The sequence below is a fragment of the Diaphorobacter ruginosibacter genome, assembly GCF_014395975.1.
Lineage (GTDB): Bacteria > Pseudomonadota > Gammaproteobacteria > Burkholderiales > Burkholderiaceae_C > Diaphorobacter_A > Diaphorobacter_A ruginosibacter.
The window spans coordinates 3,245,117-3,302,787 of sequence record NZ_CP060714.1 but is presented as its reverse complement, the minus strand read 5'-3'; the positions used below and the strand labels follow the sequence as shown (position 1 = coordinate 3,302,787).

The window sequence follows — 57,671 nt, the reverse complement described above, 5'->3', positions numbered from 1 at the left end:
ATGATTTCCTGCAGCGAGTTCACGGGCGTGCCGCTGATCACGCTGCTCGAGATGGCGGGTGCCGACCTGAAGAAGGGCAAGTTCATCCTGGCCGAGGGCGCGGATGGCTCGTCGATGACGCGGACGATCCCCATCGAGCTGATCACCTCCGGCGAGGTGATCGTGGCCTACGGCCAGAACGGCGAGATGCTACGGCCCGAGCAAGGGTATCCGCTGCGCCTCGTGGTGCCGGGCGTGCAGGGTGTGAGCTGGGTGAAGTACCTGCGCCGCATCGAGGTGGGCGACATGCCCTACGCGGCGAAGGACGAGGCGGTGCACTACATCGACCTCATGCCCGACGGCCAGCATCGCCAGTACACCAGCATCCAGGAATGCAAGAGCGTGGTGACCACGCCCTCGGGCGGCCAGATGCTGCTCGACAAGGGGTTCTACAACATCACGGGCCTCGCATGGTCGGGCCGCGGCAAGGTCAAGCGCGTGGACGTCAGCGTGGATGGCGGCCGCAACTGGCGCACCGCGCGCCTCGAAGGACCGGTGATGAGCAAGTGCCTCACGCGCTTCAACATCGACTGGGTATGGGACGGCAAGCCCGCCATCATCCAGAGCCGTGCGATGGACGAGACCGGCTACGTGCAACCCACCTACCAGCAGAACCGCGCCGTGCGTGGCACGCGTTCGATCTATCACAACAATTCGATCCAGTCCTGGGCGCTGCGTGAGGACGGGGAGGTGGTCAATGTCCAGCTCGCGTAAAGCCATGATGAAGACGGTTGCGCTGCTGCTCTCGGGGCTGTGCGTCTCGGGCGCATTCGCGCAGGGCTCCTCCGACGGCAAGTTCACCGGCATCGGCCGCAATGCCACGCCCAAGGAAGTGCAGGCGTGGGACATCGACGTGCGTCCCGATTTCAAGGGCCTGCCCAAGGGATCGGGCTCGGTCGAGAAGGGCCAGGACGTGTGGGAGGCCAAGTGCGCCTCGTGCCACGGCGTGTTCGGCGAGTCCAACGAGGTGTTCTCGCCGCTCATCGGTGGCACCACCAAGGACGACATCAAGACCGGCCACGTTGCACGCCTGAAGGACGCGGCCTTCCCCGGCCGCACCACCTTCATGAAGGTGGCCACCGTGTCCACCGTGTGGGACTACATCAACCGTGCCATGCCGTGGAATGCGCCCAAGTCGCTGTCGCATGACGAGGTGTATGCGGTCACCGCCTACCTGTTGAACCTGGCGGACATCGTGCCGCAGGACTTCACGCTCAGCGATGCGAACATGGCCGAAGTGCAGGCGAAGATGCCGAACCGCAACGGCATGACGTTCGACCATGCGATGTGGCCCGGAACCGAGTTCGGCAAGACAGGCAAGCCCGCCAAGCCAGACACCAAGGCCGTGGCCTGCATGAAGGACTGCGCGCCCGAGCCGCAGGTGCGCTCCAAGCTGCCGGACCATGCAAGCAACAACCACGGCAACCTGGCGGACCAGAACCGTACGGTGGGCGCGCAACACGGCATGCAGACCGAGAGCAAGCCGGCGGCTGCTCCCGCTGCCGCACCGGCAGGCAAGTCGAATGCCGCCGCGGCGCCCACTGCCATTCTCGAGAAGAACGGCTGCGTGGCCTGCCACGGCATGGAGCAGAAGATCGTCGGCCCGGGCTTCAGCGAGATCGCGAAGAAGCATGCGGGACAGACGGACTATCTGGTCGGCAAGATCAAGAACGGCGGTTCCGGTGTATGGGGCAATATCCCGATGCCCCCTCAGCCTTCCTTGAGTGATGATGATGCGAAGGCCATCGCGAACTGGTTGGCCGGTGCTGGCGGAAAATGAGCGATGCGATGGCCTGAGCGATCGGGCCATCTGATGATTGGACGACTCTTTAAACGAATTGCAAGGAGAGAAAAATGATTTCACGTAGACAAGCGGTGAAGAACTCTGCAGCGGTTACCGGCATGCTGCTCGCAGCGGGCCTGTTGCCGCAGACGGTCTTTGCCTACAACAAGGCAGGGTTCGATGCCAAGACCGTGGCCGACGTGATGAAGGCGATGGGCGCAGGCGCACCCACCGAAAGCAAGGACGTGACGCTTACCGCTCCCGACATCGCCGAGAACGGTGCCGTGGTGCCTCTGGGTGCCGCCACCTCCCTCGCCAACGTGAAGCACATGCTGATCCTGGTGGAGAAGAACCCTAACACGATGGTGGCCTCGTTCGAGGTGAGCGATGCCGTGGAGCCGAACTTCCTGACCCGCGCCAAGCTGGGCCAGACGTCGGACGTCTATGCGGTGGCCATCACGGCCGATGGCAAGGCGCTGTACGCCAAGAAGGAAGTCAAGGTCACCCTGGGTGGCTGCGGCGGCTGATCGTTCGCACGACACGAACACGCGATTTATCTGAATAGTCAAGGAGAAGAACATGCCTGATCCGATGCGCATTCGCGCTCAAGCCTCTGGCGACAAAGCCACCGTCCGCGTCCTGATGTCCCACGAAATGGAAACCGGCCAGCGCAAGGACGCCAACGGCCAGGTGATCCCGGCCTGGTTCATCCAGGACGTGACCGCGTCGCTGAACGGCAAGCAGGTCTTCCACGCGGAGTGGGGCCCTGCGGTCTCGAAGAACCCGTTCCTGCAATTCAACGTGAAGGGTGCCAAGGCGGGCGACAAGCTGTCCGTGACCTGGAAGGACAACCGCGGCGAGACCCGCACGGATGAAGCCACGGTCAGCTGATCGATCTGCCGATTCGCTGCAATCCACGAGAGCCTGTTGACGCGCCCCCGCCGCGAACAGGCTTTCCTGCTTTTGCCGCAGTGCGCTTTTCGAGCCGTGCTGCAACCGCGTTTTCCGACAACAACAGAGGAGATCCCATGAGACAAAACACAACAGGCGCCTTGTCGCTGGTTGCCGTCGCCATGTCGCTGGCATGTGCGATCCAGCCGGCCATGGCGCAGAAAAGCACAGCCGACGGCATTGCGGAGTACCGCGAGATGCTGCAGGACGGAAACCCCGCCGAACTCTTCGAGATGAAGGGCGAGGAACTGTGGAAGCAAAAGCGCGGATCGAAGAATGCATCACTCGAACGCTGCGACCTGGGCAAGGGCCCGGGCGTGGTCAAGGGTGCGTTCGTCGAGCTGCCGCGCTACTTTGCCGACACGAACCGGGTGCAGGATCTCGAGTCGCGCCTGCTGACCTGCATGGAGACGCTGCAGGGTCTGGATGCGAAGAAGATCGCGGCCACGCCCTTCGGCAAGGACGAACAGAAGAACATCGAAGGCCTGGTGGCCTGGATCTCCGCGGAATCCAAGGGCATGAAGTTCAACCTGCCGCAGAACCATGCGCAGGAAAAGCAGATGTATGAAGCGGGCAAGCGCATGTTCTACATGCGCGGCGGCCCGCATGACTTCGCCTGCGCGAGCTGCCATGGCGCGGATGACAAGCGCATCCGGCTGCAGGACCTGCCCAATCTCACGAAGAACCCGGGCGCGTCCGCGGGCTTCGGTGCCTGGCCCGCCTACCGCGTGTCCTCGGGCGAGCTCTGGAGCATGCAGCGGCGCCTCAATGACTGCTTCCGCCAGCAGCGGTTCCCCTATCCGGGTTACGCAAGCGACGTGACCATCGCCCTCGGCGTCTTCATGGGCGTGAACGGGCAGGGCGGGGAAGCAACGGCTCCGGCCATCAAGCGTTGAATCGGGAGGCGACAGACATGCAAGCACAGCAACACAATTTCTGGCTGCCCGTGGCGGGCCTGGCCTCCGCGCTCGTCGTTCTCGGCTGCGCGTCGGTGGACAGTTCGGCCGACGCGGACAAGCTCACGCAGCAGATGGTGCAGGCCTCGTTCCGTGACCAGGGCATCGCCAAGGTCGACCGCCTGAAGCAGGATGAGAACAATGCCGCCTGCAGCGCGGCCGATGCCAGCGGCAAGCCGCTCGATGCCAAGGTGTCCGCGAAGCTGGAGGCCGATGCACTCAAGGCCGTGAAGTGGCCCTCGGACGGCAAGTTCGTGGGTGACTGGAAGGTGGGCGAGAAGATCGCCCAGGATGGCCGCGGCATGACTTGGAACGACAAGCCGGGCGCGACCAACGGCGGCAACTGCTACAACTGCCACCAGATCAGCAAGCAGGAGATCTCCTTCGGCACGCTGGGCCCGAGCCTCTACAACTACGGCAAGATCCGCGGCATCACGGATCCGAACAGCGCCGAAGCCAAGGCCATCGTCGAGTACACCTGGGGCAAGATCTGGAACGCCAAGGCCTACAACGCATGCTCCGGCATGCCGCGCTTCGGCCACAACGGCATCCTGACCGAAGGCCAGGTCCGCGACCTGGTGGCGCTGCTGGTGGATCCGCAGTCCCCGGTCAACAAGTAAGCTGCCCACGCCCTCGTCCCTACCGGGAGAGGGCCGGGGCGAGAGGCATCGGCCCTTGTCCGTGCAAGCCTGGCCGATCCGCCTCCGCCCCATCTCACAACAACGATTCGAACCGACAACACCCCATGAGCCTCTCCAAACGTGAATTCATGCAAGTGCTGGCCGCCGCTGGAGTGGCGGGCATGGGCCTGCAGCGCTATGCGCACGCCGACGGCAAGACCGCGGATGGCGCGATGTACGACGTGCCGCGATACGGCAACGTCAGCTTCCTGCACATGACCGACTGCCATGCGCAGCTCAATCCCATCTATTTCCGCGAACCCAATGTGAACCTCGGCATTGGCGCGATGAAGAACCAGCGTCCCCATCTGGTGGGCGAACACCTGCTGAAGTCGGCGGGCATCCGCCCCGGCACGGCGTCGGCGCATGCGTTCAGCTATCTCGATTTCGAAAGCGCCGCCAAGCGGTATGGCAAGGTGGGCGGCTTCGCGCACCTCGCCACGCTGGTCAAGCGCCTGAAGGCCTCGCGCCCCGGCTCGCTGCTGCTGGATGGCGGCGACACCTGGCAGGGCTCGGCCACGTCGCTGTGGACCAATGCCCAGGACATGGTCGATGCCTGCAAGCTGCTCGGCGTGGACGTGATGACCGGCCACTGGGAATTCACCTACGGCATGGAACGCGTGCAGGAAATCATCAAGAAGGACTTTGACGGCAAGGTCGACTTCGTCGCGCAGAACGTCAAGACCACCGACTTCGGCGACCCGGTTTTCAAGCCCTATGTGATCCGCGAGATGAACGGCGTGCAGTGCGCCATCATCGGCCAGGCCTTCCCTTACACGCCGATTGCAAACCCCCGCTACATGGTGGCCGACTGGAGCTTCGGCATCCAGGACGAGAACCTGCAGGCCATGGTGGACGAAGCGCGTGGCAAGGGCGCGAAGGTGGTGGTGGTGCTGTCGCACAACGGCATGGACGTGGACCTGAAGATGGCCTCGCGCGTGCGCGGCATCGACGCGATCCTGGGCGGCCACACGCATGACGGCATGCCCGTGCCGACCATCGTCGAGAACGCGGGTGGCAAGACCATCGTGACCAACGCGGGATCGAACGGCAAGTTCCTGGGCGTGCTGGACTTCGATGTGAAGGACGGCAAGGTCGTCGACTTCAAGTACCGCCTGCTGCCGATCTTCGCGAACATCCTGCCCGCGGATGCCGACATGCAGGCGCTGATCACGAAGGTGCGCGCGCCCTACGAGGCCAAGCTGGCCGAGGTGCTGGCGCGCACCGACGGCACGCTGTATCGCCGCGGCAACTTCAACGGCACGGGCGATCAGCTGCTGCTCGATGCGCTCATGGCCGTGCAGGATTGCCCCATCGCGTTCTCGCCGGGCTTCCGCTGGGGCACCTCGCTGCTGCCCGGCCAGGACATCACGCGCGAATGGCTGATGGACATGACGGCCACCACCTATTCGTACGCCACGGTGACCGAGATGACCGGCGCGACCATCAAGACCGTGCTCGAGGATGTGTGCGATAACCTGTTCAATCCTGATCCGTACTACCAGCAGGGCGGCGACATGGTGCGCGTGGGCGGCCTGCAGTACCGCTGCGACCCGACGGCCAAGGCCGGCAGCCGCATCACGGAGATGCGCCTCAAGGGCGAGCTGCTCGATGCCGATCGGAAGTACAAGGTGGCCGGCTGGGCACCCGTAGCGGAAGAGGCACGATCGGCCGGCAACAAGCAGATCTGGGAAGTCGTGGAACCCTGGTTGAAGGATCAAAAGGTGCTGGCACCACGCAAGCTCAATGAGCCTGCGCTGCTCAATGTCAAACCAAATGACGGCATAGCCTAGTAGGGAATTATGGCTAATGCCATTGCGCGAATGGGGTTGAAACGCTCCAATACGCGCCATGAGTGTTACTGAGTTCGATTCTTTGCTCGCCACCATCCTGGTGGCGGTTTTTTTGCTGGCCGCTGTTCTGGGGGCGGTCATGCGCGAAACCCGCTTCTGCACCATGGGTGCGGTCAGCGATGTCGTCTACGTGGGCGACTGGATGCGCATGCGCCAGTGGGCGCTCGCCATCGGCGTGGCGATGTGCGGATTTTCCGTGCTGGCCTATGTGGGCTGGGTGAATCCGGCCGACATCGTCTATGCCATGCCGCAGGTGATCTGGCTGTCCGCGCTGGTCGGCGGGCTGCTGTTCGGATTCGGCATGGTGCTGGCCTCGGGTTGCGGGGCGCGCAATCTCACGCGGCTGGGCGGCGGCAGCCTCAAGTCGCTGGTCGTCTTGGTGGTGCTGGCGGTGAGTGCGTTCGCCACGCTCAAGGGCATCACCTCCGTGCCGCGCGCACGCTGGTTCGACAGCGTGAACGTGACGCTCTCCGTGCCCGCGCTGCTGCCCGAATGGCTGGCAGGCAAGGGCTGGGGCGCGGTGGCCGACATTCGCCTGTGGCTGGGCTGTGGCCTCGGGCTGGTGCTGGTGCTGCTGGGCCTTTCGGCTCCGCGCCAGCGGCGTGACTGGCATGTGCTGATGGGCGGCGTGCTGGTGGGGGCCTGCGTCGCCGCGGCCTGGGCGCTCAGCGGCCATTTCGGCGAGGTGCAGGAGCATCCCGAAACGCTGGAGCATATGTATGCGGCCACCTACACCGGGCGCATCGAATCGTTCAGTTTCGTCGCGCCCGTGGCGCATGTACTCGACTGGCTGCTGTTCTTCAGCGACAGGAGCAAGGTGCTTACCTGGGGCGCCGTGGCCGTGTTCGGTGTGGTCTTCGGAGCCTTCGTGCAGGCGCTTGTGCGGCGCGAGTTCCGCTGGCAGGGATTTGCAGACACGGCCGATCTGTCGCGTCACCTGGTGGGCGCCACGCTCATGGGGATCGGCGGCGTGATGGCGCTGGGATGCACGGTGGGGCAGGGCATCAGCGCGGTCTCGGCGCTGCAGATCGCGAGCTTCATCGCCATTGCAGCGATCATCGCCGGTGCAGTCATTGCGCTGCGCGCGCAGCAATGGTGGCTGGAGCGCCAGTCGTGAGCCGGGCCACCTTGCCTCCGTCATCCTCGCTTCCGCAGGACGGGCAGAGCATCCGCGAGCTGGCTGCGCGCTCGATGTTCGGCCTGTTCTCCTCGATGAGCCAGGGCATGTTCCTCGTGGACAAGACCGGGCGCATCGTTTGGGTGAACGAGGGCTACAAGAGCTTCCTGCCGCGCCTGGGCGTGGCCTCGGTGGACGACTTCGTCGGCCACATGGTGGAGGAAGTCATCCCCAACACGCAGATGCGCCAGGTGCTGGAGACCGGCAAGCCGGTGTTCCTCGACCTGCTGGCCAACCGGGCCGGCAATTTCGTGGTCAGCCGCATTCCGCTGCTCGACGACGATGGCGCGATCATCGGCGCCATCGGCATGGTGCTGGTGGACCAGCCCGAGACCACGCTGCAGCCGCTGATCCGCAAGTTCTCGCTGCTGCAGCGCGAGCTGGACGACGCGCGGCGCGAGCTGGCGGTGCGCCGGCTTGCGAGCCTGGAGGGCGTACAGGAAGGCGGCCGGCGTGCCAAGTACACGTTTGCGAGTTACGTGGGGGCGAGCCCCGCGGCCACCGAGGTCAAGCGCCAGGCGCGGCGTGCGGCCTATTCGGGCAGCACCGTGCTGCTGCTGGGCGAGACCGGCACGGGTAAGGAACTGCTGGCGCACGCGATCCATGCGACCTCGCAGCGCTCGGGCGGGCCGTTCGTCGGCGTGAACATCGCGGCCATCCCCGACACGCTCCTGGAGGCCGAGCTCTTCGGCGTTGCGCCCGGTGCGTTCACCGGCGCGGACAAGCGCGGGCGCGACGGAAAGTTCCGCCTCGCGCATGGCGGCACACTGTTCCTCGACGAGATCGGCGACATGCCCGCCACGGTGCAGGCCAAGCTGCTGCGTGCGCTGCAGGAGGGCGAGATCGAGCCGCTGGGATCCAACCAGCTCATACCGCTGGACCTGCGCATCGTCGCGGCCACTTCGCGCGACCTGCATGCGATGGTGCGCAGCGGCGCATTCCGCGAAGACCTGTTCTACCGCCTGCATGTGCTGCCCATCCGCGTGCCGCCGCTGCGCGAGCGGCGCAGCGACATTCCCGCGCTGGTCGACGTGCTGGCCGAGGAGATCGCCGCGCGCGGGGCCGGCGGCGTGCCGGAGTTCACGGCCGATGCGCTCGACCTGCTGGCGGGCCAGACCTGGCGCGGCAACATCCGCGAACTGCGCAACGTGATCGAACAGGCCAGCATGCGCTGCGATGGCCTGAGCGTGGATGCGCAGCTTCTCAGCGCCATCCTGCGGGAGGCGGGGGTGGAGCCCTCCGCGCCGGTCTCGACCGCATCGCAGGGCCTGCATGCGGGCCGCGCGCAGGACGACGACCAGCTGTTGCTGCGACCGCTGGCCGAGCAGGTGGCGGAGCTCGAACAGCGCGCGATTGCGGCCTCGCTGAAGGCCAACAAGGGCAACAAGCTGGCCACGGCGCGACAGCTCGGCATCTCGCGTGCAACGCTCTATGAACGTCTGGTAAACCCTGTGTGAAATTCAGGCAATTGGCTGAAAATCAGGCATGAAATTGTCTGTTTTTCAGTCGTTTTGACGCTCATTCCGGAGCGCCTTCGCTGCGGTGCGGCGGCCTATGTGCCGCAACCCGTTGGCTGGCCTGCGTTCCGCGATGTTGGCATGGCTTGTGCGTTGCCTTGGTCCTGTCAACGCCTATAAGAACGGAGTCAACCATCATGCATCGTCGCAGTCTGCTGGCCAGCGTGGCCCTTGTTTCCCTTGCAACCGCACCGGCCTGGAGCCAGGCGCAGGAGGTCCGCATCGCGCACGTCTACAGCAAGACGGGCGCGCTCGAATCCTATGGCAAGCAGACCCAGGCCGGCCTGATGATGGGCTTCGAATATGCCACCGGCGGCAGCATGACCGTGGCAGGCAAGAAGATCGTGGTCATCGAGAAGGACGACCAGGGCAAGCCCGACATGGGCAAGAGCCTGCTCGCCACGGCCTACTCGGACGACAAGGCGGATCTCGCCATCGGCCCGACGGCATCGGGCGTGGCGCTGGCCATGCTGCCCGTGGCCGAGGAATACAAGAAGATCCTGCTGGTCGAGCCCGCCGTGGCCGACTCGATCACCGGCGACAAGTGGAACAAGTACATCTTCCGCACCGGCCGCAACTCCAGCCAGGATGCCATCAGCAACGCCATCGCGATCGACAGGCCCGGTGTGCAGATCGCCGTGCTGGCCCAGGACAACGCCTTCGGCCGCGACGGCGCCAAGGCCTTCAAGGACGCGATCAAGAAGGGCAAGTTCGTGCACGAGGAATTCCTTCCTGCCGCGACCACCGACTTCACCGCCGGCGCGCAGCGCATGATCGACAAGCTCAAGGACCTGCCGGGCAGGAAAGTCATCTGGATTCTCTGGGCGGGCGCAGGCAACCCCTTCAAGATCAACGACATGGATCTGAAGCGCTACGGCATCGAGATCGCCACCGGCGGCAACATCCTGCCCGCGATGGCCGCCTACAAGAACATGCCCGGCATGGAGGGTGCGACGTACTACTACTACGGCATTCCCAAGAATCCCGTGAACGAGGCACTGGTGTCGATGAACTACAAGCAGTTCAAGGCTCCTCCGGACTTCTTCACCGCGGGCGGGTTCTCCGCCGCGATGGCCATCGTGACCGCGCTGAAGAAGACCAATGGCGACACCAAGGCCAACACGCTCATCAAGGCGATGGAGGGGATGAGCTTCGATACGCCCAAGGGCACGATGACGTTCCGCAAGGAAGACCATCAGGCGATGCAGAGCATGTACCACTTCAAGGTGAAGAACGACCCGGCCGTGACCTGGGGCGTGCCCGAGTTGGTTCGGGAGATCAAGCCGGAAGAGATGTCGGTTCCCGTCCGGAATCAGCGCTGATCTTCTGCCTTGCCTGTTGCCTGGGTCGGCCATGGCGCCTGGAGCGCCGGGGCCGGGCCCCGTCCCGCCTCGCCTCGGAATCCACGCGATGCGGACCGCCGAAAACAAGACATGCTGCGAACAGAAAACCTCACCATCCGCTTCGGCGGCCACGTGGCCGTCAACGGCGTCACCTGCAGCTTCCAGCCAGGTACGCTGACCGCCATCGTCGGCCCCAACGGCGCAGGCAAGACCACCTATTTCAACCTGATATCGGGCCAGTTGAAGGCCACCGAGGGACGGGTCTGGCTGGGAGACTCCGAGCTCACAACGCAACCGGCCTCGGCCAGAACCCGGGCGGGCCTGGGCCGCGCGTTCCAGCTCACCAACCTGTTCCCGCATCTCTCGGTTGTGGAGAACGTGCGCCTTGCCGTGCAGGCCATCCACGAGGGCAGGCATCGCCATGGCCTCAATCTCTGGAGCATCTGGAGCGACCACAAGGCCCTGCAGCAACGCGCGGAGGAAATCCTTGCGGGCGTGGCCCTCGACGCCCGAAGAGACGACCCGGTGGCGTCGCTGCCGCACGGCGACCAGCGCAAGCTCGAGGTCGCGCTGCTCATGGCGCTTGCACCCCAGGTCTACATGTTCGACGAGCCCACGGCAGGCATGAGCCATGACGAAGCGCCCGTGATCCTGGACCTGATCCGCAAGCTCAAGCAAGACAAATCCAAGACCATTCTTCTCGTGGAGCACAAGATGGACGTGGTGCGCGAACTGGCCGACCGCATCATCGTGCTGCACAACGGCACGCTGGTGGCCGATGGCGAGCCGGCCGAGGTGATTGCATCACCCGTGGTGCAGCAGGCCTACTTGGGCGTGGCGAACGTGATGCCGGGCAGCGAGGTGAACGCATGACCGCAAGAACCGACCTGCTCCTCGAACTCAGGGGCGTTCACACGCACATTGGCGCGTACCACATCCTGCATGGCGTCGATCTTGCCGTGCCGCGCGGCGAGGTCACGATGCTGCTCGGGCGCAATGGCGCGGGCAAGACCACCACGCTGCGCACCATCATGGGCCTGTGGCGTGCATCGCAGGGATCGGTGCACTACGCGGGCCGAGACATCACGCAGCTGGCGACGCCCGCGATCGCGACGCTGAACATTGCCTATGTGCCGGAGAACATGGGCATCTTCGCCGACCTCACGGTGAAGGAGAACCTGCTGCTCGCCGCGCGCGGCGCAAGCCACGCAGGCCAGATGGACAGCACCCGGCTGGACTGGATCTTCGCGCTTTTCCCTGCCGTGAAGAAATTCTGGAACCACCCCGCGGGCAAGCTCTCGGGCGGGCAGAAGCAGATGGTCGCGGTGGCGCGCGCCATCGTGGAGCCGCGCGACCTGCTCATCGTGGATGAGCCCAGCAAGGGTCTTGCTCCCGCAATGATCAACAACATGATCGATGCGTTCTCGGCGCTCAAGGCCGCGGGCTGCACCATCATCCTCGTGGAACAGAACACGCAGTTCGCCAAGCGCCTGGGCGACGAGGTCGCCATCATGGACAACGGCCGCATCGTGCATGCGGGGCGCATGGCGGCGCTGGCGCAGGACGAGGCACTCATGCAATCACTACTGGGGCTGAGCATATGAGCGCCAACGACCCGATCCACCCCAACGACGACATGCCGCTTGCGCGGCGCGACCTGGACTGGAAGCCGCTGGCGCTCGTGCCGCTGCTCGCACTGGCGGTGCTGCCCTTCATCGGCTCGCCAAGCACCTGGCTCACGCTCACGGTGGCAGGGCTGGCCATGGGCATGATCATCTTCATCATCGCATCGGGCCTCACGCTGGTGTTCGGCCTGATGGACGTCCTGAACTTCGGCCACGGCGTTTTCATCGCGCTTGGGGCATTCGTTGCCACGAGCGTGTTCGCGCTGATGGGGGACTACACGCAGTCGGGCGAGCTCTGGCGCAACCTGATGGCCGTGTTTCCGGCAATGCTGGTGGCCATGCTCGTGGCCGGGGCACTGGGGCTTGCGTTCGAGCGCTTCATCGTGCGCCCCGTGTACGGCCAGCATCTCAAGCAGATCCTGATCACCATGGGCGGCATGATCATCGGGGAAGAACTGATCAAGGTGATCTGGGGGCCCGAACAGGTGCCGTTGCCGCTGCCGGAGGCCGTGAAGGGCGCGTGGCTGCTGGGCGATGCGGCGGTGGAGAAATACCGCGTGTTCGCCGTGGCGGTCGGCACCCTGGTGTTCGCATTGCTGGCCTTTACGCTCTCGCGCACCAAGATCGGCCTGCTGATCCGCGCGGGCGTGCAGGACCGGGAAATGGTCGAGTCGCTCGGCTACCGCATTCGACGCCTGTTCATCGGCGTGTTCGTCGCGGGTTCGGCACTTGCCGGGCTGGGCGGGGTGATGTGGGGCCTGTACCAGCAGAACGTGGTGCCGCAGATGGGCGCGCAGGTGAATGTGCTGATCTTCATCGTCATCATCATCGGCGGCCTGGGCAGCACCGGAGGTGCGCTGATCGGGGCGCTGCTCGTGGGTTTGATGGCGAACTACACCGGGTTTCTCGCCCCCAAGGTCGCCCTGTTTTCCAACATCGCCCTGATGGTGGCCATCCTGCTGTGGCGGCCGCAGGGCGTCTATCCGGTGACGAGCCGTTGAGCAAGGGAGTGCAGACACCATGTGGTTCATGAACCGACTGCTCTCCGCAGACTTCCCGCGCAGCCGCATCCTCGCGGTGCTGCTGCTGGCCGTGCTGGTGGGACTGGCCGTGGCGCCGTTCGCGTTTCCGGGCGTGAAGGCGCTCAACGTGGCGGCCAAGATCCTGGTCTTCATCGTCCTGGTGGCGAGCTTCGACCTGCTGCTCGGCTACACCGGCATCGTCAGCTTCGCCCAGACCATGTTCTTCGGCATCGGTGCATACGGCATCGCGATAGCGACCACGCGGCTGGGCGCGACCTGGACCGCGCTGTTCACCGGCGTGGGGGCTGCGCTGCTGGTGTCGTTGGTGCTGGCGCTGGCGATCGGCCTGTTCTCGCTGCGCGTGCGCGCCATCTTCTTCGCGATGATCACGCTGGCCGTCGCGGCTGCGTTCCAGACGCTGGCGTCGCAGCTCTCGGACTGGACGGGCGGCGAGGACGGGCTCACCTTCAAGCTGCCGCAGTGGCTGTCGCCCAGCTTCGAGCCTTTCGAGAACGACGTGCTCGGCGTCACCATCGACGGCCGTATCCTCACGTACTACCTGCTGTTCGTGCTGGCCGTGGTCCTGCTGCTGGCGCTGCTGCGCATCGTGAATTCGCCGTTCGGCCGCGTCCTGCAGGCCATTCGCGAGAACGAGTTCCGCGCCGAGGCCATCGGCTACCGCGTGGTGGTGTACCGCACGCTCTCGAGCGTCCTGTCCGCGCTGTTCGCCACGCTGGCCGGCGCCATGCTGGCCCTCTGGCTGCGCTACAACGGTCCGGACACATCGCTCTCGTTCGAGATCATGATGGACTGCCTGCTGATCGTCGTGATAGGCGGCATGGGCACGATGTACGGGGCGGTGATCGGCTCGGTGCTGTTCGTCATTGCCCAGAGCTACCTGCAGGATCTGCTGCGCATTGCGCATGACGCGACCAGCGGCCTTCCCTGGCTGTCCGCCTTGTTGTCGCCCGACCGCTGGCTGCTGTGGCTGGGCGTGCTTTTCGTGCTTTCCGTGTACTACTTCCCCACCGGCGTAGTGGGGCGCCTGAGATCCGCGCGTGCCCGGTCCTGAGCGGGGCTCGTGCGGGCACGCGTGAAGATTGTTCTGTGACAGTGCTTATTCATCCAACCCAACCCGAGGAGACAACAGCATGACAACTGCCTGGAAGAGAAAGAGTGGACGGTGGAGCTTCACTGCGCTGGCCTGCGCCACGCTGGCGGCCTGCGGAGGCGGCTCGTCCCATGTGAGCAACGACCTGCCCGGAGGCATCACCGAGCTGAGCACCACGGCCTATCCCGCCACTGCGGCCGGCACCGGAAGCACGGCCGCCGCGCAGGACCTGCTCACCGGTGGCATCGGCAAGACCGGCCTGGGCGCGGCTGCCGCCCCCGCCTATGCCGATCCGGCCAACCCGACGGCTGCCGAACTGCGCCGCAACGCACTGTATTCCAACTACCGCGGCATTCTCGATCCGACGGTAGGCGGTGGCTACGGCACCCTCTACGGGCCGAACGTGAAGCCCGATGGAACGGTCACGCAGGGCGAAGGCCTGATTCCGGGCCGCGAATACCTTGCCGTGCTGGATGATGGCTCGGGCCGCAAGCAGACCGCGATTGCGGTGCAGGTGCCCGACAGCTTCGACAGTGCCAATCCCTGCGTCGTGCTGGGCCCGTCCTCGGGATCGCGCGGCCTGTATGGAGCCATCGGCACGGCGGGCGAGTGGGGGCTGAAGAAGGGCTGCGCGGTGGTCCTGACCGATGCGGGCAAGGGCGTCGGCCTGCACAATCTCTCGGACGATACCGTCAATCGGATCGACGGCACGCGCGCCACGCGCACCGCTGCGGGCAAGCTTGCGCACTATGCCGCGAACCTGACGGATGCGGCGCGCTCGGCATACAACGCGGCATTCCCGAACCGCATCTCGATCAAGCACGCGCACTCACAGCAGAACCCCGAGAAGGACTGGGGCAACGACACGCTGGCCGCCGCGCGCTATGCGATGTACGTGATCAACAAGCAGTTCGGCAAGGCGGACAATCCGGTGCCGTTCAACAAGGGCAACACGCTGGTGATCGGCGGGTCGGCATCGAATGGCGGCGCGGCCGTGCTGCGGGCGGCGGAGCTCGATGGCGACGGCCTGATTGACGGCGTGGTCGCATCCGAACCCGTGACCGAAATGCCGAACTCGACGGCCTACGGCATCCAGTTCGGCGGCGCGGCGGTGAGCGGCTACGGCAGGACCCTGGCCGACTACACCACCTACGGCAATATCTACCAGCCATGCGCTGCGCTGGCGGCTGACGCGGCGATCAACGAAACGTCGATCTACAACTACATCGGCCTGACCGCGATGACGGCCCGCGCCACCGCACGCTGCGACGGCCTGGCCGCCAAGGGACTGGTGCAGGGCCAGACCACCGCGCAGCGTGCGGCCGATGCGCTCGCCAAGCTGCGTGCCTATGGATGGACCAGGGACAACGACCAGATGCACAACGCGCACTATGCGCTGGGCAACGGGCCGATCCTCTCGGCCATGTACACCATGGCCTACGGCCGCTTCGCCGCGGACGCGAACCTCTGCAACAGCAGCTTCGGCGCGGCCAACGCAACGGGTGACGTGGTGCCTGCCGCATCGGCGGCGCTCGCGCAGAGCTTTGCGATCGCCAACGGCACCGCCAACGGCACGCCGGCCACGGTGATCTACAACGACTCGGTCGGCGGGGCGAAGTCCTGGGCGTTGGCTGTTTCGCCATCGACCGGCGTGGCCGACCTGGGCCTTGACAACGCGCTGTGCCAGCATGCGCTGGTCAGCGGCAAGGACCCTGTGACCGGCGCCGCGCTCACGGCGGAGAGCAAGCCGTCGAAGGGGCAGAGCGACGCCGTGCGCGCGGGCATTGCAGAAGTGCTGGCGAGTGGCAATCTGCGTGGCAAGCCGGCGATCATCGTGGCGGGGCGCAGCGATGCACTCGTGCCGGTGAACAACAACGCTCGCGCCTACACCGCGCTCAACCAGACCATCGAGGGCGCGAAGTCCAACCTGCGCTACATCGAGGTGACGAATGCCCAGCACTTCGACGCGTTCCTGCTGTTCGCCGGCTTCGACACGCGCTTCGTGCCGCTGCATCCCTATTTCAACCAGGCCATGGATGTGATGTGGGATCACCTGAAGAGCGGCAAGGCGCTGCCGGGCAGCCAGGTCGTGCACACCACGCCGCGTGGCGGCACGCCGGGCGCGGCCACGGCGATCACCGCGGCCAACGTGCCCGCGTTTGCAATGACGGCGGCAACGGCGAACCAGATCGGGTTTGCCGGAACGTCGATCAAGGTGCCTGAGTAACCGGCGCACGCCGGTCGGTGCATCGGGTGCGGTGCTCCTCGTTGCCCAGGGGATCCCCGGGGCGCCCGGAGCACCGCTTAGGAAGAAGGATGGATGGAACTATGGTGGCTTGCCTCTCTCGATACGTGCACTGTGCCGGTTATGAGGTTCACTTCATGGACTGGGGCAAGCCGGATGCGCCCGTCGTCATCGCGTGGCATGGCCTGGCGCGCACGGGCCGCGACATGGATGCGCTGGCGCAATTCCTGGTGGGCCTGGGCTACCGGGTCATCTGCCCCGACACCATTGGCCGCGGGTTCAGCCAGTGGAGCCGGGACCCGCGCGAGGAATACCGGCTGCGCTTCTATGCACGCGTGGCACGCGAGCTCATGGATGCGCTGGGTATCGAGCGGGCGCACTGGGTGGGCACGTCCATGGGCGGGGCGATCGGCACGGTCTGCGCCTCGGGCCTGTTCGAGCCCAGCTTGCGCGGGCGCATCGTCTCCCTGGTGCTCAATGACAATGCACCGCAGCTTGCAAGCGCCGCGCTGGATCGCATCAGGCAGTATGCGGGCACCCCGCCGGCCTTTGCCACCATGGCGGAGCTGGAGGCCTTCTTCCGCACGGCCTACGAGCCGTTCGGCTGGCTGTCGGACGCGGAATGGCGCAAGCTGACCGAAACCAGCACGCGCCGCCTGGCCGACGGGCGCGTGACGCCGCACTACGATCCCGCGATCACGCAGCAATTCACGGAGCACGAGAACGACTACCTGATCTGGCAGCACTACGACGCACTGGACATCCCGGTGCTGCTGATGCGCGGCGTGGACTCCGACCTGGTGCTGCGCGAGGTGGCGGAGCAGATGCGCACGCGCGGCCCCGGCGCCACCGGCCTGCTCGAATGGATCGAGGTGCCCGATTGCGGCCATGCGCCGGCACTCAACGTGCAGCCGCATTTTGATGCGGTTGTGCGCAACCTGCAACGCGCGGGGGCCGTTTGATCAACCTTGATTCGACAAGGTCACTGGTGCGCGGATAGCATGGCGGCTTCACTTCTTGAAGCCCACTTCAACCTATCCAATCCCCTGGGAGCGCCATGGCCTGGCTGGTCGACCTCATCCGTGAATTCGGTTTTGGAATCGTGTTCCTCAATGTGCTGATCGAGCAGTTGGGTGCCCCGATTCCTGCCTATCCGGTGCTGGTCGTGACGGGAGCGCTGGAAGGGGCCGATGCCGGGCGGCTGGTCATGCTGGTGGGTATCGCCGTGCTGGCCGCGCTGATCGCCGATGTGGTCTGGTATCGCGCCGGTCAGGCCTACGGAGGTGCCGTGCTGGGACGCATCTGCCGCATCTCGCTCTCGCCCGATGCCTGCATCCGCCAGACCGAATCGGTCTACGGACGCTGGGGTCCCAAGTCGCTCCTGATCGCCAAGTTCGTCCCGGGCTTCGCCTCCATCGCCAGCGCGCTTGCGGGAACCGTGGGCACGCCGCTCGCCACCTTCATCTTCTTCGATACGCTGGGTGCGCTGATCTGGGTGGGGTCGGCCGTGTTCCTGGGGTCGCTGTTCAGCAGCACGGTGCAGGATCTGCTGGATGTGCTCACGGCGCTTGGCCAATGGGGCATCCTGCTGCTGGCGGTGGCCTTCGTCGTGTTCCTTGCGCGCAAGTGGTGGCAGCGCACGCGCACCCTGCGTTCGCTCAAGATGCCCCGTATCTCCGTGCAGGAGCTCGCGGGACTGAATGCGCAGGGCGTGTATCCCACGGTGATCGACGTGCGGGACCTCTCGCAATACCAGCGCGGACGCATTCCGCGCGCGCAGTCATGGCGCACGCTCTCCAAGCAGTCCGATCTGCCGCACGAGCCGCTGATGCCCCAGCAGCAGCACCCGCATGGCATGGTGGTGTATTGCGACTGCCCTCACGAGATCTCCGCGGCACGCGTCGCCAAGCAACTGCAGCGCGCGGGCTTCACCAATGTGCGGCCGCTGGTGGGGGGGCTGCACGCATGGCAGGCCGCCGGGTTTGAGGTGGAGGGCAAGGACCTACCGGAGCAGGGGACCGAGGCCGTCGAGTCGCACGGGCCTCTGATTTCCTGAGGCAGTCTGGTTGCGGGGTCTGCGATGGGGGGCTACTTCTGCTCTCTTTCTTTGTTTGAGGACAGAGGCCGGGACAGCCCCGCCGGGGGCTCCCGGCCTCTGTCCTAAAAAAGACCTAGGCAAAGAAAAACCGCCCCGAGTGGCCCATGCCATTCAAGATAAGCCCAAACGTTCCCTACAAAGAAAATGCCAGTCAGCGCTTAACTGACTGGCATTGACCGCAAGGGTGTGTCGTCCGTCTGCCAGGCCCCAGAGAGCCTGGCGGATCAGGCTCGCTCTTACTCGACCACGCGCGTGATCTTGGAGCCGTTCAGCGAGACGCCGGCTTCCAGGCCCACGTTGGTCAGCACATAGCTCACCACCGGCTCCTGCGCGGTCGTGGTGTCGATCGAGGAGTTCGCGCCCACGCGGCCGACGGTCACCTGTGCATCGGCACCGGCGGTCCAGCCGTTGCTGGCCTTGAACTTGGCAAGGGCTTCCGCGGTGTTGAACACATAGATCACGGCCTTGGACTGGCCGCCGATCTGCCAGCCGATGGAGGCACCCGTCGTGCTGTAGAAGGCCGTGTTGGTTCCATGTTCACGCAGCACGCCGCGGCCATGCTCCACGCCCACCACGAAGCTGCCGCCCACCACGGACGGGAAGATCAGCACGCCCTTGGCCTTGGCGATCATTTCCTTGGATCCCGGGGCGGTGGTGTAGAGGCGTTCCAGCGCTGCATTGGCGCGGGTGTTGATCGTGGTGCTGTCCATGCGCGGGGCAGCGGCGGTGTCGGTCTTGGTGGTGGTGCAGGCCACCATCGACATGCTGCCCACGGCAACTGCAGCAGCCATCACAACGGTACGCAGGGAAATAGTACGCATAACAGTCCTTCCTTATCTGTTTGAGGGGATGCGCCCACCGGTAGCGTGGGGGTGCATGTCCTTATCGAAGAGCGCGACCTGCAAGCGGCCCTGTGTGCCGGTTGCAGGTCCACTGCCTGATTCAGGATGACTGATGCTATTGCGTTGTTTCAAATTTGTACTGATGTGCACACCACTATGCGACTTTCGCCTACAAAATGCGCCGCGGCTCAGTTGCTTTGGCATCCACTGGTGTCCTCCAGAGCGTGTTTACGGGCTCAGGGCCTCACTTGGCTCCGGGCATGGAGCAATGGCCGCCATGGATTTCCTGGCCCGATCCGGCGGCGATCAGCGGCGCCTCGAAGCGCAGGTCCACGGGCGGGGAGGCCCAGTAGTCCCACGCGAGGAAAGCCACCAGCACCAGCCAGAAGCCGGTGCGCAGAGTTGTGTAGGGTGTTCGCGCCATGATGTCGATGTGCAAGCGTGTTCGTTTCTTTGCTGCCGGGTGCCTGGGCATCACATGCCGAAGTGGCGGCGGATGCGCAGTCCGAAGATCGTGCCGATGAAGGCGAGCGGAACCCAGATCCAGCCATGGATGCTGCCCGTGGAAATGCCCGAGAACATCGCCCCCACATTGCAGCCGAAGGCCAGGCGCGAACTGTAGCCGAGAACCAGCCCCGCCACGAGCGCGACGATCCATTGCGTGCCGGTGAGGGCCTTGGCCGATGCCGGCTTGCCGGCAGAGATCCACAGCGCGCCGCCCAGGATGCCGATGTTGGTGATGCTCGTGACATCCAGCAGCACGGTCTCGTGCAGTCGCGCGGCATTGCCGGGCTGGCTCCAGAACCAGTTCTGCGAAAGGTCCATGGCTCCGGTCGCACCGGCCATCTTCGCTGCCCAGAGCCCGAAGCCGTAGACCACGCCCCAGGGCTGGCCCGCGACGACGAGATTGAGCGTGGCAAGCAGCGCCAGCAACACGGCGCCCAGCATCCACTTGCGCAGGAACAGCGGCTTCTGGCGATGCCCCGCCCGGGCGTTCGCACTGCGCGTGTAGAGCACCACACCGGCAGCCACCAATGCCAGCGCGCCGAGCGTGGCGGCCAGCGCCTTCTGCCAGCCCCATGTGGTCACAAGGCCCACGGGCTGCATCGCGCCGAGGTCGAGCCACCAGCCCAGGTGCAGGCTTCCGAGAAAACTGCCGATCGCGAACATCGGCAGCACGGCCGTGTTCATCGGGATGCCCATGCCCGCCTTGTACAGCGTGCCGCTGCCGCAGCCGTCGGCAATCTGCATGCACAGGCCGAACACGAAGGCCCCGACCAGCAGGCTCACGCTGGGCGGGCCCAGCGCTGCGGTCAGCTCCGGATAGTGCCCCAGCAGCGGCATCGCCATCGCGGCCGCGAGCGCGAGCAGCAGCAATTGGCCCAACACGCCGCTGGCCTCTTTTTGCTCGATGAGGATGCGCCAGCCGGTGGTGAAGCCAAAGCGCTGGCCGGCCAGCACCGCCCCGAGCCCCAGCCCGATGGCGAACAGGGCCGCCTGGCGCACGGAAACGGTCCAGAGCAGCCAGCCAAGGAACACGGCCAGCAGGACCGCGAGCGGAAGTCGTTTCATAGTCTTGTTATTCGGGGCAAGGGGCGTTTACTTGAATTTCCGGTTCCACCACTGGCGCGCGTCATAGGCGAGTGATTCGGCCCGGCTGGGCTGGTTGTCCATTGGCGGTGGCTCCTTGGACTGCGTCCAGTCCACCGCCGAGCCCGCATACATGCGGACGTCCTTCCGGCCCAGTATTTCCGAGAACGCAAACCAGTCCGTCGCCGACCAGTAGCCGGTATTGCAGAACGTGATGAGGGGCTTGCCCTGCGGGTTCTGGGTGCTCTGGAACTGCGTCGCGACCTGGCGGGTCTTCTCGACGTCGGCGAAGCGGGCGGTGCCGGGCACGAACCATTGGTTGAAGTCGAGCTGCTTCGCGCCCGGCAGGGTGCCTGCGACCAGGGCCATCGGCGCACGGAACTTGCCCAGGTAGAACACGTCGGGCCGCGCGTCCACGAGCAGGGCGCTGTTCTTGCGGAGGCTCTCCTTGACTTCGTCGCGCGTGGCCAGCCACTCGGGGTTGAAGCGTGGCGCGAACTGGCTGGGTGCCACGGGCGTGCCCGGGCCCATGTCGGTCATCTCGCCCTCGCTGTCCCAGTCCATCATGCCGCCGTTGAGGATGGACAGTTCCGTGAGCCCGAGGCTCTTGAGCGTCCAGTAGACGCGCGCCGTCGCTCCGAAGTCGCCCGCGTCCACGCCACTGGAAACCACCACCGCATGGGTCCTGGGCGTCAACCCGGCGGACTGCACGAGCCGCGTCAGCGCCGCGAGTTCGGGCACGATGCCGATGTTGCCCGCAGGCCCGAGCCACTGGCCGTAGGGTGCATTCACGGCACCTTCGATGTGGCCCATCTCGAAGCTCTGAGGATCGCGGATGTCGATCACGCGCAGGTCCGGATTGCGCAGCATGGGCTGCAGCTGCGCGGGCGTCAGCAGCGGCTGCGCGGCCCACGTGGCATGGGCCGCTGCCAGGGCGGCCGTGAAGACGAGAATGGCTTTCATGGGTGGAGCGTGGGCGTGCAGGGGCGCGGTGCGGGGTTTCTGAGCGGCAGTTCAGGGCGTGGGCGTCGCCGGAATCAGCAACCCGCGCTGCACCGCGGGGCGCGCCACGAAACGCGCGAGCGCCTTCGCCAGATGCTTGAAGTCACCGAAGCCGACGAGGTCACCCGCTTCATAGAAACCGTTCAGGTTGCGCACCCAGGGCAGGATGGAGATGTCGGCGATGGTGTAGTCGTCGCCGGCCACCCACTGGTGGCGAGCATATTGCGCGTCGAGCACGCCGAGCAGGCGGCGCGACTCCGCCACGTAGCGATCGCGCGGACGCTTGTCCTCGTATTCCTTGCCGGCGAACTTGTGGAAGAAGCCCAACTGGCCGAACATCGGCCCCACGCCGCCCATCTGGAACATCAGCCATTGCAGCGTGTGGAACTTGCCAGCCTCGTCCTGCGGCAGCAACTGGCCGGTCTTGCCCGCCAGGTACACCAGGATGGCTCCCGATTCGAACAGTGCGAGCGGTTGGCCGTCCGGACCGTTCGGGTCGAGGATGGCCGGGATCTTGTTGTTCGGGTTCAGCGACAGGAACTCGGGCGACATCTGGTCCTGCGTGTCGAATGCCACGCGGTGCGCCTCGTAGGGCAGGTCGGTCTCCTCCAGCATGATCGACACCTTCACGCCATTGGGCGTGGGCAGCGAATACAGCTGCAGCAGCCCGGGATGCCGGGCGGGCCATTTGCGCGTGATCTGGAAAGCGTCGAGGGCGGATGAGGTCATGGTGTGGATGGGTCTGGGAGTCTGGGTCTGGGGGCGGATGCACACGGCTCAGCGCCCGGTCCAGCCGCCCAGGTGTTCCTGGGCGATGGTGCTGAGCGCGCTGATCCATGCGTGGTTGTCGTTCAGGCACGGAATGTAGCGAAACTCCTTGCCGCCTGCATGCAGGAAGGCTTCTCGTGCCTCCTGGTTGATTTCCTCGAGCGTTTCGAGGCAGTCGCTGGTGAAGCCAGGGCACATCACGTCGACCCGGCCGATGCCTCGCCTTGCCATGTCGACCAGGGTGGGCTCGGTATAGGGTTCCAGCCATTTCGCCTTGCCGAAGCGCGACTGGAAGGTCAGCTGGTATTGCTCGTCGGGGAGACCGAGCTCCTCCGCCAGCAGGCGCGCGGTGGTGCGGCACTCGTCCGCATAGGGGTCACCCAGGGCCACGTTGCGCGCGGGAATGCCGTGAAAGCTCATCACCAGCCTGTCGGCTGGGCCGCCTTGCTGGCTCCAGTGCTTGCGCACGGTCTCGGCCAGGGCCTTGATGTAGGCGGGATGATCGTGGTAGCTGTTCACGAAACGCAGCTCGGGCATGCGGCGCTTCCTGGCAAGCCAGGCGTAGACCTCGTCGACGACGCTGGCCGTGGTGGTGCTGGAGTACTGGGGGTACAGGGGCAGCAGCAGCATGCGGTCCACCCCCTGGTCCTGAAGCGACTGCAATTGCGCCGCAAGGGCTGGATTGCCGTAGCGCATGGCATGCACGACCTGCACCGTGCGCAGGCCGGCCTCGCCAAGCCAGCCGCGCAGCATCACGGCCTGCCGGGCGGTCCAGACGGCGAGCGGCGATCCTTCCTTCATCCAGATCGAGGCGTACTTGGCCGCCGAACGGGCCGGGCGCGTGCGCAGGATGATGCCGTGCAGGATGGGCAGCCATGCGGCCCGGGGGATTTCCACCACGCGAGGGTCGCCGAGAAACTGTGCCAGGTAGCGCCTGAGCGCAGGTGCCGTGGGCGCGTCCGGCGTGCCCAGGTTGACAAGGACGACGGCGCAGTTCGAGGGAGCGGATTTCGCGACTTGGGAAGCTTGCATGCCCTGCATTGTCGCAGGCCGGAATGCCGTTGGGCGTACATGGGCACGGGGAAGGCTTCGTGGGTTATTCTTCCAAGGCTATGCCAGAGATCACATCACCGCAGCCCACGGCCTCAGGCGCCGTGGCCCATACGCTGGAGCTGGACCGTATCCAGGCCATCACCATCGACCTCGACGACACGCTGTGGCCCGTCTGGCCCACGATCACGCGTGCCGAGGAAGTGCTGGCCGATTGGTTGCGCGAGCACGCGCCGGCGACGGCGATCGCCTTTCCCGATCCGAAGTCGCTGCGCCGCATCCGCATGAAGGTGGAGGCGGAGCGCCCCGAACTGTTGCACGACCTGAGCGCCATGCGCCGCGAGTCCATCCGCGAGGCGTTGCTGCAATGCGGCGACGATCCTGCCCTGGCAGAGCCTGCGTTCGATGTGTTCTTCGAGGCGCGCCAGCAGGTCGTGCTGTTCGACGACGCACTCGAGACGCTGGAATTCCTGGCGGGCCGCTACCCCGTGGTGGCGCTCTCCAATGGCAATGCGGACATCCGACGGGTCGGCATCGACCGTTTCTTCAAGGCTGCCTTCAACGCCCGTGATTTCGGTGTGGGCAAGCCCGATGCACGCATCTTTCACGCCGCCGCGCAATCCGTGGGACAGGCACCCCAGGCAACGCTGCATGTGGGCGATGATGCGGCGCTTGACGTGCAGGGCGCCTTGAATGCAGGCATGCAGACCGCGTGGGTCAATATGGATGCCAGGCCCTGGACGCTGGACGTGCGTCCGCATGCCGCGGTGGGCACGCTCTCCGAGCTGTGCGCGTTGCTGCGCTGATGGGCTGACGCCGCCCATGGCGGCGCCACGACTTCAGCGCGCGAGAAAGTCGCGGATGGCGAACAGCGTCTCGTCGGGGGCCTCGGTCATCTGGTTGTGGCCGCTTGGCAGCTGCGCAACGCTGACCTGCTTGCCCGCTGCCTTCGCCGCGTCAATCAGGCCTTTCGCGGCCCTGGCGGGCGTCATCTGGTCTTCGGCGCCCAGCGCAAACAGCACAGGGCAGGCGAGGGCGGCCATGGCTGCATCGCCGCCGGCGTAGCTGTCGCAGGCCTTGAATCCGGTGTAGAGCAGGTTGGTGTCCTGGTTGCTTGCCAGCACCCGGCGACCCAGCGCCATGCCGCCACCGAAGACCCAGCTTCCCGCACCATGGGGGGGGGACAGCGTGGCGCGCGAGAACACATTGATCATGCGGATGGCCTGCTCGGGCGACTTCACCGCCGATTCGAGCAGCGCGGGAGAGACCTTCATCGGCGATGCGGTTCCCACCAGCACAAGGTGGCTCACGCGCTCCCCGAGCTGCGCCGCGGCCTGCATGGCAATCAGGCTGCCCCAGCTATGGCCGATGAGCGCGGCCTTCCGCAGGCCGGCCGCATCCATCAGCTGGCCGATGAACGTGGCGGCGTCCTCCACGGTTTGAGGCACCTTGCCGCCGCTCCTGCAGTGGCCCGGCAGGTCGATGGCCAGCACGTTCCAGCCGTGGTTGGCCAGGTAGCGGCTTTGCAGTGCCCACACGCTGTGGTCGCACAGCACGCCGTGGATGAAGATGGCCGTGGGCTTGGCGGCATCGAAAGGCTTGCCGCCGGTGTAGGCGTAAATCTGGGCGCCATGGACGTCGATGTGCATGCGCGGGTCTCCTCAATTTCTCGAAATGCGAATTCAGTGTCTGCAGGCGGGACGGTATGGGGCCGCAACAGGCTTACGCAGCCTTCTCGGCGGCCTTCAATGCGCGCTTCAGGTCGTCGATCAGGTCGTCTGCATCCTCGAGGCCGATCGACAGACGGATCGTGCCCTGGCCGATGCCGGCCTGTGCCAGAGCCTCGTCGGTCATGCGGAAGTGCGTGGTGCTGGCGGGATGGATCACGAGCGAGCGGCAGTCCCCCACATTGGCCAGGTGGCTGAAGACCTTGAGCGTCTCGATGAACTTTTTGCCCTGGTTGCGGTTGCCGTTGATGTCGAAGCTGAACACCGAGCCCGCGCCGCGCGGCAGCAGCTTCTGGGCGAGCGTGTACGACGAATGCGTCTCCAGCATCGGATGGCCTACGCGGCCCACGAGCGGATGGCTGGCAAGGAACTGCACCACTTTCTCGGTATTGCGCATGTGCTTTTCCATGCGCAGGGGCAGTGTCTCGATGCCCTGCAGGATCAACCAGGCGGTGTGCGGGCTCATGCAGGCGCCGAAATCGCGCAGGCCCTCGCGGCGGGCGCGCAGCAGGAAGGCGCCGGTCGTGCTTTCCTCGGTGAAGACCATGTTGTGGAAGCCGTCGTAGGGCTCGGTCAGCTCGGGGAATCGGCCGGATTTTTCCCAGTCGAAGCTGCCGCCGTCGACGACGATGCCGCCCACCACGGTGCCGTGGCCTGACAGGAACTTGGTGGCCGAGTGGTAGACGATGTCCGCGCCATGCTCGAAGGGCTTGATGAGCCAGGGCGAGGTGAGGGTGGAGTCCACCAGCAGCGGCACGCCCGCCTCATGTGCGATCTGCGAGACGGTCGGGATGTCGAGCACGTCGAGGCCCGGATTGCCCACGGTTTCGCCGAAGAACAGCTTGGTGTTGGGACGCACGGCGGCCTTCCAGCCGTCGATGTCGCCGGGCTTCACGAAGGTGGTCTCGATGCCGAAGCGCGCCAGGGTGTAGTGCAGCAGGTTCTGGCTGCCGCCATAAAGTGCCGTGCTCGCCACGATGTGGCTGCCCGCACCCATCAGCGTGGCGATCGAAAGGTGCAGCGCGGCCTGGCCACTGGCCACCGCGATCGCGCCCACGCCGCCTTCGAGTGCCGAGACACGTTGCTCCAGCACCGCGTTGGTCGGATTGCTGATACGGCTGTAGACATGGCCCGGGCGCTCCAGATTGAAGAGACTGGCCGCGTGGTCGCTCGACTCGAAGACGAACGATGTCGTCAGGTGGATCGGCACGGCGCGCGCGCCGGTGGCAGGATCGGGCTGCGTGCCGGCATGAAGCGACAGCGTATCGAAGCCGGGGTCGGAATATCCGGGCATTCATGTCTCCAAAGTGTTCAAACTGGCCGTCATTGTGGGCTATATTTCTGGAAGATTCGGCCAGCAGCCGCTCGTATGCGACACATATGCGTAGCAGGCCCTAAGGAGATACCCCATGAAAGTCAGCGATATCCTGCGTGTCAAAGGCAACACCCTCTACACCGTCACCCCCGACGAGCCCCTGGCGCGCGCAGTGGATGCCATGTCCGAGAAGGACATCGGCTCGCTGGTCGTGATGGAGCACGGTGACCTGGTGGGCATGCTCACCTTCCGTGAAGTGATCCAGGCGCTGGTGAAGAATGGCGGCAGCGTCGGCACCATGCTCGTGCGCAGCGCCATGGACGATGCGCCGCTCACCTGCACGCTGGAAACCGACATGGACGAGGTGCGTCGCATGATGCTCAACCGCCATGCCCGCTACATGCCGGTGATGGACAAGCGCATGCTGATGGGCGTGGTCAGCTTCTACGACGTGGCCAAGGCCGTCGTGGACAGCCAGAACTTCGAGAACAAGCTGCTCAAGGCCTATATCCGCGACTGGCCGGAGCAGAACCAGTCGGTCTGACCTTGCGTGACCGCGGGGTGGTCACGCGTGTTGACCGCCCCGCTCGTCCTAAGCCAAAGCTGCAGTTCATACGGGGGTGGCCTGCGGACCCGCGAAGGTTGGCCCGGTGCGTTTCCCCACCCACTGCATCAGGGCCTTGCGGGTCCATGAGGACAGGGGCACCTCCACTGCACGGTGGAACAGTGCGCCGGCAAGCACGCCGCACGCGAGGTGGATCGCGAAACCCACCCAGTCACGGACTCCCGCGTCACGGATATCCAGCCAGCTGGTGATCTGTGCAGCACCAAGAAAGCCCAGCTTGTGCGTGAGGTAGAGTGAGTAGGAAATCGTTCCCAGCCAGACCAGCGCCCGGTTCACGGGGAGCTGCAGCGTCTTGCTGGCGAGCGCGATCATCAGGAAGATGGCGAAGACCGTGAGTCCGCCGTATTCGATGGTGGGGCCGTAGAGCGTGGCCGTGTGCGTGGCGGGAATCGTGGCGAAGGCTGCGGCGGATGCCAGGATGAGGGCGATGGCGAGAGGCCGCGGCGGAGCGGACCACTGTGCGGTATAGAGCCACCCTGCGAAGAGGCCCAGCACGAACTCCCAGACCATCGGATTGACCACCAGGTTCAGGTAGTGGCTCAGAAGAATGGCCGGCTGGTGATAGAAGGACAGATTGACATCCTGCTGGAGCAGCGGATAGAGGACCAGGCCCGGCGCCAGCAGCGCGGCGACGATCCACCAGCGCCACCTGCGGGACAGTAGCGAGAGGCCGATCACGACGTAGAAGAAGGCCTCGAAGCACAGCGTCCATGCCACGCCGACCGGCAATCCAAAGAATTCCGACGCCTTGGGGCTGACGGGCCGGAATACCAGCTGGCTGGCCGTGCTCGCGACCTGCTCAAGCGGCAGTGCTCCTGCACGCCACCATGCCATGCCCAGGTAGACCATGCTCACCACGAAGAACAACGGCCAGATGCGTGCAAACCGCTTGATGCCGAATTCGGCCGCATAGCGGCGCGAACCGTCGCAGCCGCGCGTGGTGAGATACATGATGAAGCCGCTGATCACGAAGAACAGGTCGACCCCGAGCGCGCCATGGGCGAGGTAGTTCCATGCGATCTCGTTGTTGGACGCCTGCACCATGGTCCAGCCGGCGTGGGTGATGACGACAGAGAGTGCGGCAAAGCCGCGGAGAGCCTGCAACCAGTCAATGGTTGCCTCTGGCCTGGAAGTGCGCATGGACGTGGAGGGCTTTCGCGGGAGAGCAGTCGCCTCGGACCACTTGCGCAACAAGAGGGCGGCATCTGTCGCGCGGGGCGCGGCGGACGGCATCGGCAGGAAATCGATGCCGATCTTGGAAAGCAAGAAACAAGGGGCGCTACGAACGCTGTAACGGGTTGCCAGACCACGATCTGCATCGCGGCCCGGGCCCATTATCCATGCAAATTGTTACCGGGAAGCGGGGAAAGAGCTTCGTGGGAGTAGGGCAAACACCAGAGCAGGTTGTCGCCTTCAGCGAAACCGCACCATGCGCGAGGAGGGCAGGGGCTGCGCCTTGGCCGGGGCATTTTCGAGTTCGGCCTCGCCTGCGGCATAGATCGCACGGGGCCGGATCAGTTGCCCGCTTTCGGACTGTTCCCGGGCATGCGCGATCCAGCCCACGGTGCGTCCCAGTGCGAACAGCAGGAACGCCGCGCCCTGCGGCAGTCCCAGGCTGCGCTGCACGGCGACGAGCGCATAGTCCAGGCTGGGATGCAGCCCGGTCTGCTGAAGCACGGTTGCCGTCAGGCGACGTACGGCGGGCAGGGGCGGCATGGCGGCGATCAGTGCCATGCTGCGCGGATCACCATCGGGATAGAGCGGGTGGCCGAAGCCGGCGCAATAGCTGGGCGTGCTGCCGGTCTGGGTTTCGTGCAGCAGGCCTTGAAGATGCGGAGAGATCGGCGGCGGAGAACCGCTGTGTTCCTGCTGCCGATCGCCGCCGCCGTGCCACTCGTCCCAATGGGCATCGATCAGCTGCGTCATTCCTCCGTGCCGGGGGCCCGAAAGCGCTGCCAGGCCGGCGCCCAGGCTGGCATGCAGCTGCGCGCCCGTCGATGCCACCACGCGCACGGCAAAGGTCGAGGCATTGAGCTCATGGTCCGCGCACAGCACCAGCGCGCGGCGCAGCAGATCCGCCGCGTGGTCATCCAGTTTCCAGTGGCGCTGGAGGATGCGATGAACAGGCATGGAGCCCACGGCCGGCATGTCGTGCGGGAGGCCGAGCAGGGCCGCGCACATGCGATGCACCAGTGCCATGTTGCGCGCCATGTCCTGTGCCATCGAGGAGGCGCCGTCGGCCTGGGGCAGGACTCCGGGCTCCAGGCTCAGCCGGTGCCAGTGGCCCAGCACGGCCTCGGGTTCCGGCAGGCGGCCGGGGGGTACGGCCACCTGCGCATCCTGCTGGGGGCATGTGGGCGATTGCGGCATGTCGGCAGACGCGCATTGCCAGAGCAGGGCTGCGGTTTCCTCCAGTGTTGCGCGCTCCGCAAGCGCGACGGCATTCCGGCCCCGGTAGTGGAATTGTCCGTCCTTGACCAGCGTGATCGACGAAGGCAGCACGGCCTGTCCCCAGTCCAGGGCAGACTGGGCGACCTTGGACGGATTGCGGATGGCCGAACGCTGGCGTGCCAGCCGGGCCACGTCGGCCAGCATGTAGCTGCTGCCCCTGTGCTGCGGCAGGCGTTGCGCGCGCAGCAGTCCCCGGCTCACATAGCTGTAGAGGCTGGAGCGCTTCACGCCCAGCATGGACGCGGCCTGCTCCGCGGAAATCCATGGAGTCTCGGCCGGGTCGGCGGGGCCAGGGGCCGCCATGGGGGAAGAGCGGGTGGTCATCTCCGGTGGTTGGTGGTGAATGCGAGATGTGTCTGCCATGCATTATCCGGCGGGGCGATGCGCGATGCAGGCATTGATCGGCCCGATCAAGATTGACCCACCTGTCCACGGCTGCTGCAATGAACGCATTCCGAATGCACGTAGAACCTCATCCATGAACACATCTTTCCTTCCTGAACCGAAGACCGCACGGCAGGCTCTGAGCGAGCTCTGGCGTGATGCGCAGCTGCCCGATACCGCGCTTGAGCGTGTGACGCTGCTGGGGGCGGAGCACGGTTTCCCGAGTAGCTTCGCGGTAGGGGTGGCAACCCAGGCGGCGCAGGCAGCCGCCGCGCTGGCCGCCACCGAAATCGATCGCTTGCGATCACCCGGGGTCGAGGCGCAGTGCGTGAGCGTCGATGTGCAGCATGCGCTGGCCGAGGCCACGGGCTATTTCACGCTCGACGGCAAGCGGCCGGACATCTGGTCGCCCGTTTCCGGTCTCTACCCCTGCGGCGAGGGCATCGGGCGGACTGGGCATGTGCGCATCCATGCCAATTTCGCGCATCACCGCGACGGCGTGCTTCGCCTGCTGGGGTTGGCGGAGGGCGAACAGACCACGAAGGCGCAGGTGGCCGCGGCACTGCGAGGCTGGGATGCCATCGATTTCGAGACGCGGGCCACCGGCGCGGGCCTGGTGGTGGCGGCACTCCGATCCTCGCAGGCATGGCAGACCGGCGAGGTGCAACAGGCCATTGCCCTGCAACCCCTGGTGCGGATCACGCGTACGGCCGACGCACCGCCGCTGGCGTGGCCGGGCAAGACCGAAAGCGAGCGTCCCCTCGAAGGGCTGCGGATGCTCGACCTCACGCGCATCCTGGCGGGCCCTGTCGGTGCGCGCACGCTGGCTGCCTATGGTGCGGATGTGCTGATGATCAACTCGCCGCTGCTGCCCAACATCGAATCGATTGCCGACATGAGCCGGGGAAAGCGATCGGCGCTGCTCGATCTGCAGGCGTCATCCGATCGCACGCAGTTGCAGCGCCTGATAGCGGATGCGCATGTCTTCATCCAGGGCTACCGGCCCGGCAGCCTGGAGCGCATCGGGTTCGGCGTGGACGAAGTCGCGCGACTGCGCCCGGGCATCGTTCACGCCAGCCTCAGCGCCTATGGCCGCAGCGGCCCGTGGGCGGACAAGCGAGGGTTTGATTCGCTGGTCCAGACGGTGAGCGGCATCAACCGCGACGAGGCCGATGCGTTCGGCGAGACCACGCCGCGCGCCTTGCCCATGCAGACCCTCGACTTCTGCGCCGGGTTCCTGCTGGCCTTCGGTGTGCAGGCGGCGCTGTTACGGCAGGCAACGCAAGGCGGCAGCTGGCATGTGGAGGTGTCGCTGGCGCGTGTTGCGCAATGGCTCCGCAGCCTGGGACGCAGGCCGGTGCAGCCTTCGCCCGCGGCGGGTGCGCCGCAGGACCTGGTGGCTCCCTGGCTGCAGCGCAGCGAAAGTGGATTTGGCGCTCTGGAAGCCGTCAGCCACGCGGCGCTGCTTTCGCGAACGCCTGCGCGCTGGACGCGTCCTTCGATGCCGCCGGGCCATGACCTGCCGGCCTGGCTCTGAAGACCTCTCCGATCTGGAATGACGCTTGCCAGTTGCGCTGTACAAAGGGCGCTTGGACGATAATGCACGCCTTATGAGCGGCAACACACTTGGCACACTTTTCTGCGTCACCAACTTCGGTGAATCCCATGGACCGGCCGTCGGCTGCGTGATCGATGGATGCCCGCCGGGCATGAGCCTCACCGAGGCGGACATCCAGATCGACCTGGATCGCCGCCGTCCCGGCACCAGTCGCCATGTCACCCAGCGCAACGAGGCGGATGCGGTGGAGATCCTCTCGGGCGTCTACGAAGGCAAGACCACCGGGACGCCGATTGCGTTGCTGATCCGCAATACGGACCAGCGCAGCAAGGACTATTCGAACATCGCGCAGAGCTTTCGCCCCGGCCATGCGGACTACACGTATTTCCAGAAGTACGGCATTCGTGACCCCCGCGGCGGAGGCCGCTCGTCCGCGCGCCTGACCGCACCCACGGTGGCCGCGGGTGCGGTGGCCAAGAAATGGCTCAAGGAAAAGTACGGTGCGCAGTTCCGGGCCTGCATGACCCAGATCGGCGAGCTCGAGATTCCCTTCGAGAACTGGGATCACGTGCCGAACAACCCGTTCTTTGCTCCCGTTGCCGATGTGCAGGCCTACGAGGACTACATGGACCGGCTGCGCAAGTCGGGCGACTCCTGCGGCGCACGGGTGCGCGTGCAGGCCACGGGCGTGCCGGTGGGCCTGGGCGAGCCACTGTACGACAAGCTCGACGCCGACATCGCGCATGTGATGATGGGACTGAATGCGGTGAAGGCCGTGGAGATCGGTGCGGGTTTCGAGAGCATCGTGCAGCGTGGGACCACGCATGGCGATTCGCTCACGCCGCAGGGTTTCGAGACCAACAATGCCGGCGGCATCCTGGGCGGCATCAGTTCGGGGCAGGACATCGAGGTGACCATCGCCATCAAGCCGACCAGCTCCATCATCAGCCCGCGCAATTCGATCAACACGCTGGGCGAACCGGTGGAAGTGATCACCAAGGGCCGCCACGACCCCTGCGTGGGCATCCGTGCCGCGCCGATCGCCGAGGCGCTGCTGGCGCTGGTGATCATGGACCATGCGCTGCGTCATCGCGGCCAGTGCGGCGACGTGGATTCGGGGCTGGCTCCGATCGCCGCGTCCACCCGCTCGGTCTGATCCTGGTCCGGCTCCTGTCCTGGCCGCCGCGCCATGGGCAGGCCCGTTCTGCGTGAGGCGGCGTTCGTGGCCAGCATCCTGGCGCCCGACCCGGGGGTTCCGGCGCCGTGGCTGCGGACATTCAGCCTGAACGTGGCCACCAGCTGCGTCAGCGTGCCTGCCTGATGGCTCAGGCTGGCTGCCGCCGCCGCGCTCTGTTCGACCAGCGCGGCATTTTGCTGAGTCACCCGGTCCAGTTGCGCCACGGCATCGCTGATCTGCGAGATCCCCTCGCTTTGCTCCTGGCTGGCCGTGTTGATTTGTCCCACCAGCGCCGCCACGTCGCGGACCTGGGTGGTCAGGGTGCCGATCGTCTGCGTCGCTTCGTCCACCAGCTGCGCGCCATCACTCACTTCGGCAACGCTCTGGTTGATCAGGGCGCTGATCTCCTTGGCGGCGTCCGCGCTGCGCCCGGCCAGCGAACGCACCTCGCCGGCCACCACCGCGAAGCTGCGGCCATGCTCGCCTGCGCGTGCGGCTTCCACGGCCGCGTTCAATGCCAGGATATTGGTCTGGAAGGCAATGGTATCGATCACGTTGATGATGTCCGCTATCTTTGCCGAGCTGCCTGAAATGTGGGCCATGGTCCGGTTTACGCGCTGCATGGCTTCGCCGCCGTCGACCGCGGTCACGGAAGCGGCGGCCGCCAGTTGCTTGGCCTGGGCCGCGTTGGCGGAATTCTGCTGTACCGTCGCGGCCAGTTCCTCGAGGGAGGCTGCCGTCTGTTGCAGATTGCTGGCCTGTTCCTCGGTGCGGTGAGACAGGTCGTTGCTGCCCGCTGCGATCTGGGTTGATCCCGTCGACACCGATTCGCTGCTCTCGCGGATACGGCGAACAATCTGCGTCAGGTTGTCGTTCATGGCGGCAAGGGCACGCAGCAGGCGGGCGATTTCGTCATTACCAGTCACGTGGATCTGACCCGAAAGGTCGCCCCGAGCCACACGCTCGGCCACATGCACCGCGTGGTCCAGGCTGCCGGTGATCTTGCGGATGAGCATGAATGCCGCCACGAGACACGCCGCCAGCGAGACCAGCAGCGCCGCTCCGATCGCGGTCAGGGTGGCTTGCATGGCGGAGGCAGAATCCTCCGAGGTCTGGCGGCTGTTGACCAACTGCATGTCGGAAATGCTCTCCATGCCCGCCAGGATGCTCACCATCAGCGGGGTGAGCACGGACTCCTTGAGTGCGGCGGCTTCCTGCACGGAGCCTGCCTGCAGCTTCTCGATCATCTCCGATATGACGATGTTGGCCTGTCGTTGCAGCGGCTGGATCTTGTCCACCGCCACCTGCTCGTTTGGAAAGAGCCGGGTCTGGAGGAATGCGCTCCAGCTCCTGTTGGCCCGGTCGCGGCCTTCTGCGATCAGCGCGGCGCCTTCTGCAGGGCTGATGGAATTGGCGATCACCCTGTCCAGGGGCACCAGCACGCCGTCGCTGTATCCCGATGCCGCTTCGCTCATCTGCCTGAGCGGCATCACCTGGTTCTCGTGCACGCTCGCCAGACTGTCGTTGGCTGCCTGAAGCTGCTGGAACAGGACCGCTGAAACGACGGCCAATACGACAAGCAGGCTGAGGACGAGCAGCCAGAGCCTGCTCTTGATGGATAGGTGGGTCATATGGATCGATGCTGGGCAGAGGACGGCTTGACGTAGGCGCTACCACGACTCATTCGGCACACGGATGGCAAGCCTTACGTTAAAGCAAGTGCCAGTGCGCGTCTATCGATATCTTTTGGGGTGGTTTGGGTTTGCAATAGCTGTGTTCCCTCGCGTCATGTGGGCCGGGAGGGGACGGAGGATAGGGCGTGCAGACATGCCACCCGAGGTGAGAGGGACACCGTCACCGGGCCTTCGAGGAGGTCCGTTGCTTCGCGATGAAGCCTGTGTCTTCTCTTCTTACTTCTGCGGCCTGACTTCATCCACCAGGGCACGGAAGTCATCGATGTCCTCGAAGCTCCGGTACACGCTGGCAAAGCGGATGTAGGCCACCTTGTCGAGCTTCTTGAGCTCGCGCATCACCAGCTCGCCGAGGCGGGCGGAGAGGACTTCGCGCTGCCCGAGGTTGAGCAGCTTTTCCTCGATGCGCTCGATGGCGGCATCGATCTGCTCCACACTCACCGGTCGCTTGCGCAGCGCGAGCTTGAAGGATCCGTGCAGCTTCTGGTGGTCGAATTCCACGCGCCTGCCGTCTTTCTTGACGATGGCGGGGAAATTGACCTCGGGCCGTTCATAGGTGGTAAAGCGCTTGTCGCACGCGCCGCAGCGGCGGCGGCGGCGTATGAAATCCCCGTCTTCGGACACACGGGTTTCCGCAACCTGGGTTTCCGGGTGGCCGCAGAAGGGGCATTTCATGGGATGGCTCCGCAGGTAGACCGGAAATCAGCGGTAGACCGGGAAGCGCGAGGTCAGTGCGTGAACCTTCTCGCGAACGGCGGCGATGTTCGCCTCGTCGCGCGGGTTGTCCAGCACGTCGGCGATCAGGTTGGCCGTGATGCGGGCTTCTTCTTCCTTGAAGCCGCGCGTGGTCATGGCGGGCGAGCCGATGCGGATGCCGCTGGTGACCATCGGCTTTTCCGGATCGTTCGGGATCGAGTTCTTGTTGATGGTCATGTGGGCGGCGCCCAGCACGGCTTCGGCCTCCTTGCCGGTGATGCCCTTGGCGCGCAGGTCGACCAGCATGACGTGGCTTTGCGTGCCGCCGCTGATGATGCGCAGGCCGCGCTTCGTCAGCGTCTCGGCGATCACTTGCGCGTTCAGCTTCACCTGGCGTGCATATTCCTTGAACTCGGGCGACAGCGCTTCCTTGAAGGCCACGGCCTTGGCAGCGATCACATGCATCAGCGGGCCACCCTGCAAGCCGGGGAACACGGCGCTGTTGATGGCCTTCTCATGCTCGGCCTTCATCAGGATCACGCCGCCGCGCGGGCCGCGCAGGCTCTTGTGCGTGGTGGTGGTCACCACGTCGGCGTGCGGAACCGGGTTGGGGTACTGGCCGCCGGCGATCAGGCCGGCATAGTGGGCCATGTCCACCATGAAGATCGCACCGATTTCCTTGGCGACCTTGGCGAAACGGGCGAAGTCGATCTCGAGCGAATAGGCGCTGGCACCGGCCACGATCAGCTTGGGGCGGTGCTCGCGGGCGAGCGCTTCCATCTTGTCGTAGTCGATCTCTTCCTTCTCGTTGAGGCCGTAGGACACAACGTTGAACCACTTGCCGGACATGTTGAGCGGCATGCCGTGCGTCAGGTGACCGCCTTCGGCCAGGCTCATCCCCATGATGGTGTCGCCGGGCTTGAGGAAGGCGAGGAACACGGCTTCGTTGGCCGAGGCACCGCAATGCGGCTGCACGTTGGCGGCATCGGCGCCGAACAGTTCCTTCACGCGGTCGATCGCCAGCTTCTCGGCGATGTCCACGTATTCGCATCCGCCGTAGTAGCGCTTGCCTGGATAGCCTTCGGCGTACTTGTTGGTGAGCTGCGTGCCCTGGGCCCACATCGCCGCCGGCGAAGCGTAGTTTTCGCTGGCGATCAGCTCGATGTGCTCTTCCTGGCGCTTGTTTTCGGCCTGGATGGCTGCAAAGAGTTCGGGATCGGTCTGTTCGACAAGAATATTGCGTTGATACATGGCAGTCCTATGCATTGGAAGTCCCTTGGCCGTCGACATTGACGACAAGGGCTGCCCAGGCGAACGGCGGAACGCAGCAGGCCCTCACAACGATCAACTCACTAACCCATGGCCTGTGCGGCACGCTCCCCAGTGGTTTGCAGAAGGGACTTGCCTCCCGACATGATCCACGTCAGCGGCGAGGCGCGTCTCGAACGTCTGCCTCGCGCCTATCGCCAGTCGCGTACTCCGCTAGTGTAACTGACTGGGCAGAGGCGATCAGGATGTCAGTGGGCCAGCATGGCCACTTTTTCGGAGGTGGGAGCGGGGGTGTCGGAAGTGGCCGTGGAAGGCGCCGCTTCGGCAGATGCTGCTGCGGCAGCGGGCAACGCGGCCTTGGTCGCTACCACGGGGGGCGTGGCCACGGGTTTGGCCACCGGCAGCGGGGCGGGGGTCACGTTGGTGGTCGGGATCGATTGGCCGTTGGCCACCTGGCGCAGGCGGAAGTGCTCGGCCAGCACCTTGGTGGAATAGCCACCGTCGTCAGGCAGGTTGGCCGCACCCACGTAGTAGCGCAGGCCGCCCTCGAGCGAACCCGCGCGGGAGATGCACTCCTGCAGCACCTTCACGCCGACGCGCATGTTGGTGATGGGGTCGAACGCTGCCAGGTTGCCACCGAAATCGTCGTACTTGTCGTTGTGCACGCGGGTCATGACCTGCATGAGGCCCTGGGCGCCCACGGAACTTTGGGCAAACGGATTGAAGCTCGACTCGACCGCCATGATGGCGAGGATCAGCGTGGGGTCGAGCTTGGTGCGCGCGCCGATGGAATAAGCCTCGGAGACCAGGGCGGCAATGGGCTCGGGCGCCACGCGGTACTTCTTGCTCAGCCAGAAGGCCACCTTGGCCTGCTCGCGGGGCAGCTCCTTGGGATTGGCCGCGGTTGCGCGATCGACGGCACCAGGTTCCACCGGGAAGCCGATGACGGCGACATGGCGGTCATGCAGCCAGGTACGCAGGCGATCTTCTCCCATGCTGCGCAGGTCAGGGCGGGCTGCCAGCGTGATGCAGGCAAAGGCCACGGCGAGGCCGATGAGCGCGAAGCTGCTGTGGGTGAGCTCCATGAAACCGTCCACGACGTCTGAGCCAAATGTCCGAATGCCGGCGAGCACTGATCCTGAAGCTGTCACAGCTTTTCCTTTCTCGAGTTGAAGAGATCCTGAGTCGAGGATGGGCGTCGTCATCACGCGCATCCTTGCCAGGCTTCTTCGCCTGGATGGGGGTCAAGTTCGAATCTGGCTCGCACGCATCGTGGGTGGGCGAGGAAAGATGAACTGACACAAAGCCGCTGTCAGCAGCATGTAGTCGGGTTGGGGTAAACCCGTTTTTTTGTGAATGGCGGATTCTAGGAGGTCTCTAAATTCTAGGTCAATACTAAAAAACACGTTTGTTAGAATGAAATTGTCTATAAAAATATGTGTTTATCCACAGTTTTGCTGGATTCAAGGGGCTCGCAAGGCGAAAAATGGCCTGAGGCAACAAGTGGCGAAAATCGTGCAAAAACGAAACCATCAATCAATAACGATCTTCAATTGAGATAAACATCTGGCACGTTCCAGGCTGCAGGAGTAACGTTGTTCCTGCCTGCTTGAATGCATGGCATCGCTGAAAAGACTCCTAAGCGTTCTTGTGCAAGGCATGCAGTGCCACCTTGAAAGTACGGAGTTTTTGCAGCCCCCATGAGGGCAATACCTTGTCCTCTGCACGTTGGGACGCAACTCTCCCGGCGAGCAAAAAGGTGGCAGAGGGCCGTTGTGTCCGCCATCGAGCCCGGAGATTGGTGACGCCAGCCTCCGGGCTTACTTTTTGGGGCGCTTCCTCGGGCTGGTGTGCAGCCCCGATGCTCTCACCCATTGCCTTGAGCCCTGGAGCCGTGAAAAGGCGCTGTACATCGGGGATCCGCCCGACTTTTGCGCTTGTTTACAAAACAAGAGGCGCGTTTTCTGATGCAATCCCGTTATCGCATAAGAAAGCGTTAAGAGAGTGTCCAAATCTCCTGCTCAAATTTTCCGCTCCCACAAGTGGGTTCGACGTGTCGTCTGGCTGCTGGCGGCCATCCTGCTGCTGGGGGTGATTTCATGGCTGGCCGTGCCGCCCTTGCTTCGCAGCAATGTCGAGAAGTACGGCTCCGAGTTCCTCGGGCGGCAGGTCAAGGTGGGGGAGGTGCAGTTCAAGCCCTGGGCGCTGCAGCTCACGGTTCGTGATGTATCGATCGCCAGCGCGGATGGCGCCGCGAGGCAACTGGAGATCGGCCGCATATATATAGATGCCGCTGTGCAATCCCTGTGGAAGCTGGCGCCCGTGCTGGATGCCGTCGAGGTCGATGCGCCGCGCCTGCGCGTGGCCCATGTGGCCGAGGGCCGGTTCGATTTCGACGACATCCTCAAGCGCATCGAGGCGCAGCCCAAGTCGGAGAAGAAGGGCGATCCCCAGCATTTCGCGCTCTACAACATCGTGCTGCGCGATGGTTCTATGGAGTTCGACGACCGTGTGGTGGACCGCAAGCAGGAGCTGAGCAAGCTCGAGCTCGCCATTCCCTTCCTGAGCAATCTCGACGCGGATCGCGCAGTGAAGGTCACGCCACGCCTGGCGTTCGCGCTCAATGGCAGCCCGTTCGAGTCGACGGCGCAGGCCACGCCGTTTGCGGACAACCGCAAGGCGGATGCGAACTTTCGCATCGACGGCTTCGATCTGGCGCCCTTTGCCGCCTATATTCCCGCGTCCATTCCGGTGCGCCTGCAGTCGGGTCTGCTGGATGCCGACCTGAAGCTGGTGTTCGAGCAGAAGGCGCAGGCCGAAGTGGGTGTGAGCGGCATGCTCGCGCTGCGTGACGTGAAGGTGGCGGATGCCCAGGCGGAGTCCCTGGTCGCGTTCGAAAAGCTGGACGTGGCACTGGCGGACGCGCAGCCGCTCAAGGGCCTGGTGCATGTGTCGTCGGTGCAATGGCAGGGCCCGCATCTTGCGCTGCGGCGTGATCGCGAGGGCAATCTGGTGCTGCCGGGCATGGGGGCTTCCGCTTCCGCGCCTGATTCCTCCACGCCCGCCCCTGCATCCACGGACGCGGGTGAGCGGGCCAAGGATGACAAACCGGCACGGGCTGCGTGGAATGTGCGGGTCGATGCGTTTGGCCTGCAGGGAGGCTCGGTGGACTGGCGCGACCAGGCTGTGGCCGGGGAGGCTGCGCACCTTGCACTGCAGAATCTGGAAATCGGCGCGAAGGCCATCCTCTGGCCGATGAAGCAGCCCGTGGTGTTCACGGGCAAGACGGAAATCACGCCGGTCGATGCGAAAGGCGCAGTGGCCAAGAGCCCGGCCACGCTGGGCTTCGACGGCAGCGCCGATCTGGAGCAGGCCAAGGTCGCGGCCAGCCTGCGTGCCCTGCCGCTCGACTGGGCCGCGCCGTATCTGCGCGGTGCCATCGTGCCGCTGCTGGGAGGGCAGCTTGACGCCGACGTGGGCATTGCCCGCAATGGCGACCGTCTGGTGGCCGGCGTGGGCGAGGGCAGGCTGCGCAATGTCGCCCTGACCTGTGCGACTGCCGGTGATCGCTGCCGAACGCTGGCGGCCGCGGGTGTGCCCGGAGCGCAGCGCAACACGCTGGTCGAACTGGGCGAGCTGGAGCTGAAGGACACGCTTGTCGATCTCGCGCGCCGCGAAGTCCGTCTGGGCAGGTTGGCGCTGGCCCAGCCCAGGCTGTATGTCGAGCGTGCCCAGGACGGCCGCCTCATGTACGAGGACTGGCTGGTGGCCTCCAAATCCGCTGCGTCCCCATCGACCGCGGATGCCGGAGGTGCCGCATGGACTGTGGCTCTGGGTGAGGTCGACCTGAAGGACGGCGCTGTTGTCGTGCGCGACGCGGTCAATGCACAGCCGATGCTCCTGCGCGTGAACGCGCTGCAGGCCAATGTGCGCGATGTCGGTTTTCCGGCGAAGAAGGGTGGCGTTTTTCCCGTGAAGGTGTCGGCGCGCGTCGCCGGCTCCGGGCGTGCCGAGCCGGGCAGCCTGCGCTACGACGGCAATGTCGGGCTCGAGCCCCTGGCCGTGAATGGCAAGGTTCAGGCCACGGCATTGCCGTTGCACGTGGCTCAGCCCTATCTGCCCAAGGACCTGAATCTGCGCCTGCTCCGGGCGGACGGCAGCTTCAATGGCGACGTGAAGGTCTTGATGGGGGAGAAGGGCCCCACGGCGTCGGTCAAGGGCCATCTCTCGCTCGATGATGTGCGCGTGCGCAGCGCCGATGCGGCCGACACGGCCACGAAGGGGTTGGCGACGGGACGCGATGCGCAGGATCTGCTCAACTGGAAGACGCTGGGCCTCAAGGGGCTGGCGGTGGAGGTGGTGCCCGACAGGCCGCTGTCCGTCGACGTGCAGGAAACCACGCTGAGCGACTTCTTTGCCCGCGTGATCATTCAGGAGAATGGCCGCATCAACCTGCAGGATCTGCAAGGCAGGCCCGTGACGGAGGAGGGCAAGGCAGTCGATGCCGCCGCGCAGGCCTCCGCACCGGCGGCCTCACAGGATGCCGGGAAACAGGTCGCGCAGGTGGTGCCTCCCGTTCAGGCGCCTGATCCGATGGCACCCGTCATCCGCTTCGGTCCGGTGAACATCGTGCGTGGCGCGATGTATTTCACGGACCATTTCGTGAAGCCGAACTATTCGACTGATCTGACGGAACTCAATGGCCGCCTGAGCGCATTCTCGTCGGTCCGACCGGCGGGAGCCGAGAGCTACGACATGGCGGACCTGCAACTCAGCGGCAAGGCCGAGGGCACCGCTGCCGTCGAGGTGTCCGGCAAGATCAATCCTCTGGCGAAGCCGCTGGCGCTGGATATCCGGGCGCGCATGCGCGACCTGGAACTGCCGCCGCTCTCTCCCTACAGCATCAAGTATGCGGGGCACGGCATCGAGCGCGGCAAGCTCAGCATGGACGTGGCCTACAAGATCGATCCGAACGGCCAGCTCACGGCCAGCAACAAGCTGGTTCTGAACCAGCTGGCCTTTGGCGACGAGGTCAAGGGCGCGCCTGCCAGCCTTCCCGTGCGCCTCGCGGTGGCGCTGCTGGCGGACCGCAATGGCGTGATCGATGTGGACCTGCCCATCAGCGGCTCGCTCAACGATCCCCAGTTCAGCCTCGGAGGGGTGATCCTCAAGGTCATCGGCAATCTCATCATGAAGGCGGTCACCGCGCCTTTCTCGCTGCTGGCCAACGCCTTCGGCGGCAGCGACGAGCAGGGGGGCGTGCCATTCGAGGCAGGCAGCGCCGAACTGGGCACTGCGGCGCGAGAGAACCTCGACAAGATCGCCACATCGCTGATCGACCGTCCCGCGATCAAGATGACCGTGGTGGGCTGGGCCGATCCGGAGGCGGAGAAGGAGGCGATCAAGCGCCAGCGCCTGAACGAGATGGTGCTCGCGCAGAAGCGTCGCAAGGCGTCGCGCGATGGCGAGGATGCCGCTGGCGTGACGGTGGTCGAGCCGGCGGAGTATTCCTCCCTGCTCAAGGACACCTATAAGCGCGCGGACATCAAGAAGCCGCGCAACATGGTGGGGCTTGCCAAGGACCTGCCGGATGCCGAGATGGAGTCTCTGTTGCTTGCCAACATACAGTTGCAGGACAATGCAGCCCAGGAGCTCGCCTTGCGGCGCGGCGTGGCGGTGCGGGATTACCTTGCCAGCCGCAAGGTGCCGATCGATCGTCTGTTTGTCGGCGCGGGCAAGCTCCATACCGAGGCTGCTGCAGAATCCACATGGTCGCCCAAGGCCGAACTGACGCTGGCAGCGCAGTGATTTTTATGATTTATTGACGCCATCGGCCACCCGGAGACGGACTCCTGAAATGGTTTCCCGGGAGGGTCGGGCGAAAACCGGGTCAAAATAGCGGTTTGGCGAAACTTTGCCGGCATGTGCCGCGGCCGGAAGGCCGGCCGCAGCGCTTTGCCTCATTCATATCCAATAGGTTTCATGTTCCCCTTTTCTTCTCGCAACAAAATGTCTGACGCACCCGAAGCGGCACCGACGCCCGCCAAAGCCAGTGAACCGCATCCGCTTGATGCGCTGACGGGTGGCGCCTTTTCCGCTGCAACGTCCGGAGAGCGCGCATCGCGCATTCGCGAGTGGCTGGCGTCGCAGCCCGCGCCGGAGCAATTGCAGGAAGTGTTCAAGGAGTTGAGCGCACGCGACAAGGGTGCTGCCCGTGCCGTGCGCGAGCGTCTCGACGAAATCAAGCGCATGCAGGGCCAGGAAGCCATCGCGGCGGAATGGGCGGACAAGGCATCGAAGCTGCTGGCGGCCACGCGCCTGTCCATCGCCGACGCCCTGGCGTGGCAGCGCGATGCGGCCAAGGCCGGCGCACCGCTCTCGCGCGAGCCGCTCTCGTTGCTCAAGACGCAGATCGCGGATCGCGTGAAGGTCATCGAAGACCTGCAGCATCGCGTGCAGGTCCAGCGCGAGACGGCCGTGCTGCTGGCGCAGCGCATCGAGGTGCTGTCCACCAAGTCGTTCCGCGATGCGGAGGCGGCGCTCGAAGGCCTTACCACCGACGTGGGTCGCTGGCAGGAACATGCCGGCGAGCTGACCTCCGATACGTCGTGGGCCAGCGTCGAGGCGCGTTTCCCGCCCATGCTCGAGAGTTCGGGCACGCAGTTGCTCGCCGTCTGGGATGCTTTCCAGTCTGCGCTGAAGCAGACGGTGGCTGCGGCCGCCAGCGCAGAGGCCCCATTGCCTCCGGTGCCCGTCTGGGCTGACGAAATCCGTGCGGCGCGCGGCCTGCCCACCGAGGCGGAGACCGCCGCCAAGGCGGCCAAGGTCGCTCAGGAGGCCGCCAAGCCCAAGGTCGATCCCGAGGTGCGCAAGAAGGCGCAGGCCGCGGTTCGCGAAGCGCTGGCGAAGCTCGAGACCGAAACCAAGGAAGGCCATGGCAAGGCCAGCATTGGCGCGGCTGCCGCGCTGCGGGCCGTGCTCAAGACCCATGGCCGCCATGTCGAGGGCGAACTGGAGCAGCAGGTGAATGCCGCTCTGATCGCAGCGGGCGAACTCGAGGGCTGGCAGCGCTGGAGCGCAGACCAGGTCCGCGAAGACCTGGTCAACCGTGCGGAGGCGCTGCTCAAGCGCCCCGAAGGCCAGGAGCTTGGTGGCCGCAAGATGCAGGAAACCCTGCGCCAGCTGCGCGAGCAGTGGAAGCAGTCCGATCAGGGCGCTCCTGCCAATCACGCGCTGTGGAAGCGGTTCGACGAGGCGTGCAACACCGCGCACAAGGTGGTGGAAGGCTGGCTCGACAAGGTGCGAGCCGAGGCCGCGGAGCACAAGGGTGCCCGCGTTGCACTGATCGACGAGCTCAAGGCATGGGCTCAGGAGCACGCTGCGTCGCAGGACTGGAAGGCGCTCAGCCGTGGCCTGCACCAGTTCAGTGAACGTTGGCGCAATGGCGGCCATGTGAGCGAAAAGGTGTTTGCCGAGCTGCAGCCGCTGTGGAAGCAGACGCTGGCCGAGGCCTCCAAACCGCTCGAAACCGCGCAGAAGCTGAGCCTTGACCGTCGCCAGGCGATGATCAACGAATCCGCCGAGCTGAGCGCGCAGGTGCCCCTGCGCATCGATGCCGTGAAGGCGCTGCAACAGCGCTGGCAGGCAGAGGCGCAAGCCGTGCCGCTGGACCGCAAGCGCGAACAGAAGCTGTGGGATGCGTTCCGCAAGCCAATCGACGATGCCTTCCAGCGCAAGAGCGCCGACCGTGACCGCCAGACAGCCCAGGTCAGCGCGCGTGACAAGGCCGTGCTGGATGCTGCCAAGGCGCTCGAGGTGGCCAATGCCACTGGCGACGCTCAGGCGATCCGCACCGCAATCGAAACACTGGAGGCTGCGATCAGGCAGCAATCTGCCGAGGCGTCTGCGGCTTCTGCAGCATCCGCCGAGCCTGCACCTGCGGCTGCTCTGGATGCCGGCGCAGCTGAGGCGGCAGACTCTGAAACCGTCGCGCCGGAAGACGGCGAGGCCAAGCCCGTGGCGGCCAAGCCTGCACGTCCCGTCATCGCGGTTCGCGGTGACGACCGTCCGGGTGCCAACAAGCCTGCACCTGCAGCACAGGGTGCGGCCGCCCGTGGTCCTCGCCAGGGTGATCGCAACGACCGAGGCGGCCGTGGGGATCGCGGCGGCGACCGTACGGGCGGCCGTGGCGAGGGACGCTTCGGCCGGGATGGCCGCGATGGTCGTGATCGCGGCGATGCGCCGCGCGCACCGCGCCTTGGCGACTCTGCATTCCGTGCGCAGCGCGACGCGATGGACCATGCACAGAACGCACTGCGCAAGCTGGCCGCACAGGCGCATGGCGAAACGCTGACGCGCCTGCTGTCCGCATGGGAAGGCCGTGACGCGGAAAAGCTGCCGACGGTTCAGGAACTGGGCCGGGTACAGCCCGCCGTGCGCGCTGCGTGGGCACAGGCGCTGGGTGGCGGGGCCAAGCCGGTCGATGGCAATGCGCTGCTGCGCCTGGAAATCGCGGCCGATGTGCCGACACCTGCCGATCAACTGACCGCACGCCGCGCCTACCAGCTGCAACTGCTCACGCGTCGCAATGACCCCTCGCCACAGGAGACCTGGGGCAAGGATGTCGCGAGCGTGCTCAGTGCCGCAAGCGACGAGGCAACGGCGCGTCGTCTGCAGAATGCGCTGAAGGTGCTGCTGAAGAAATAAGGCGCGCCGATCTGGTGCCCGCCCACGCCCTGCATGAAAGTGCAGGGCGTTTTTTCATGCCTGCAGGGGAGGGGCTGCTGAGAACCTGTACGTGTCGTATGGCGCATAGACGACCGGAGGAGTGGCAGGTGCGTGTGCGCCTGCACAAACAAAAAACCCGATCACACATGTGCATGATCGGGTTTCGGTGTTTGGTGCCCAGGAGAGGACTCGAACCTCCACGATGTTACTCGCTAGTACCTGAAACTAGTGCGTCTACCAATTCCGCCACCTGGGCTTTCAGGGAAGCTGAAATTATAGCGTGATTTTTCGGGGTGGCTGGAAAAATTGCAGATTTTTTGAAATGCCTTTTCGGTGGCTTGATCCGCCTGCCGTCGCGGATCGACTCAGAGACCTGCGATGGGTAGGCTGCATCGGTCTTTCGACGCGCCAAACGAAAAACCCGATCACGCAATGCATGATCGGGTTTTTGTGTTTGGTGCCCAGGAGAGGACTCGAACCTCCACGATGTTACTCGCTAGTACCTGAAACTAGTGCGTCTACCAATTCCGCCACCTGGGCTTATAAAGCGTCTGCTATTGTAATTTAACTTTTGAGCTCAAAAATCAAATCCGCAAACTTTCTTTGATCTTCACTTCTTGCGAAGCAGAGCAAAGTTTTCCAGAGAAACAAAAAAGCCGCTTCACTTTCAGCGGCCTGCCGTCCGAAGTCGTTAAACTTGGTGCCCAGGAGAGGACTCGAACCTCCACGATGTTACTCGCTAGTACCTGAAACTAGTGCGTCTACCAATTCCGCCACCTGGGCATCTCAGGAAAGATTTAGATTGTATATCAAAAAAATGCACTCGCAGCCGTTTCCCTCAAATCCGCTGGAAGAGATCGAAGGAACCGTGCAGGGACACCGTGATGGCCACGGCTTCGTGATTCGTGATGATGGCGAGCCGGACATCTACATTCCCGCAAACGAGATGCGAGCGGTTCTGCACCGGGACCGCGTGCGGGTGCGCATTGCGCGGCTCGACAAGCGCGGGAGGCCCGAAGGCCGTGTCCTGGAGATCGTGGAGCGCCCGCACCACCCCGTCATCGGTCGGCTGCTCAACGAGAGCGGCGTGTGGCTGGTCGCGCCCGAGGACAAGCGCTATGGCCAGGACGTCCTGATTCCCAAGGGTGCAACGGGTACGGCCAAGCCCGGCCAGGTCGTGGTGGTCGAACTGACGGAGCCGCCTGCGCTCTACGGCCAGCCGGTCGGCCGCGTGACCGAGGTGCTGGGCGAGGTGGATGATCCCGGCATGGAGATCGAGATCGCGGTGCGCAAGTATGGCGTGCCGCACGAGTTCTCGCAGCAATGCCTTGCCGAGGCCAAGGCCCTGCCCGAGAAGGTGCGGGCGCAGGACAAGCGCCGCCGTGTCGACCTGACCGATGTTCCGCTGGTCACCATCGATGGCGAGGATGCGCGCGATTTTGATGATGCCGTGTACTGCGAACCGGCCAAGGTGGGGCGTTCCAAGGGGTGGCGCCTGCTGGTGGCCATTGCCGACGTAAGCCACTACGTCGAAAACGGCAACGCGATCGATGTGGATGCCTACGAACGTGCGACCAGCGTGTATTTCCCGCGCCGCGTGATTCCCATGCTGCCGGAAAAGCTCTCGAACGGCCTGTGCTCGCTGAATCCTGAGGTCGATCGCCTGTGCATGGTCTGCGACATGCTGATCACGGCCGATGGAGAGATCCACGCCTACCAGTTCTATCCGGCCGTGATGTGGAGCCATGCGCGCTTCACGTACACGGAGGTCGCGGCCATCCTGGGCAACACGCGCGGCCCGGAAGCCGCGCGGCGCAAGGATCGCGTGCAGGACCTGTTGAACCTGCACGGTGTCTATACCTCGCTGCTCGGATCGCGCCAGCGCCGGGGCGCGGTCGATTTCGAGACCACGGAAACCCAGATCGTCTGCGACGAGAACGGCCGCATCGAGAAGATCGTGCCGCGCGTGCGCAACCAGGCGCACCGCCTGATCGAGGAGGCGATGCTGGCGGCCAACGTCTGCAGTGCCGATTTCATCCAGCAGTCGAAGCGCCCGGGCCTGTTCCGCGTGCATGATGGCCCGACGCCCGAGAAGGTCGAGATCCTGCGTGCCTACCTCAAGGCCCTCGGGGTGGGACTGACGATCAGCGACGAGCCGAAGACGGCCGAGTTCCAGATGATCGCCAACGCGACGAAGGATCGCCCGGACGCCCAGCAGATCCACACCATGCTGCTGCGATCGATGCAGCAGGCGATCTATTCGCCCTACAACAGCGGCCACTTCGGGCTGGCGTTCGAGGCCTACACGCACTTCACCAGCCCGATCCGGCGCTACCCCGATCTGCTGGTCCACCGCGTGATCAAGTCGATCCTGAACAACACCAAGTACAAGCTGCCCACGCTGCCGGAGCAGGGCGAGGCGTACGACAAGCTGGTCAAGCGGCTGGCCGGGCGCGTGAAGGAGCCCGAACTCAAGCCGCTGTCGATGTCCGCGCGCCGCGAGCTCGAGGCCTGGGAGGCCGCGGGCCTGCATTGCAGCGCCAACGAGCGCCGCGCCGATGAGGCCAGCCGCGATGTGGAGGCCTGGCTCAAGTGCCGCTACATGCGCGAGCACCTGGGCGAGGAATACAGCGGCGTCGTCACCGCGGTCACCACCTTCGGCGTGTTCGTCACGCTCGATGAGCTCTATGTGGAAGGACTGGTGCACATCACCGAGCTGGGTGGCGAATACTTCAAGTTCGACGAGGTGCGCCAGGAACTGCGCGGCGAGCGCACGGGCATCCGCTATGCCATTGGCGCACGGGTGCGGGTGCAGGTCAGCCGCGTGGACCTGGATGGCCGCAAGATCGACTTCCGTCTCGTGCTCGACGATCTCGAGCTTTCCGCTGCGACATCGGCCCGGCAGCGCACCAACGTGGGGCATACTGCGCGCTCCGCACCGCGAGGAGCCACGCGCCCCGAGGACATGGCCCGCGCACGCGAGAAGGATATGCCCCGCGCCGGAAAGGCCGGTCATGCCAAGGATGGCAAGCAGGACAAGTCCGCGCGGGCGGCCAAGCCGATCAGCAAGAAGGGATCGCGCAAGGCAGCCGGCAAGGGACGCAAGTCCCCGCGCTGATGCTCCGGTGTCGGCGCATGCGTGCCGGCACCCGGGAAGGCAGGCCGAGCGGGCGTGGGCAAGACGATCGCACGAATCGCACGAATGAACAGGCAGGCGGCGAAGAGCGCCTGCACACAGGAGATGACGCAGAGATGGCGGACAACAAGGCTAAGTCGAAGGTGGCGCTGGTGACGGGCGCGGGTTCGGGTATCGGCAGGGCGGCAGCGCTGGCGCTGCTGGCCGATGGCTGGCAGGTGGTGCTGACAGGGCGTCGCGAGGAGCCGCTCAAGGCAACCGCGGAGCAGGCGGGCGCTGGTGACCGAGCGCTGGTGGTGACCTGCGACGTGACCGATCCGCAATCCGTGCGCAGCGCTTTCGATGCCGCCGTCGCCCGGTTTGGCCGCGTGGACATGCTGTTCAACAACGCGGGCATCGGCGCTCCGGCCATCCCTCTCGAAGACCTGTCGGTCGAGGACTGGAAGGCGGTGGTCGATACCAATCTGAGCGGTATGTTCTATTGCCTGCAGAACGCCTTCCGGGTGATGAAGTCGCAGACGCCCCGGGGTGGCCGCATCATCAACAACGGTTCGATCTCGGCACACGCGCCGCGCCCCAACTCCATTGCCTACACCGCCACCAAGCATGCGGTGATGGGACTCACCAAGACCGCCTCGCTCGATGGCCGCAAGTACGACATTGCCGTGGGGCAGATCGACGTGGGCAATGCGGGCACCGAACTCGCGCAGCGCCTGACCCAGGGCGTGATGCAGGCACATGGCCAGGTGGCTGAGGAGCCGTTGATGGATGTATCCATCGTCGGCCAGTCGGTGCTCTACATGGCAAACCTGCCGCTGGAAGCCAATGTCCTGTTCCACACCGTGATGGCCACCAAGATGCCATTCGTCGGCCGTGGCTGAGTCTTGCGTCCGTGTCGCAGGGTCTGCGGCATGAGGCGGTTGCAGGCATGGCTTCGCCCGCTGCTCGCCGGCGGCTTGCTGGCGATGGCGGTGGCAAGTGCCTACGCGCAGGTTGCCAGTGCACCGGATTTCGCGGCCAGGGCGCATGACCCCGATGGCATGGCGACCCGCACGCTGGCCTGCACCACCTGCCATGGGGTGCAGGGGCGATCCACGCCCGGAGGCTATTTCCCGCGCCTTGCCGGCAAGCCCGTGGGCTACCTCTACAACCAACTGTTGAACATCCGTGATGGTCGGCGCAGTTACCCGACCATGTCGTATCTGCTTGAAAACCTCACGGATGAGTATCTGCTCGCCATGGCCGAGCACTTTGCGTCGCTCAAGGTGCCGTATCCCGAGCCGGTGCCGCCACAGGAGCCAGCCTCGCTGCTGGAGCGGGGGCGCAAGCTGGTGTTCGAAGGCGATACGGCCCGTTCGCTGCCGGCGTGCGTGCAGTGCCACGGCAAGGCGATGACCGGCGTGAATCCTTTTGTTCCGGGGCTGCTGGGTCTGCCGCGCGACTACCTGAACAGCCAGTTGGGTGCGTGGCAGTCAGGGCGGCGCCACGCGCAGCAGCCCGATTGCATGGCCGCGGTAGCCAGGTTGATGAGCGCGGAGGACGTCAGCGCCGTTTCCGCGTGGCTGTCTGCGCAGGTGGTTCCGGGTGATGGTGCTCCGGCTGCGCGGGCGGAGCAGCCCATGCCGATCCGCTGTGGAGGTGTGGCGCGATGAGGCGATCCCTGAAGCTTCTGGTGGGCGTGCTGCTGCTGGGCGCCGTTGGCGCGGCGGCCGTGTACCGGCTCAATCGCCTGGACGAAGCGCCGATTCCAGCAACCGAGACCGTGCAGATCAGTCCCGAGCTGATCCGCAAGGGCGAGTACCTTGCACGTGCCGGCAACTGCATGGCATGCCACACCGTGGCGGGCGGAGCGCCCTTTGCGGGAGGCCGGGCGATCGAGACGCCGTTTGGCATCATCTACTCGACCAATCTGACGCCCGCGCTGAGTGCCGGCATCGGCGAATGGAACTCGGCGGAATTCTGGCGCGCGATGCATAACGGCCGGGCACGCGATGGCCGGCTGTTGTACCCGGCGTTTCCCTACACCAGCTACACCCAGATGACGCGCGAGGATTCGGATGCGATCTGGGCCTACCTGCGCAGCCTTCCGGCCGTCGATCAGGCCAATCGCCCGAATGCGCTGGACTTCCCTTTCAATTCACAGCTTGCGCTGGCCGGCTGGCGGGCAATGTTCTTTCGGCCTCAGGCGTTCGCGCCCCGGCAGGAAAAATCTGCGGACTGGAACCGCGGTGCCTACCTGGCCCAGGGCCTGGGGCACTGCGCTGCCTGCCATACGCCGCGCAATGTGCTGGGTGCCACGCAGGAAGGCGCCGCGTTCCGTGGCGGATTGATCCCGGTGCAGAACTGGTATGCGCCCGCGCTCAATTCGCCGCTCGAGGCGGGTGTGGCGAACTGGTCGGTCGAGGATGTGGAGCGGCTGCTGAAGGTGGGCACGACGTCGCACGCGAGTGTTTCGGGCCCCATGGCCGAAGTGGTGTTCCGCAGCACGCAGTACCTGAACGATGGCGACCTGCGCTCCATGGCCACGTATCTGCGCGCGCTTCCTCCGCATGAGGCACGGGAGGGCGGGGCTCGTGCGGAAAATGCTCCGCCACCCGCCGAGTCCACCATGGCGCTGGGAGCCACGATCTACCGCAACAACTGCGCGGAATGCCATGGCGACCGGGGGCAGGGTGATGGCGAGTCATTCCCGGCCCTGGCGGGCAATCGTGCAGTCACGATGCACAGTCCTACCAACGTGGTACGCATGGTGCTGCAGGGCGGCTACATGCCTGCGACCGCGGGCAATCCGCAGCCGCAGGGCATGCCGCCGTTCCTGCACGTGCTCGACGACAGGGAAATTGCCGCGGTCGTCACGTACATACGCAACGCTTGGGATAATCGTGCTTCTTCTCTGGACGCGGCGGATGTGTACCGTACACGCGAGCGCCGTGGCTCCTGAGCATCCTGTGTGACTTCCTTCGAGCCGATGATCGACATGCCCGTGAATGCCGCTCCTGACACTGCCGCCGCTGTGGGGCCGGTGCAGCGCGTGATCTGCCTGTGTGCGCAGTGGTGCGTGGTCTGCAACCAGTACCAACCGCAGTTCGAACAGCTTGCTGCGCAGTTTCCAGGGGTGGAGTTTCGCTGGGTTGACGTCGAGGATGAAGAGGAGTCGATGGGCGACTATGAGGTTGAGACCTTTCCCACCCTGTTGATTGCAGAAGGGGGCGAGGCGCGCTTCCTCGGGCCGGTGCTGCCGCAGCCCGCGCTTGTGGGCACGTTGCTCAAGCGACTGATACAGGAGGGTGCACGCTCACCCGACGCGCAGGCCGATGCATTGCTGCAACGAATTGTAAATTCGCAGCGCTGAACTGCCTTCGCATGGCCGTGCCGGCGGCTTCTTTGTCTATGCATAAACCCGCATTCGGGCTATAATGGCATCTTCACGACCAAACGGGCGGATTACTAACCGCCCTTTTTTTTTGGGCGTTTGCTTTGTGAGTTGTTCTTGCAGGCAGGCGTCCTGAATGCGCATTCGGGATACAGGAACGAGCACATACGTGGCATTGCAGCAAATCGTTGAACAAACCGTGACCGGGCTGGGCTATGACCTGGTGGAGATCGAACGCTCCGCAGGCGGCCTCTTGAGAATCACCATCGACCTTCCGTGGCAGCCGGATGCCGGGCAGGAGCCATCGGCTGAGCAATTCATCACGGTGGAAGATTGCGAGAAGGTCACGCGCCAGCTGCAGTTCGCGCTCGAGGTCGACGCTGTCGAATACACCCGCCTTGAGGTGTCCTCCCCGGGGATTGATCGTCTCCTGCGCAATGAACAGGATTTTCAGCGTTTTGAGGGCGAAGAAGTCGACATCACGCTCAAGGAGCCGGTGGGTGCAGCCGGCGGCGCACTGGTCAGCGCCAATCGAAAGAAGTTTCGCGGAACGCTGGAGCGTGCCGATAACGGTGGATGGCAGGTCGTCTGGAGCGATGCGCCACCGGTCAAGCCCGGCCAGCGCGTGAGCAAGAAGCGTGAGCCGGCGCCACTGCAGGCACTGGGCTTCACGTTCGATGAATTGCGCGAGGCGCGTCTTGCACCCATCGTGAATTTCAAGGGTCGCAGCGCCAAACCAGGCCAATAGGCGGGTTGAACGTTTGAAATATTCGGGTATGCCAAGCCACGAAATGATGCTGGCTTCGCCCCAAAGTGATTGAAACAGGAGAGTCGTCGAATGAATCGCGAATTGTTGATGTTGGTTGAGGCCATTTCGCGTGAAAAGAATGTTGAGCGCGATGTGGTGCTGGGCGCCGTCGAATCCGCCCTCGCGCAGGCCACCAAGAAGCTCTATGCGGGCGAGGTGGACATCCGCGTGGCTATCGATCGTGATAGCGGCGAATACGACACTTTCCGTCGCTGGGTGGTCGTGCCCGATGACGCAGGCCTGCAGAACCCCGACGCCGAAGAGCTGCTGATGGATGCGCAGGACCGCGTGCCCGGCATCGCCGTGGGCGAATACATCGAGGAAGAAGTCGAGTCCGTGCCGATCGGCCGTATCGGCGCGATGGCTGCCAAGCAGGTCATCCTGCAGAAGATCCGCGACGCCGAGCGCGAAATGCTGCTCAACGACTTCATGAGCCGTGGCGAGAAGATCTTCACAGGCACCGTCAAGCGCATGGACAAGGGCGACATCATCGTCGAGTCCGGCCGTGTCGAAGGCCGCCTGCGCCGCTCGGAAATGATCCCGAAGGAAAACCTGCGCAATGGTGACCGCGTCCGCGCCATGATCATGGAAGTGGACCTCACGCTGCGTGGCGCTCCGATCATCCTCTCGCGCTCCGCGCCCGAGTTCATGATCGAGCTGTTCCGCAACGAAGTGCCGGAAATCGAGCAGGGCCTCCTGGAGATCAAGAGCTGCGCCCGCGACCCGGGCAGCCGCGCCAAGATCGCCGTGCTGAGCCACGACAAGCGCGTGGACCCCATCGGCACCTGCGTCGGCGTGCGCGGCACCCGCGTGAATGCGGTGACCAATGAGCTTGCCGGCGAACGCGTGGACATCGTGCTGTGGTCCGAGGACCCGGCGCAGTTCGTGATTGGCGCACTGGCGCCCGCGAACGTGACGTCCATCGTCGTTGACGAGGAAAAGCACGCCATGGACGTGGTGGTCGACGAGGAAAACCTCGCCATCGCCATCGGCCGCGGCGGCCAGAACGTGCGCCTGGCTTCCGACCTCACCGGTTGGAAGATCAACATCATGGACGCAGCCGAATCCGCCCAGAAACAGGCGGACGAGACCAGCGCCGCGCGCCAGTTGTTCATGGACAAGCTGGACGTGGACGAGGAGATCGCCGACATCCTGATCGAGGAAGGTTTCACCAGCCTCGAGGAAGTGGCCTATGTGCCGCTGCAGGAAATGCTGGAGATCGAAAGCTTCGATGAAGATACCGTGAACGAGCTGCGCGTGCGTGCCAAGGACGCACTGCTCACCATGGAAATCGCACGTGAAGAGAGTGTGGACGGCGTGTCGCAGGATCTGCGTTCGCTGGACGGCCTGACGCCTGAACAGATCGACAAGCTGGTTGCCGCCGGCGTGAATACCCGTGACGATCTGGCCGATCTGGCCATTGATGAACTGACCGAACTGACCGGACAGTCTGCTGAAGAAGCGAAAGCCTTGATCATGAAGGCACGCGAGCACTGGTTCACAGGTCAAGAGTAAAGGTCAGGGAGGTACGAGCACAATATGTCGAGTAACACAGTCGCCGAGTTCGCCACCGAGCTCAAGAAAACCCCCGCCATGCTGCTGGACCAACTGAAGTCCGCAGGTGTGGCAAAGGCATCTCCCAGCGATGCCCTGACCGAGGGTGACAAGCAGAAGCTGCTTGCCTATCTGCAGGCCAGCCATGGCACGTCAGGTGCAGATCGCAAGAAAATTACTTTGGTGAAAAAATCCACTAGCGAAATCAAGCAGGCCGATGCCACGGGCAAGGCTCGCACCATTCAGGTTGAAGTGCGCAAGAAGCGTACCTTCGTCAAGCGCGAAGATGGCGTGGACGGCGCTGCAGCCGAAGCCGCCGCAGAGGCCCATGCCGCAGCGCAGGAAGAGCACTCCGCAGAGGACAAGGAATTGGTCCGCCGCGAAGAAGAGGCTCGCCGCAATGCCGAGCTGATCAGCCGCCAGGAGCAGGATCTGGCCGAGCAGCGCCGCGAACGCGAAGAGCGTGAGCGCCGCGAGCGCGAAGCCGAGGAGCGTGCTGCCGCCTACATGGCCCAGGAAGCCGAGAAGAAGGCACAGGCCAACGCCGCACGCAAGGAAGCCGCCGCGGAGGCCGCGGCCGAAGCCGAAGCGCGTGCCAAGGCACAGGCCGAGGCGCGTGCCAAGGCCGAAGCGGAATCGAAGGCGCGTGCCGACGAGGAAGCCGCACGTGCGGCCGACCTGGACGATCGCCGCAAGAAGGCCCTGGCGGAAGCCGAGGCCATTCGCGCGATGATGGCTGCTCCCAAGAAGGTGCTGGTCGCGAAGAAGCCCGAGGAGCCGAAGCCGGCCCCCAAGGCTGCCGCCGACGCCAAGAAGGGCACGTTGCACAAGCCGGCCACGGGCACGGGCGGTGCGCGTGGCGCTGCGCCTGCTCCGGCGGGCGCTGGCGCGGCTGCGGGGGCAGGCAAGGAAGTGAAGTCTTCCAAGCTGTCCTCGAGCTGGGCCAACGACGGTGCGAAGAAGAAGGAAATCAAGACCCGCGGCGATGCCTCGGGTGGCGTGAACAACCGCTCCAACTGGCGCGGTGGACCGCGCGGTGGCCGTCGCGGCAATGATCGCAACGACCACCAGCAGAACGCTCCGGTGGAATTCCGCGCGATCGAAGTGCATGTGCCGGAAACCATCACCGTGGCCGAACTGGCGCACAAGATGGCGGTCAAGGCTGGCGAGCTGATCAAGGTGCTGATGAAGATGGGCCAGATGGTCACCATCAACCAGTCGCTGGACCAGGACACCGCCATGATCGTGGTCGAGGAAATGGGCCACACTGCCAAGGTGGCGGCGCTGGACGATCCGGAAGCATTCACCGACGAGGAAGTCTCCAACTCCGAAGCCGAGCAGCTGCCACGCGCACCGGTGGTGACCGTGATGGGTCACGTCGACCACGGCAAGACCTCGCTGCTGGACTACATCCGCCGCTCCAAGGTGGCGGTGGGCGAAGCGGGCGGCATCACGCAGCACATCGGCGCATACCACGTCGAGACGCCGCGCGGCATCGTCACCTTCCTGGATACTCCGGGTCACGAGGCCTTCACAGCCATGCGTGCCCGTGGTGCGCAGGCTACCGACATCGTGATTCTGGTGGCTGCCGCCGACGACGGCGTGATGCCGCAGACCAAGGAAGCCATCAAGCACGCGAAGGCGGCTGGTGTGCCGATCGTGGTCGCCATCACCAAGGCCGACAAGCCTGAAGCCAACGTCGAGCGCGTCAAGCAGGAACTCGTGGTCGAGGAAGTGGTGCCCGAAGAGTACGGTGGCGATTCGCCATTCGTGGCCGTGTCGTCCAAGACCGGCATGGGTATCGACGAACTGCTCGAGCAGGTGTTGCTGCAGGCGGAAGTGCTGGAGCTCAAGGCTCCGGTCGACGCCGCCGCCAAGGGTATCGTGATCGAAGCCCAGCTCGACAAGGGCCGCGGCTCCGTGGCGACCGTGCTGGTGCAGTCCGGTACGCTCAAGGTCGGTGACGTGGTGCTGGCAGGCCAGACCTTCGGCCGCGTGCGCGCCATGCTGGACGAGGACGGCAAGCAGACCAAGGAAGCCGGTCCGTCGATCCCTGTCGAAATCCAGGGTCTGAGCGAAGTGCCGCAGGCAGGTGACGACTTCATGGTGCTGGCCGACGAACGCCGCGCCCGTGAAATCGCGACCTACCGCGCAGGCAAGTTCCGCAACACCAAGCTGGCCAAGCAGCAGGCGGCGAAGCTCGAGAACATGTTTGCCGAAATGGGCGCGGGCGAAGTGCAGACTCTGCCCCTCATCATCAAGGCCGACGTGCAGGGCTCGCAGGAAGCGCTTGCCGCATCGCTGCTCAAGCTGTCCACCGACGAGATCAAGGTACAGATCGTGTACTCGGGCGTTGGCGGTATCAGCGAGTCCGACGTCAACCTGGCGATTGCCTCCAAGGCCATCGTCATCGGCTTCAACGTGCGTGCGGATGCCCAGGCCCGCAAGACCGCTGAAGGCAACGATGTGGACATCCGCTACTACAACATCATCTACGACGCCGTGGATGAAGTGAAGGCAGCGATGTCGGGCATGCTGGCTCCGGAGCAGCGCGAGGAAGCCATCGGTACGGCCGAGATCCGCACGGTGTTCGTGGCGTCCAAGATCGGCACCGTTGCCGGTTCCTACGTCACTTCCGGCGAAGTCAAGCGCAACTGCAAGTTCCGCCTGCTGCGCGACAACATCGTCATCTACACCGGCGAAGTCGAGTCGATCCGCCGCCATAAGGACGATGTCAAGGAAGTCAAGGAAGGCTTCGAGTGCGGTATCAAGCTGCGCAACTACAACGACATCAAGGAAGGCGACCAGCTCGAACTCTTCGAAATCAAGGAGATCGCGCGTACGCTGTAAGGCGTCGTGCACGAGCGGAGCAAGAGCATGGCAGCGAAGAAATCCTCCACGCCCAACCGCGGCTTCAAGGTCGCGGATCAGATTCAGCGCGATCTGGCTGAACTGATCCGCGAGCTCAAGGACCCGCGCCTTGGCATGGTGACCCTGCAGAGCGTCGAGGTGACGCCCGATTACGCGCACGCGAAGGTCTTCTTCAGCGTGCTCGTGGGCGATCCCGATGCGACGGAAGAGGCACTGAATCAGTCCGCCGGCTTCCTGCGCAATGGCCTCTTCAAGCGTCTGCACATCCATACCGTGCCCACGCTGCATTTCCACTTCGACCGCACCACCGAGCGTGCGGCCGACATGAACGCCTTGATCGCCAAGGCCGTCTCGTCGCGCGCCAAGGAAGACTGAGCATGAACGCGCCACGCACAAGGGTGCAGCGGCGCCCTGTGCATGGGGTGTTGCTGCTCGACAAGCCGCTGGGATGGTCCAGCAACGACGTCCTGCAGAAGGTCAAGTGGTTGCTGCGCGCCGAGAAGGCGGGTCATACAGGGACGCTCGATCCATTGGCCAGCGGCGTTCTGCCGCTGTGCTTCGGCGCGGCCACCAAGTTCAGCCAGCTGCAACTGGAAGCCGACAAGACCTACGAGACCATCGTACGCCTGGGCGTCACCACCAGCACGGCGGACGCCG

Annotated in this window: 47 protein-coding genes and 3 tRNA genes (2 of these 50 running past the window's edge); 33 read left to right on the top strand and 17 right to left on the bottom strand. The window is 64.9% G+C overall.

Features of this window, described 5'->3' with window-relative positions:
* From soxC to H9K76_RS14950, 17 genes are all read left to right on the top strand, one after another.
* Positions 1-753, top strand: partial view of a sulfite dehydrogenase gene (soxC, locus tag H9K76_RS15030; RefSeq protein ID WP_187596177.1) — the 3' portion only. The gene continues 606 nt to the left of window position 1, outside the view; the window shows 753 of its 1,359 coding nt (coding positions 607-1,359); the start codon falls outside the window, past its left edge; the stop codon is at positions 751-753.
* A complete protein-coding gene (locus tag H9K76_RS15025) occupies positions 737-1,819 on the top strand; it encodes a c-type cytochrome (protein WP_187596176.1) in 1,083 nt (360 codons plus the stop codon). Before soxC ends, H9K76_RS15025 begins: the two co-directional genes overlap by 17 nt.
* Positions 1,820-1,893: 74 nt before the next feature.
* Complete coding sequence (gene soxY / locus H9K76_RS15020; RefSeq protein WP_187596175.1) at positions 1,894-2,349, top strand: thiosulfate oxidation carrier protein SoxY; 456 nt, start codon at positions 1,894-1,896, stop codon at positions 2,347-2,349.
* 52 nt (positions 2,350-2,401) lie between these two features.
* Entirely contained in the window at positions 2,402-2,713 is a 312-nt protein-coding gene (soxZ, locus tag H9K76_RS15015; protein ID WP_187596174.1) for a thiosulfate oxidation carrier complex protein SoxZ, read from the top strand.
* Positions 2,714-2,895: 182 nt separating this feature from the next.
* The gene (gene soxA / locus H9K76_RS15010) at positions 2,896-3,669 is read left to right on the top strand and encodes a sulfur oxidation c-type cytochrome SoxA (protein WP_425489707.1); all 774 of its coding nucleotides are present in this window, start codon (positions 2,896-2,898) and stop codon (positions 3,667-3,669) included.
* A 17-nt stretch (positions 3,670-3,686) separates the two neighbouring features.
* Positions 3,687-4,349: a sulfur oxidation c-type cytochrome SoxX gene (gene soxX, locus H9K76_RS15005; RefSeq protein ID WP_187596172.1), complete on the top strand. Its 663-nt coding sequence runs from the start codon at positions 3,687-3,689 to the stop codon at positions 4,347-4,349.
* Positions 4,350-4,474: 125 nt separating this feature from the next.
* On the top strand, positions 4,475-6,202 hold the full coding sequence (gene soxB / locus H9K76_RS15000) for a thiosulfohydrolase SoxB (RefSeq protein WP_187596171.1): 1,728 nt from the start codon (positions 4,475-4,477) through the stop codon (positions 6,200-6,202).
* A gap of 58 nt (positions 6,203-6,260) precedes the next feature.
* Positions 6,261-7,379: a YeeE/YedE family protein gene (locus H9K76_RS14995; RefSeq protein WP_187596170.1), complete on the top strand. Its 1,119-nt coding sequence runs from the start codon at positions 6,261-6,263 to the stop codon at positions 7,377-7,379.
* Positions 7,355-8,896, top strand: a complete 1,542-nt coding sequence (locus H9K76_RS14990) for a sigma-54 interaction domain-containing protein (RefSeq protein WP_187596169.1) — start codon at positions 7,355-7,357, stop codon at positions 8,894-8,896. The genes H9K76_RS14995 and H9K76_RS14990 overlap by 25 nt, the downstream gene beginning before the upstream one ends.
* A gap of 197 nt (positions 8,897-9,093) precedes the next feature.
* Positions 9,094-10,278: a substrate-binding domain-containing protein gene (locus tag H9K76_RS14985; RefSeq protein ID WP_187596168.1), complete on the top strand. Its 1,185-nt coding sequence runs from the start codon at positions 9,094-9,096 to the stop codon at positions 10,276-10,278.
* Between the two features lie 111 nt (positions 10,279-10,389).
* Positions 10,390-11,172 (top strand): ABC transporter ATP-binding protein, encoded by a 783-nt coding sequence (locus H9K76_RS14980; RefSeq protein WP_187596167.1) that lies wholly within the window; start codon positions 10,390-10,392, stop codon positions 11,170-11,172.
* Entirely contained in the window at positions 11,169-11,903 is a 735-nt protein-coding gene (locus H9K76_RS14975) for an ABC transporter ATP-binding protein (RefSeq protein WP_187596166.1), read from the top strand. The genes H9K76_RS14980 and H9K76_RS14975 overlap by 4 nt, the downstream gene beginning before the upstream one ends.
* Positions 11,900-12,925, top strand: coding sequence for a branched-chain amino acid ABC transporter permease (locus tag H9K76_RS14970; protein WP_425489595.1), 1,026 nt, complete (start codon positions 11,900-11,902; stop codon positions 12,923-12,925). Before H9K76_RS14975 ends, H9K76_RS14970 begins: the two co-directional genes overlap by 4 nt.
* 28 nt (positions 12,926-12,953) lie before the next feature.
* Complete coding sequence (locus H9K76_RS14965; protein ID WP_187596165.1) at positions 12,954-14,018, top strand: branched-chain amino acid ABC transporter permease; 1,065 nt, start codon at positions 12,954-12,956, stop codon at positions 14,016-14,018.
* 79 nt (positions 14,019-14,097) lie between these two features.
* Positions 14,098-16,284, top strand: coding sequence for a 3-hydroxybutyrate oligomer hydrolase family protein (locus H9K76_RS14960; RefSeq protein WP_187596164.1), 2,187 nt, complete (start codon positions 14,098-14,100; stop codon positions 16,282-16,284).
* 89 nt (positions 16,285-16,373) lie between these two features.
* Complete coding sequence (locus H9K76_RS14955) at positions 16,374-17,264, top strand: alpha/beta fold hydrolase (protein WP_187596163.1); 891 nt, start codon at positions 16,374-16,376, stop codon at positions 17,262-17,264.
* Between the two features lie 95 nt (positions 17,265-17,359).
* Positions 17,360-18,358 (top strand): rhodanese-like domain-containing protein, encoded by a 999-nt coding sequence (locus H9K76_RS14950; RefSeq protein WP_187596162.1) that lies wholly within the window; start codon positions 17,360-17,362, stop codon positions 18,356-18,358.
* A gap of 278 nt (positions 18,359-18,636) precedes the next feature.
* Here H9K76_RS14950 and H9K76_RS14945 read toward each other — a convergent pair whose 3' ends face one another.
* The 6 genes from H9K76_RS14945 to hemH form a co-directional block, all read right to left on the bottom strand.
* A complete protein-coding gene (locus H9K76_RS14945; protein ID WP_187596161.1) occupies positions 18,637-19,221 on the bottom strand; it encodes a BPSL1445 family SYLF domain-containing lipoprotein in 585 nt (194 codons plus the stop codon).
* A 265-nt stretch (positions 19,222-19,486) separates the two neighbouring features.
* Complete coding sequence (locus H9K76_RS14940) at positions 19,487-19,666, bottom strand: hypothetical protein (protein WP_187600661.1); 180 nt, start codon at positions 19,664-19,666, stop codon at positions 19,487-19,489.
* Positions 19,667-19,716: 50 nt separating this feature from the next.
* Entirely contained in the window at positions 19,717-20,814 is a 1,098-nt protein-coding gene (locus H9K76_RS14935; RefSeq protein ID WP_187596160.1) for a YeeE/YedE thiosulfate transporter family protein, read from the bottom strand.
* Positions 20,815-20,841: 27 nt separating this feature from the next.
* A complete protein-coding gene (locus tag H9K76_RS14930; RefSeq protein ID WP_187596159.1) occupies positions 20,842-21,795 on the bottom strand; it encodes a sulfurtransferase in 954 nt (317 codons plus the stop codon).
* 51 nt (positions 21,796-21,846) lie between these two features.
* Positions 21,847-22,563, bottom strand: a complete 717-nt coding sequence (locus H9K76_RS14925) for a glutathione S-transferase N-terminal domain-containing protein (RefSeq protein ID WP_187596158.1) — start codon at positions 22,561-22,563, stop codon at positions 21,847-21,849.
* 48 nt (positions 22,564-22,611) lie between these two features.
* The gene (gene hemH, locus H9K76_RS14920) at positions 22,612-23,634 is read right to left on the bottom strand and encodes a ferrochelatase (RefSeq protein ID WP_246475041.1); all 1,023 of its coding nucleotides are present in this window, start codon (positions 23,632-23,634) and stop codon (positions 22,612-22,614) included.
* A gap of 80 nt (positions 23,635-23,714) precedes the next feature.
* Between hemH and H9K76_RS14915 the strand changes: the two genes are divergently transcribed.
* Complete coding sequence (locus tag H9K76_RS14915) at positions 23,715-24,458, top strand: HAD family hydrolase (RefSeq protein WP_187596156.1); 744 nt, start codon at positions 23,715-23,717, stop codon at positions 24,456-24,458.
* A gap of 33 nt (positions 24,459-24,491) precedes the next feature.
* Here H9K76_RS14915 and H9K76_RS14910 read toward each other — a convergent pair whose 3' ends face one another.
* Positions 24,492-25,301, bottom strand: a complete 810-nt coding sequence (locus tag H9K76_RS14910) for an alpha/beta fold hydrolase (protein WP_187596155.1) — start codon at positions 25,299-25,301, stop codon at positions 24,492-24,494.
* A gap of 73 nt (positions 25,302-25,374) precedes the next feature.
* On the bottom strand, positions 25,375-26,673 hold the full coding sequence (locus tag H9K76_RS14905; RefSeq protein WP_187596154.1) for an O-acetylhomoserine aminocarboxypropyltransferase: 1,299 nt from the start codon (positions 26,671-26,673) through the stop codon (positions 25,375-25,377).
* 115 nt (positions 26,674-26,788) lie between these two features.
* Here H9K76_RS14905 and H9K76_RS14900 point away from each other — a divergent pair, with 115 nt between their 5' ends.
* Positions 26,789-27,238 carry a CBS domain-containing protein gene (locus H9K76_RS14900; protein WP_187596153.1) on the top strand — a complete coding sequence of 150 codons (450 nt, stop codon included), beginning with the start codon at positions 26,789-26,791 and terminating at the stop codon, positions 27,236-27,238.
* Between the two features lie 66 nt (positions 27,239-27,304).
* On the opposite strand, the gene H9K76_RS14895 is transcribed toward H9K76_RS14900, so the two are convergent.
* Both H9K76_RS14895 and H9K76_RS14890 read right to left on the bottom strand, forming a co-directional pair.
* Positions 27,305-28,423, bottom strand: coding sequence for an acyltransferase family protein (locus tag H9K76_RS14895; RefSeq protein ID WP_187596152.1), 1,119 nt, complete (start codon positions 28,421-28,423; stop codon positions 27,305-27,307).
* A 309-nt stretch (positions 28,424-28,732) separates the two neighbouring features.
* Positions 28,733-30,133 carry a citrate synthase family protein gene (locus tag H9K76_RS14890; RefSeq protein WP_246475040.1) on the bottom strand — a complete coding sequence of 467 codons (1,401 nt, stop codon included), beginning with the start codon at positions 30,131-30,133 and terminating at the stop codon, positions 28,733-28,735.
* A gap of 115 nt (positions 30,134-30,248) precedes the next feature.
* On the opposite strand from H9K76_RS14890, the gene H9K76_RS14885 reads away from it, so the two are divergent.
* Together H9K76_RS14885 and aroC are read left to right on the top strand one after the other, a co-directional pair.
* On the top strand, positions 30,249-31,691 hold the full coding sequence (locus H9K76_RS14885) for a CoA transferase (RefSeq protein ID WP_187596151.1): 1,443 nt from the start codon (positions 30,249-30,251) through the stop codon (positions 31,689-31,691).
* Between the two features lie 73 nt (positions 31,692-31,764).
* On the top strand, positions 31,765-32,868 hold the full coding sequence (aroC, locus tag H9K76_RS14880; protein WP_187596150.1) for a chorismate synthase: 1,104 nt from the start codon (positions 31,765-31,767) through the stop codon (positions 32,866-32,868).
* Here the strand turns inward: aroC and H9K76_RS14875 are convergent.
* The 4 genes from H9K76_RS14875 to H9K76_RS14860 all read right to left on the bottom strand — a co-directional run bounded on the left by H9K76_RS14875 (position 32,799) and on the right by H9K76_RS14860 (position 37,696).
* On the bottom strand, positions 32,799-34,520 hold the full coding sequence (locus H9K76_RS14875; RefSeq protein ID WP_187596149.1) for a methyl-accepting chemotaxis protein: 1,722 nt from the start codon (positions 34,518-34,520) through the stop codon (positions 32,799-32,801). The genes aroC and H9K76_RS14875 overlap by 70 nt on opposite strands.
* A gap of 279 nt (positions 34,521-34,799) precedes the next feature.
* Complete coding sequence (gene nrdR, locus H9K76_RS14870; RefSeq protein WP_187596148.1) at positions 34,800-35,255, bottom strand: transcriptional regulator NrdR; 456 nt, start codon at positions 35,253-35,255, stop codon at positions 34,800-34,802.
* 27 nt (positions 35,256-35,282) lie between these two features.
* Entirely contained in the window at positions 35,283-36,527 is a 1,245-nt protein-coding gene (gene glyA / locus H9K76_RS14865; protein WP_187596147.1) for a serine hydroxymethyltransferase, read from the bottom strand.
* Positions 36,528-36,793: 266 nt separating this feature from the next.
* The gene (locus tag H9K76_RS14860; protein ID WP_187596146.1) at positions 36,794-37,696 is read right to left on the bottom strand and encodes a lytic transglycosylase domain-containing protein; all 903 of its coding nucleotides are present in this window, start codon (positions 37,694-37,696) and stop codon (positions 36,794-36,796) included.
* 853 nt (positions 37,697-38,549) lie between these two features.
* Between H9K76_RS14860 and H9K76_RS14855 the strand changes: the two genes are divergently transcribed.
* Positions 38,550-42,353: a DUF748 domain-containing protein gene (locus tag H9K76_RS14855; protein WP_246475039.1), complete on the top strand. Its 3,804-nt coding sequence runs from the start codon at positions 38,550-38,552 to the stop codon at positions 42,351-42,353.
* Between the two features lie 201 nt (positions 42,354-42,554).
* Positions 42,555-45,251 carry a DUF349 domain-containing protein gene (locus H9K76_RS14850; protein ID WP_246475038.1) on the top strand — a complete coding sequence of 899 codons (2,697 nt, stop codon included), beginning with the start codon at positions 42,555-42,557 and terminating at the stop codon, positions 45,249-45,251.
* Between the two features lie 192 nt (positions 45,252-45,443).
* Here H9K76_RS14850 and H9K76_RS14845 read toward each other — a convergent pair.
* From H9K76_RS14845 to H9K76_RS14835, 3 genes are all read right to left on the bottom strand, one after another.
* Positions 45,444-45,528: transfer RNA gene (locus H9K76_RS14845), tRNA-Leu, on the bottom strand.
* A gap of 199 nt (positions 45,529-45,727) precedes the next feature.
* Positions 45,728-45,812, bottom strand: a tRNA-Leu gene (locus H9K76_RS14840).
* Positions 45,813-45,970: 158 nt separating this feature from the next.
* Positions 45,971-46,055: transfer RNA gene (locus H9K76_RS14835), tRNA-Leu, on the bottom strand.
* 34 nt (positions 46,056-46,089) lie between these two features.
* On the opposite strand from H9K76_RS14835, the gene rnr reads away from it, so the two are divergent.
* From rnr to truB, 10 genes are all read left to right on the top strand, one after another.
* Positions 46,090-48,390, top strand: coding sequence for a ribonuclease R (gene rnr, locus H9K76_RS14830; protein ID WP_187600658.1), 2,301 nt, complete (start codon positions 46,090-46,092; stop codon positions 48,388-48,390).
* 134 nt (positions 48,391-48,524) lie between these two features.
* Complete coding sequence (locus tag H9K76_RS14825) at positions 48,525-49,289, top strand: SDR family oxidoreductase (RefSeq protein ID WP_187596144.1); 765 nt, start codon at positions 48,525-48,527, stop codon at positions 49,287-49,289.
* A 30-nt stretch (positions 49,290-49,319) separates the two neighbouring features.
* Positions 49,320-50,060: a c-type cytochrome gene (locus tag H9K76_RS14820; protein WP_187596143.1), complete on the top strand. Its 741-nt coding sequence runs from the start codon at positions 49,320-49,322 to the stop codon at positions 50,058-50,060.
* On the top strand, positions 50,057-51,349 hold the full coding sequence (locus H9K76_RS14815; RefSeq protein ID WP_187596142.1) for a c-type cytochrome: 1,293 nt from the start codon (positions 50,057-50,059) through the stop codon (positions 51,347-51,349). Before H9K76_RS14820 ends, H9K76_RS14815 begins: the two co-directional genes overlap by 4 nt.
* A 9-nt stretch (positions 51,350-51,358) precedes the next feature.
* Positions 51,359-51,760, top strand: coding sequence for a thioredoxin family protein (locus H9K76_RS14810; protein WP_343066230.1), 402 nt, complete (start codon positions 51,359-51,361; stop codon positions 51,758-51,760).
* Between the two features lie 190 nt (positions 51,761-51,950).
* Positions 51,951-52,529, top strand: a complete 579-nt coding sequence (rimP, locus tag H9K76_RS14805) for a ribosome maturation factor RimP (RefSeq protein WP_187596141.1) — start codon at positions 51,951-51,953, stop codon at positions 52,527-52,529.
* A 90-nt stretch (positions 52,530-52,619) separates the two neighbouring features.
* On the top strand, positions 52,620-54,104 hold the full coding sequence (gene nusA, locus H9K76_RS14800; RefSeq protein WP_187596140.1) for a transcription termination factor NusA: 1,485 nt from the start codon (positions 52,620-52,622) through the stop codon (positions 54,102-54,104).
* Positions 54,105-54,128: 24 nt separating this feature from the next.
* Complete coding sequence (infB, locus tag H9K76_RS14795) at positions 54,129-56,993, top strand: translation initiation factor IF-2 (RefSeq protein ID WP_187596139.1); 2,865 nt, start codon at positions 54,129-54,131, stop codon at positions 56,991-56,993.
* A 27-nt stretch (positions 56,994-57,020) separates the two neighbouring features.
* Entirely contained in the window at positions 57,021-57,389 is a 369-nt protein-coding gene (gene rbfA, locus H9K76_RS14790) for a 30S ribosome-binding factor RbfA (protein ID WP_187596138.1), read from the top strand.
* A 2-nt stretch (positions 57,390-57,391) separates the two neighbouring features.
* Positions 57,392-57,671 carry the 5' portion of a tRNA pseudouridine(55) synthase TruB gene (gene truB, locus H9K76_RS14785; protein ID WP_187596137.1) on the top strand. Its footprint extends 704 nt past the window's final position, so only the first 280 of its 984 coding nucleotides appear in the window; its start codon is at positions 57,392-57,394; its stop codon lies off the right edge, out of view.

Bases quoted from the DNA above. Each gene is read 5' to 3' on its own strand.
- H9K76_RS15025 (WP_187596176.1), top strand. From the start codon at position 737: ATGTCCAGCTCGCGTAAAGCCATGATGAAGACGGTTGCGCTGCTGCTC.
- soxY (WP_187596175.1), top strand. From the start codon at position 1,894: ATGATTTCACGTAGACAAGCGGTGAAGAACTCTGCAGCGGTTACCGGC.
- soxZ (WP_187596174.1), top strand. From the start codon at position 2,402: ATGCCTGATCCGATGCGCATTCGCGCTCAAGCCTCTGGCGACAAAGCC.
- soxA (WP_425489707.1), top strand. From the start codon at position 2,896: ATGTCGCTGGCATGTGCGATCCAGCCGGCCATGGCGCAGAAAAGCACA.
- soxX (WP_187596172.1), top strand. From the start codon at position 3,687: ATGCAAGCACAGCAACACAATTTCTGGCTGCCCGTGGCGGGCCTGGCC.
- soxB (WP_187596171.1), top strand. From the start codon at position 4,475: ATGAGCCTCTCCAAACGTGAATTCATGCAAGTGCTGGCCGCCGCTGGA.
- H9K76_RS14995 (WP_187596170.1), top strand. From the start codon at position 6,261: ATGAGTGTTACTGAGTTCGATTCTTTGCTCGCCACCATCCTGGTGGCG.
- H9K76_RS14990 (WP_187596169.1), top strand. From the start codon at position 7,355: ATGGTGGCTGGAGCGCCAGTCGTGAGCCGGGCCACCTTGCCTCCGTCA.
- H9K76_RS14985 (WP_187596168.1), top strand. From the start codon at position 9,094: ATGCATCGTCGCAGTCTGCTGGCCAGCGTGGCCCTTGTTTCCCTTGCA.
- H9K76_RS14980 (WP_187596167.1), top strand. From the start codon at position 10,390: ATGCTGCGAACAGAAAACCTCACCATCCGCTTCGGCGGCCACGTGGCC.
- H9K76_RS14975 (WP_187596166.1), top strand. From the start codon at position 11,169: ATGACCGCAAGAACCGACCTGCTCCTCGAACTCAGGGGCGTTCACACG.
- H9K76_RS14970 (WP_425489595.1), top strand. From the start codon at position 11,900: ATGAGCGCCAACGACCCGATCCACCCCAACGACGACATGCCGCTTGCG.
- H9K76_RS14965 (WP_187596165.1), top strand. From the start codon at position 12,954: ATGAACCGACTGCTCTCCGCAGACTTCCCGCGCAGCCGCATCCTCGCG.
- H9K76_RS14960 (WP_187596164.1), top strand. From the start codon at position 14,098: ATGACAACTGCCTGGAAGAGAAAGAGTGGACGGTGGAGCTTCACTGCG.
- H9K76_RS14955 (WP_187596163.1), top strand. From the start codon at position 16,374: ATGGATGGAACTATGGTGGCTTGCCTCTCTCGATACGTGCACTGTGCC.
- H9K76_RS14950 (WP_187596162.1), top strand. From the start codon at position 17,360: ATGGCCTGGCTGGTCGACCTCATCCGTGAATTCGGTTTTGGAATCGTG.
- H9K76_RS14945 (WP_187596161.1), bottom strand. From the start codon at position 19,221: ATGCGTACTATTTCCCTGCGTACCGTTGTGATGGCTGCTGCAGTTGCC.
- H9K76_RS14940 (WP_187600661.1), bottom strand. From the start codon at position 19,666: ATGGCGCGAACACCCTACACAACTCTGCGCACCGGCTTCTGGCTGGTG.
- H9K76_RS14935 (WP_187596160.1), bottom strand. From the start codon at position 20,814: ATGAAACGACTTCCGCTCGCGGTCCTGCTGGCCGTGTTCCTTGGCTGG.
- H9K76_RS14930 (WP_187596159.1), bottom strand. From the start codon at position 21,795: ATGAAAGCCATTCTCGTCTTCACGGCCGCCCTGGCAGCGGCCCATGCC.
- H9K76_RS14925 (WP_187596158.1), bottom strand. From the start codon at position 22,563: ATGACCTCATCCGCCCTCGACGCTTTCCAGATCACGCGCAAATGGCCC.
- hemH (WP_246475041.1), bottom strand. From the start codon at position 23,634: ATGCAAGCTTCCCAAGTCGCGAAATCCGCTCCCTCGAACTGCGCCGTC.
- H9K76_RS14915 (WP_187596156.1), top strand. From the start codon at position 23,715: ATGCCAGAGATCACATCACCGCAGCCCACGGCCTCAGGCGCCGTGGCC.
- H9K76_RS14910 (WP_187596155.1), bottom strand. From the start codon at position 25,301: ATGCACATCGACGTCCATGGCGCCCAGATTTACGCCTACACCGGCGGC.
- H9K76_RS14905 (WP_187596154.1), bottom strand. From the start codon at position 26,673: ATGCCCGGATATTCCGACCCCGGCTTCGATACGCTGTCGCTTCATGCC.
- H9K76_RS14900 (WP_187596153.1), top strand. From the start codon at position 26,789: ATGAAAGTCAGCGATATCCTGCGTGTCAAAGGCAACACCCTCTACACC.
- H9K76_RS14890 (WP_246475040.1), bottom strand. From the start codon at position 30,133: ATGGCAGACACATCTCGCATTCACCACCAACCACCGGAGATGACCACC.
- H9K76_RS14885 (WP_187596151.1), top strand. From the start codon at position 30,249: ATGAACACATCTTTCCTTCCTGAACCGAAGACCGCACGGCAGGCTCTG.
- aroC (WP_187596150.1), top strand. From the start codon at position 31,765: ATGAGCGGCAACACACTTGGCACACTTTTCTGCGTCACCAACTTCGGT.
- H9K76_RS14875 (WP_187596149.1), bottom strand. From the start codon at position 34,520: ATGACCCACCTATCCATCAAGAGCAGGCTCTGGCTGCTCGTCCTCAGC.
- nrdR (WP_187596148.1), bottom strand. From the start codon at position 35,255: ATGAAATGCCCCTTCTGCGGCCACCCGGAAACCCAGGTTGCGGAAACC.
- glyA (WP_187596147.1), bottom strand. From the start codon at position 36,527: ATGTATCAACGCAATATTCTTGTCGAACAGACCGATCCCGAACTCTTT.
- H9K76_RS14850 (WP_246475038.1), top strand. From the start codon at position 42,555: ATGTCTGACGCACCCGAAGCGGCACCGACGCCCGCCAAAGCCAGTGAA.
- rnr (WP_187600658.1), top strand. From the start codon at position 46,090: ATGCACTCGCAGCCGTTTCCCTCAAATCCGCTGGAAGAGATCGAAGGA.
- H9K76_RS14825 (WP_187596144.1), top strand. From the start codon at position 48,525: ATGGCGGACAACAAGGCTAAGTCGAAGGTGGCGCTGGTGACGGGCGCG.
- H9K76_RS14820 (WP_187596143.1), top strand. From the start codon at position 49,320: ATGAGGCGGTTGCAGGCATGGCTTCGCCCGCTGCTCGCCGGCGGCTTG.
- H9K76_RS14815 (WP_187596142.1), top strand. From the start codon at position 50,057: ATGAGGCGATCCCTGAAGCTTCTGGTGGGCGTGCTGCTGCTGGGCGCC.
- nusA (WP_187596140.1), top strand. From the start codon at position 52,620: ATGAATCGCGAATTGTTGATGTTGGTTGAGGCCATTTCGCGTGAAAAG.
- infB (WP_187596139.1), top strand. From the start codon at position 54,129: ATGTCGAGTAACACAGTCGCCGAGTTCGCCACCGAGCTCAAGAAAACC.
- rbfA (WP_187596138.1), top strand. From the start codon at position 57,021: ATGGCAGCGAAGAAATCCTCCACGCCCAACCGCGGCTTCAAGGTCGCG.